The organism is Fodinibius sp. SL11 (genome assembly GCF_052060035.1).
Classification (GTDB): domain Bacteria; phylum Bacteroidota; class Rhodothermia; order Balneolales; family Balneolaceae; genus Fodinibius.
The window spans coordinates 1-40905 of the sequence record NZ_JBPOEA010000020.1 but is presented as its reverse complement, the minus strand read 5'-3'; the positions used below and the strand labels follow the sequence as shown (position 1 = coordinate 40905).

The window sequence follows — 40905 nt, the reverse complement described above, 5'->3', positions numbered from 1 at the left end:
GCCTTAAAATAATTATGCGGAGAGGGAGGGATTCGAACCCTCGGTACGCGCTAGACGCACACACGCTTTCCAAGCGTTTGCAAGATCAGTATTATCAAGTACTTAGCGATTTAGTAGTAAGCCTATAGTCAGAGGACGGCTGAAATCGGGGTATTTTGGCGGGTTTGTCTTGCTTTTGCCACCTCTGCCAAATGGGGTGATTCAGTCATTCTTGCATTAGTGTGTTATCGTGTGTATAATTCAATTTCATGAAAAGAAAGAACTATCATATACGAGAAGATCAAATAGCGTTTATCGACAGTCATTCCGATGATACCGGGCTTAAAAAGTCGGAAATCATCCGGCAGGCGATAGACCTTTACATTAAAACTAATAAAAAGAAAACGACTAATCATGAAAAAGCTACTTAGCATATTAGCAGTTGCCATCCTTATTACAGGATGCGGAATTTCGGGATCAGATGACACGCCACCCGTAGATACATATATCGTACAAACAATGGACACCTCATCCAGTAATATTGAGGATATCGAAAAGGATATTACCTATGAAGGGGCATCCGGGGAGGAAACAATGACGACAACCGACGGTACTGTTGTTATTGACCTGGATGGATCAGTAAGCGGTGGAAGTATTTCAGTAACGATTACCGATGCCAGCAGTTATGATGGTCGAGTAAAACTATCATTAATTAAAAATGGGGACGGTGAAGAAATTGATCGTCTGGTTGATTTTCCAGAAGATGGCACGCTTACGCTGGAATAAGAGCAATAACATAGTATAGCTTCCTAAGGGGTACTGGTTTCGACCGGTATCCCTTTCTTTATCACTCCTCATCTTCATCAGGGTCAAGCATCTGTTTTACTTGGATATATACTTCGGTATCTGCGAACACCTTACAGGCTTTGATGATATTATGCCGATCTTCAACCGACAACTCAACATCGCTGTCCGCTGAAAGGGTAAGCATCAGCATGCCCATCTCATCCTTATCAAAGTCTTCGCTGATCTGCTTATTATCTTGGGCGTTCCCTGCCTGTCGCAATGCCGAATAGATCGCCTTACGATACGTCTGTGGCTTCTTATCAGGAACGACGTAAGAGATTTCTTTTGACTCGGTCTGGTTTTCGCCCACACGGTATTCGAGCGTGAGCGGTTTTACGAGTTGATGCACTTGTACTTGGTTGAACAGCGGATCACCAAACAGGTCGGTCATTTCATCGCTAAGATCAAAGGTTTTCATAAGTGTTAGCTTGTTGGATATTCAGATTTCAATTCGTCGACCAATGATTGCAGGTCGGATTTCTGGCTGTTAAAGTCAGATTGTGCCGTATTTACGACCTCATCAATCTGGGCTTGCCCTGCACTGGTTCGGGCGTCGACCTCTGCCTGTAATGTCGTATCGAAATCAGGGTTATCTTTCAATACCACTGTTTCTTTATGCGTGCCGTCTTTGATGCCAGCCACAATCACGGCATTGTCGACCTCTCGAACCTGTACATTTACATTTCCGCCTAAGTTGACTCGTATGCGTTCTTGCTTACTCATAATTGGTACCTCGTTTTTTACGTTCGGTTACTTTTGTATTGACGTGCATCATCGAATCCCCTTGGACACGATACCGACGATAGCCGACCGTATATCCCACGGCGAATCCAAATGCTAAAATTGCTATTAGTGTAAGTATAGACATCATATTATGATTTTATTGTGATTGTAATTGTTCAAGTTCCTTTTCAAGTGTTTCTATTTTTCCTATCGCATGTTGTAACATCACGGTTAATACCGACCCTGAATAGGCTGAATAATCAATGCCGTACTTTCCATCGTCAAAGAGTGCGCTGTTTACATTAGTCGTCAGTTCGGGGAACTGATTGGCAAACTCTTGGGCAACCTGCCCCATGCTTTCGTCATTGTCGGTTAAGTAATTGCGATTGCCAACCATATTACGACGCCAGCTAAAGGTACGGGGTTGCAGTGCCATAAACCGACGGTACACCTCCATGACGGATAAATCCTGAATGTCTTTTTTGAGGCGTCGGTCGGAGCTGTCGGATATATCAATGCCGCCAGGGTTTGCTGTTGTCGAGATAGTTCCCGAACCAGTAAGCTGAATGGAGGCTTTGGACACGGGGTTCCCACCGTCGTCGGTCAGCTCATCCACGACACCACCGCTTGTTGACCCTGTGAAGTTCACGGTATAGGTAATTGCATTCGTGCCTACGGATGTGGATACACTAACATCTGTACCGCCTGTAATATCAATGGAGGCACCGTCACTAAAGGTATTGGTATTAAATGACATGCTTTCAAAGTATCCGACTGTCGAATGATCGCCCCAACTGTATGCGGTATCCCAGTTATTAATATTCAGATTTGTCGATGGCTCATATCGCCCATCAAGATCTGTCGTAAAACTCATCCCATCATTGCGTGATGCTGTAAGCACACCCGTCGCTGTATCGAGCGAAAGCCCGTCTATAAATTTACCATTGCTTTGATCGGTGGCGTTAATCGTAAGCGTAACGGTATCTCCTATTTTGCCTGTTGTTACCGAATCAATGTTCGTGCCTGCGTTTATGGCAAGGGTTTCAGCTTCAATAATATCATGAAATCCAGAACTGGTGTTTCCTACCTGAAAGCTCTCCATTGGATTAGGGAGCGTTCCTTGATTCCAGACGATATTGCCATTCATTAAGATATTCCCATTCACATCAAGGGCTTCGGAAGCTGATGACTTATTTATTGCTATCCCACCGTTTATATTGAATAGGACGTCTCCGTTTTCTACCCACTGCTGTACAGCACTGCCTTTTTCATAATCATACAAGGTCAAACGACCACTTGTCCAATCAGGCGAAAACCCCCATTTACCTACATCGTTACCATTAGATACATCAGCTCTTAATCTTAACCAAGTGTCTCTACCCGAAAGATGTGATATCATTACATTTCCATCTACGGCTAAAGTACCGCCTGAAGCATTACTGCCTACATTTATCCCACCCTGTGCGGTGAGTGAGCCATCTACACTAAGAGTATTGCCACTTCTTATCCTTGTTTCCCCATAAATATCAAGACGTGGAGAATCATACATCTTAATTAATTCAGTCGTGCTGTTAGGGCGTATTTCATGTACAGATGTTATAGGACTTTCAGTTACATTTATCCCATTTGTAAACGCACCCCCTGCAAAGGTAGGGGAGTCCGTTGTGTCAAGGGGTTGGGGCAACCCATACCGACTTTCCAGCGCACTAAAATCAATCGGCACATTCCCTGCCTGATTTGCATACGACAGGCTTAACTCTTGTGTCGTATCGTTGAGGGTAAGCGTACCGTTATTAACATAGGCATCAGCGGTAGTCTGTGAGGAAGCAATTAGCTTCACTTGATAGCTTCCACCCCCTAAGTCAACCACATCAACATCGTCCATATTAGCGCCTGCTACAAAGGTCACACTATTCCCCGAACCGACATTCACGGTTGTAGGCTGAATAGTACCTGTCATGCTCCAAGGTTGATAATGAGATAAGTCAGATATTTGACTTTCAGTAATACTAAGAGCACCTTCATGCTGTGTTACGTCAGATTCAGTGACTGTGTAATCAGTAATATAATTAAGATCGTCATTGAAATTGCTTAGGTTGAAATTAGATGTTTTCGCTTCTACCGATGCAACACCGTTAACATTAAGCGTAAGTGCAGAGCCTGTCGTGATCACGCCTGTATTATCAAATGAGGCCCCATCTACATAAGTGTCTGCCTGATCAGCCGCATTAATGGTATAGACAATTTGATTTGATACATCAGTCTTTTTATTAACTGAAATATTTGTACCTGCGTTAATCTGAATCGTGCCACCGTCACTTATGATCTGTCCATCAGCGGTAAAACTCTCCATATTGTCTTCGCTAACACCATATACATTTGTACCGTCATACTTTAGATACTGCCCTGCACTTGCAGAGGTTACATCAGATAAATTAAATATAGATTCGTTTGCAAAATCAGTAGAATCGTAGGAGGTGAACCCTGCATCATTATTTAATTGTGTGGTTCTGATGTTGGTGTAATCAATACCAAACGGGAACGCCGAACCTTGTCCAGTGATGGTCAGTTGTCCTGACGTTGTTAATTCAAAATCACCGCCTGTGGCATAATCGTTATTATCATCCCCTGTATAGTCAATCTCAAAAACAACTTCATTGGAAGCTGGTTGAGAAGCCTGCACATCTATATCAGACCCCGTAGCAGACTTAATGGTTACCAGCCCATCATGGGATATAGGTAGATTGGCTGTGCCGTCATTGAAATTAATAGTGCGGACAAAGTCACTGGAATCGTACCCGTCTAAGGTATCAGCATCTACGGTGCCTGTAATTTGCCCAAACCCGATAGACAAGGCTCCTTCGTGTTGGGTGACGTTCGACTCGGCAATACGCCCGTCGCCAAAGGTGCCGCTAACAATATCACTGGCAGCATGCGTATGCCCTGAATCTGACTTGCCATTAATCTGGCTTTGCAGGTCGTCAAGTTCGCTCTTTAAGTCAACCTGATTTGCCAGTACCCCGCCAATTTCGCCCCATTCGATACTCTCATTACTTGCCGATGAGGGGGATGCCTTCTTGCTTTGCGTACCCTCCACGCTCCGATACACGGTATCCGCATTATACTCCTGCTCCTCCTGTAAATTATACACCGTAGATAAGCTATGCTGGTCACTACGAACAGTTATTGCAGTTACCTCATAAAACCCTTTATTCGGAGTGTGCTCCACCTGCACGGGCAGGTATCGTTGCGTCGTGCCATCTTCTGTAATATCAACAACCGACAGCATGTCAATACGCGTCAAATCGCGGCACCGAAAAACAACCTCGTAGGGGCTCCCAAGCAGAACCTCGGTTTTTCGACGCCCCGCCTCTTCGGTATAGTCACGAATCGTACTACCGTCCCGTCCGTCCACCCATCCTGTCGATCGCTTGGACTGGGCAAGCACATAATAGGTTTGTAGTACGTGCGTGTCATCCCGATCAGCAAGAAAATGGTCGTAGACCTTGGTATCTGCCAACGCCCCGCCTGTTGACGACTGTGTTTTCTTATAGATAACAGGACCTTCCCCGACAATACCAATATTCGGATTCACGGACGAGATATACGCATGGTCATCTTCGACCGCACTGTCTTGGTCGTAATCAATATCATATAGCATCTCGACCTGCACGTGCCCCACCCAATTTTCGGGCAACGGGTCAGCGGCAAATCCATCATGATTCCAATAGGCTCGCTCGTCAGCACTTGACAGGCTAAACGACAGGCTAAACCGCTGGTCGGTATTGACCCATGCTCCTGTCGAAGGGTCAAGAAATATCTCGGTTCCATCTTCGCGAATGCCGCGCACCCGCATGTAATAAAATGTTCCCGATGTCGTGCCACTAACCGATGATCGTGCTTGCAGGTATCCGTTCGCCTCCACAAACGAAAACGTTTCCGTACCCACAGCTGGTGACGTTGTCTGTTCGACAATATCGGGGTCGAGCTGGGCGTTAATCTGCTGGTCTATTATTTGACTAATCTGTACGCCATCGCGGTTGCGCTCATTGACAATAAGCTGTTGCGTTACTTCGCTGACATCATACTTTTTGGTCAGTTTGGGATACCGTTCGACATCGGCATCAATCAGCGAAACAAGCACATCTTCGGTGCCTGAACTGTAGCCACCTGCGCCGTCATCGGTTAACATTGGCAACGTCGTAGGCTGGTAGACCCTATCCCAAATATCGCTGACAATGAGCCGACCGTCGCGCTGTGCTACCTGCCCCCCCCATCCGCGTAACATCCGAGATAGCGCTTCCAGTTTGTTGTCAGCATACAGGTACGCCTCGTCGAAGGTAATATTGGTCGGAAGGTAGTCGGTACTGGCATCCGCGTCATGCTCCCAGCTGGTATAAAAATCAACCGCCCGCCCAAACTTTTCGGCGCTGATCTTGGTATCACAATCGGCAAGGTATTCGTGTAACGTTTCTTCGCTTGTCAAGCTGTTGGCAGAGGCAGAAGGGGCGTACCGACCCAATACCGATAGCATCCCCGTTGCCGTAAACTCGAGCGTCTTGACATTGCCGTACATGCTCCATGAGTATTCATTGGGCATGACAAACCCTTCAAACTCCACCGTACCAGAGGTTGTTTCGGTAACCTTGATGTACAGCTCTAACGGACTGGCTTCAATAATATCATCCACCAACCCCGCGGTTTCCTTGACCTGCAATACTAACTCGGAACTTTTTACCGACTTGAATACATCGTCATTTTTTGACCCATGAATGATCTTCCAGTCGCCAACGACCGGTATATTTAGGGTATCACTGGCAGCGTCCCGCTTCTCCACGACAATATCATAGGTCTTGACACTGCCGTCTTCGCGGCTATAGGTTAACGTTTTCGATGCTATCTGCGAAAAAGCCATTAGTTATTCCCTAATCGGTTTCGTCGATTTCGTTCGGTGTCGATATCGTCGACAAGGCGGCCAATATTCAATCCTGCGACAATATCAGCTGATTCAATACCTGCTCGTACTTCTGCGGCTAATTCTCCGGGGTTTGTCGAGGTCATATCCGTAGCTGTACTTTTGGCCTCCGACTGCATACGGTGCATTTTTTCAACGTTCTCATTGGTAATAATCGAGCTCATCGGCGGTGCTACTAACAGCTCTTTGCCGCGCTCCCCTACCATTCCAGCGCCAGGAAAGCCTGCATCGGTGCCTTGATGAAACCCACTAAACACAGCTTCAAGGAAGGTCCCCCCACCAAGCGAAGACCCGCTTGTAAGAATAGCTCCAAGCCCTGTGATAAGCGCTCGGGAGGCCAGTTGGGCAATCAAGGCGTCTAAAACATTGCTCAATTCCTTGCCATGTATAATTGCCTGCGAAAAAGCATTGCCTACCATATTCGCGAAGCCCATCAGTGCCTCGGAGGACTCGTTGGTTTTGCCGGTGACTTGATCTATACGGGCTTCGGTATTTTGAATCTCTTTGTCCAATTCCTTGAATCGCTCGCTTCCGGCATCTACGCTTCGCCACTCTTTGCGGAGTTCTTTCAGCTTGCTTTGTAGTTCATTAAGGCTTCCAATGGCCGGTCCCAAGTCAATCCCACCTTCGGGCATACCCGGGAACTGTACCCCCATATCACTAAACTGCGTATTTTGTTGGCTGGGGTCGGTAATGACATTGGGCCGGGCGCGTTGTCGAGCCTGATCCATCAGCTCACGACGTGCCTCTGCCAGTTTCTTCGCGGCTTCGGCAGCGCTTTTCTGTTCGTCGGTTATTCCCTCCTCGGCTTTTTTGGCACGGTCAAGAGCTTCTACGTAAGCGGCAAGTAGTTGCTTATTGGTTTCCAACTCTTCGCCTTGCAACTTGCCAGACTCGATGTTTTGACGAAGCATTTCGATCTGTTGCTCATAAGAGGTAATTAAGCTGTCAAGCTCTTTTCGTGATCCCTCCAGGCCTAATTCCACATCGCGCAATACGGGTCGTAAGGCGTTATTGAGATTAAGCTTTTGTTGCATGGCTGGGTTTAATCGGAGGTACGCCTGATTTAAGGCTTCAGTAGCCTCCATATCCTTAATCTTTTTATCAATATCTTCCAGCTGGGCTTCGGACAAGTCTCCAAATAACTGCTCTTGCTCTGCTATTTGTTTATTTACCTCCTTAAGTTTCTGAGACTGCTCTGTCAGTAAATCCTGTGCACCACCAACATCACTGCCGGCACCGGCTTGATTTAATGTTGATATCGTTTGACGCAACTCTTCGGCATCTTTGCGCAGATCGAATAGTGATTGCAATTCATCTTTAAGCGCTTGTACTTGATCAAGTTTTTGTTGTGTCGACGCCTGCCCCAACGGATCAAAGATGTTATCCCCGCCCATCTTACGCTGCTCATCAATAAACTCATCCATCGTCTCCATCAACGACTCCATCTGATCGTCGGCGGACTCAGCTTCTTCGCCCCAGTCAAAGAGACCCATCTGTATAGCTGTGATAGCTGATGTTACCAAGGCTGAGATCGTAAGGATCGCACCGGGGCCGGTAAAGGCCGAGGTCAGCAGTTGTTTCATGGCCGCCCCTGTTGATCCGGCCTGCTGTTTCATGCGTCCAAACGACTGAATAAAGGGGTTGATGTTGTTGGCTACCCCGCGAACGCCAAAGGGGGCATCTTCGACAATACGAGACAGGTTAGAAACAGCGGCTTGTGAGCCCTGCACTTGCTGAGAAGCACGGTTAAAACCTTGGCTCATCGCCTGCGTAGACTGCTGGGTCTTCTGGGAAAGTCGCGTAAAGCCGCCCTCCACCCCTTGCAAGGCTTTGCGAGCCTGTTTGTTACGTACTTCTAAGTCTATGACTACACTTCTACGTGCCATTACATCGTTGGCCTATAAAGGTTCGTACTATAAATAGCGGGTCTTGGTCGGCCAGAAACGCCCGATCTTGTCCGCTGGTTGCCGTTACCATAATGAGCCATTGATACATGCCGTATTGCTGGCTCACTTTCTGCTTAGCTTTCTGCATTCGTTTCATCCAGTCGGATTCTCCGCTGGATTTGGGCATAAACTTATTAAATTGCCTGAGCTCGTCGAGTGCCCGCAAATGCAAGCTCAGGTACCGAGCAAAAAATCATGTAGCATCCGGTCAATTTCGGAGCCGTTCGTGTTATCAAAATCGTAATCGTCGGGTAGATCGCGGGCAATTAGTGGAAGTACTTGCTCCTGAAACGCAAATCGACTTAAGTCATCGCTACATTTTTCAGCCATATCCCACCCCCACTCTTTGCAAATGGCTTCCTTTACATTGTCAGATACCATGCTGTAATTGACCCGTTTGACGGCCACATCACGAGCTACACTTTGGGGTGGCTTTGCCAGGCGCTTAAATTCCTTATCAGCATGGTCGCCTGCTGTAAATATTGCATAAGTTTCATCGTCGGGCGGGACTTGCTCGCCTCCCTTTACCCCTTGCAGCGCCTGAATCAGTTGAAGGCGCTCTTGAAACGTCATATCATCCATATTTTCGGAACCATTCGACATCTGCTCTACTCACTTTTTGTTTGGTTATACATTTTAATGAATCCTCATCAATACGAGCCATGTTTTTCAGGCGCAACGCTTCACGCTGGCCCGGCTCGTAGGCTATCACTTCAAATTTCTTATTTTGGTCGCTGTCCGGGTACAACTCAACGGTGTAGCCGCCCTCATCTTCGAGGTCGAGGGCAATCAGACTGGCGTCGCGTCCGCCGCCTGCCACCTGCTCGATATCGGACCCTTGCAGGATAAAGACCAAATGCCGCGCTTGGGTGTTGATATGGTTCACATAATCTGAGGTGGTCCACGTTTGCCCTTTCCATTGGACCAGCACGCGAATATCAACAGCGACATACTCATAGCTTGACGTTGCCCCACCGTTGGGCGTTACATCAATTTGTAGCGACGATATGGTATTGACGTCAGCTAAGCTCATGCGTTTGGATCAACCGTTTTTCCATCCACGCGAAGCGCCGGATCTTGCACGTCGTCAATAGTAACCTTCACGTCTTGGGTGTTAGCTGGAAGCGTAAGCTCAGCAGATACGCGGCCTGTTCCCGTCGACGTCGTAGAGGTAGCAAGCGTTGTTCCACTGGGGTCCAAGGCTTCAATCGTAATACTTGTGGCGCCATTAGAGAGCGTTACCGTTGCCCCTTCAAAAGGGAATGGAATCGTCTCGGTGACATTGGTCGTTCCGTTGGCCAGGGCGCTTTGATTCTGCGATCGCCGGTAGGTATAGATCAAGTCGATCCCTTGGGCAATCTGCGTTCCGCCGCGCTTCTCATAGGTCAGCTGATACGGGAAGTCTTCCGACTCCGGATCAAACTGCGGCACTTCTTCGGGTGTAAATGTGGCCTTGTCCAACACAAACTTCACGCCGTTGAATGTCCAAATAACCATCTTCCACTGCAGGGTATTGTGGGCGTCACCGTCCACGTTATTATGCAGAGTTTCGTCGTCGTGGCGCAGCGTCCACATAAAACTTTCGGCTATCTTTTTGCGCGTACCCCCGCCGCTTTGCCGAGTAATCGGGGTTTGGTCGGGGCTGTCCGTTGACAGGTTATGCCCGTCAATAATGTATGTCGTCGGGGTGTTCTCTTCATAGATCGCCACCCCCTTAATACCGGGTGCTAAAGGCATAATACTGTAATTAAAAGGTTATCCGTTCCACGTGCGATAGATATCCAGCTGTAGGCCGGGCTCATCTTCGGCTTCGGCGTCGAAGTTCATCCGCTCATGGGCAATCAACTCCATGCTGGGAATGGTATGGTCGGGCGTAGCCGACGTATTCCCCAGAAAGTAGATCTCAAGGTCGTTGAGATTCCCTTCATCGGCTTCAAGGTCTGACAAGATATCATCGTCAAAGTAATTGACGCTCTCATCAATACGCTTGTTGCCGGTCCGACGGTTCACACCGCGAGCCGTACTTTGAATAAGCTTCTCGATGACCGGTTGGATATCGGTCGCCAGCTTTTCGCCGGGGATGGTGATATCACCGCCCGTCGCTTTATACACTAATTTTTCAATTCCAGGTACAGACATAATATTAGTCCTCGTTTATGATTGTGAATTTCGATTGGTGTGTTTGGTAAAACTCATCACGCAACAGCGGATACCCGCCATTGGCATCAAGGTTCGCTACTTCGTTCTCCGGATCGCAGTGGTGGGAGACGCGAAAGTCAGTCCCCCACTCCATCTCATAGATCGTGCCGTTCTTAATGACCGTAAAATGCTTAGGGCGGCCATACTTCTTTACGGATTCCGGTACGTCAAGTCGTACAATTAGTTGATCACTCATGAGCCCATTTGTGTATTATCCAGAGTACAAGTATCAATGCTCCATTTAGCAGCATGATGACTTCCTTTATAAGTCTTTTCACTGCTCATCATCTTTCTTTATCGCTCCACTGATAATCGATCGCCACTCGTTGCGGGTAATACTTTTCCCGCCCTCGCTATCTTTATCGACGGCGGCCACTACCTCATCGGCCACATCGTCAACGCGGCTGTCAATAATCTCCCAGGCTTTTTTATCGCGCACTTTGGGAAAGACCATCGGCACAACGACGGTAATAAGTACCGCCACCGCCATAATAATCAGTTGTAAAAGACTCATATCTGCTAAGAACTCCATACCTACTCCTGTTTGTGTTGTGATTAAAGCTTGAAATCCTTTGTTAATCCAGTCGCCCATCGGTCCGGGGATAAACGTGCTTCCTACTCCGCCCAATACCGTAGCACCGATCTTGCCCGTCTTATTCTTGAGCCGTATCGTTCGCCCAAAGGCTGTGTCCCAGAACGTCTTCTTTGGGACCTCTTCTAATTCGGGTATCTCATAATCAGCTGACATTGTCGGCGCAATATCTTCCTCGGTCTTGTCGTCAATGCCGTCGTCGTCTTTATCCCACTGGCTTATGTCAACGTTGTTATTAGTCATGCTACCTCGGTTATAAATTGGGCTATGATCGCACCGAAGAACCCGGCCGCTGCTATTGCGCCCGCGGTCCAATACGCTACTTTTTTTTTAAAGTCCTTGAGGCCGTCTACATCATCTTCGACATCTTCAAGGCGGTGCAAATAGCCTTTCTGACCATATACTTCGCTCCCTAACAGAGCGCTCTTAATCTCTTTAACATCCTTTCGCAAGCTGTTAAACTGCTTTTGAGAAACCATGTCGTCAGAACTCATTAACCTATGTTCTCTTTATCATTTCTATTTGCACCCATTCCTGTTACTACTGTCAAACAACGTACTTATTGTAATTCTCTATAGCCTCTTTTACTGTGGCTTTGCCCTTGTGGGTGTTGTAATACTTTTTATAATACTTTGCCATACCTTCCACGTCGGCAAACTCCGGTAGCGACTCATAGAACCGCAGATAAAAGCATCGGGCCATCGCTGTAGCGTAATACAGGTTGCCAGCCATTTCCTTCGCGTTATTGTCAGCAAATGCCCTTGGCATCTCCCACCGAAGGATCGTATCGCCGAGCGTTGGTTTATATTTCAGGAAGTTACTCCAAATATCGTCATGCGTAGCCGGCTCCATCTGGTATATACCGATCGCCGGACCATCGCCCAGCTGATGCAGGTATTTTCCGAGCCCGGACTCCTGAGCAGCTGTCAAAAGCAACAACTCTTCAGCATTCCGGCTGTATTTACCTATATCATGCAAGACCGGGCGTATCACATATTCACGTAATTGCTTGCAGTAAATCATAGTCTTTGTTATGGCCTAAATATCCACGTTAATGTTACAGCGCCTGTCTGTGCGGTATCAGAAACAAGGCGCACATGCTTTAGGGCTTCCATTTGTCCTATCTTAAAGACATCAAATCCAACGCTGGTAGCTTTGACGACAACCTCTGTTCCATCATCAATGACCGTATGCCAGTTGTTTCCATTATCAAAACTTGCTTCAAGGTTTAGGTTCGTCCCTGCCAATCCTGATGGAATGATAACGCCAACCGCTCGCATCCCTTCTTTTTTAACACCGTTAGAGGTGGTTGCTCCATCGGCAATCGTATCTTCTACGGCCTGTATTTTCTTTGCGTAAATTCCCATTAGTTACCTTTAACGGTCTGTTGAAAGTTCATAAAGTGTGCCATTTCAAACGGGTTATTGTCCAAGACGACCTCGTGAGCTCGCAGCTCTGTCGGTTTTGTCAACACGTATTGATTACCCGCGTTATCCTCCAAATAGGGCTTGCCTTCAAGTTCTTGAATGACGCCATTATCGGCCTCTACAATATCATCCCATACCGATTGTGAGCTCTGGCTATAATCATCTGCGTCATCCAGCTTATACCAAATAAAGACGTCAAAATTGTGGTGCCGATTACGGCTCGTGCTCTTGGCCGACCGTTGCCCTTGCGGGGTTTGTTGCGGTCGATACAGCACTTCGGCGTAGGCGTAATTTTCGCCCATAATGGCAATGCGTTCGGCCCTCGAAGTCTGGTTAAACGTGGCCATGCGTAGCCGATCCGTGACCGTATAATTCGCATCATGGACTTGCAGGACATCCCGAAGGAATGCCACAAGCAGGTCGCGTTTTGTTGTCATCTGGTTAGCCATCGATAACCTCCGTTGCCAATTCTATCATATTATCAGCCAGTTCGTCTTGTACCCACTGCGTATTATCGTCTAATGACGGCTGTAAGTACGGCCGAGCGGGTATCACCATAAATCGGGTATGTGCTGACACGTTAACCGTCTTTTTACTACTAAGAGGCTTGCCAAATGCTTGAACAATGGTCCGCGTGTGTGCCGGAATTTGCACCCAACCAACGAACCCCTCTTCATGCACGTGGGCATAGGGCACTCGTGTCCCGTATCGTAGTTTTACCCCTTCCTTGGTAGTCGATATCTCGCTGACATTTTCGCTATGTGCATTGCCACCACCGGTGAACGTTCGTGATCCGGTTAATGATCGTGCTAATCTTCCAGACAGTGTTCGCAGAGGGCCTGCTTTCTTGCGACGAGGTGGAAACGGCGGCTGCGTAAAGCCTGGATCTTTCATATACTCTTGCGTAGCTGTCGCCGATAGCCGGGCACGGGCTGCATCCATAAACTGCGCCAGCTCAGCCCCCAATGCGTTTTGCATCTGTTGGAGACGGTCCTCCATTTGCTTAGGCGTTAAGTCACTCATAATATCCTCCGGTGACTATGCAACTTACTCAGCTCATCCTCATAGACGTCTTGGCGGACCTTGGTAATCTCGGCGGTCGCATTACCCGCGGTTTTGGTGACACTGGACATGGCAATCGTGCCCTGCTTTGCTCGCATAAGCTCGTACATCACCAAGCTCACGGCTACGCGCCTGATATCAGAGGGTAGGTTCTCGGGCGTTTCGCTGAGCCCAGACAGTCCATCTTCATTGCTGATATCGTCGCTGTCATCGTTACCCACATTCTGATCGCGTCGCTTATAGCCGGCGTAAAACTCCACTTCGCTTTTGCTGGCGGTTGACAGGAACCGCTCGCTGTCATTGCTGATATCAACCCCGCTTGTCACCACTTGCACAACCGGCCATTGCGGCGGATAGTACTGTTGTTTGTCCAGGGCGTTATTATTAGCCCATTTAAAGCTCGGAATATCGATATTATGCTTTCGGACAATCAATTTGCGGTCCAGATATTCTTCGATTGAACCGGTGACATCCTGAATAGCCCTGATCGTCGCATCCTTATACGATCCACCCAGCCCCGATACATTTGTCTCGTCGGTAACATCAATACCCAACGAGCTCAAAGCGTCAACTTTGAGCTCGGCAGGCGTAAGCAGGTCGGTATATTGCAGGGTTTCAGTCATTAGAATCTATTAAATACTTGGTGATCAGCGAGCTCGGCTACTTTTTTTCGCCGTCGTCCTCGTCTTTTTCATCACTGGGTTTCCCTTTGTGATATTCAGCGCCATTTACGTGGTCGAGATCGCCCTTTTTGACGTCCTCAATCGGCTCGTCTTTTTGGTAGGTGACAATGTCCTTGTCTTCTCCTACGCGCGTTGATCCGCTATGATCTACTGTGTAATAACCCATAATCGTATATTTGTTTAGTGTTAGTAGTAACCCAAGGGAAAGGCTGGCGCCCTTCCCTTCAATTACTGTTAACTGGCTGCGGTGTTGATCGTCACAAACGCATCCTCATATGCAGCAGGCGTCTTAAAGCCTACACGCTCAGTGAGTCGCAACAATGCGCCGTCGCCCTGGAAGGCGTTGAATGCAATGCTGTCATCAGCGTTTTGCAGGATCGCTTCCCGACTGATATCAGCCGTAAGTCCACGTCGCATACCCATCAACGTTCGTGATGGATTACCAAAGATGATAAATGGCTCATCGGCTGAGACATCCGTCATCGTAGGCATGGCTTCGGCCAACTCAATAGGCTTCCCTAACAAGGTGTCAGGTCCAGTGCCTGAGATATTGCTTTGGAAGATGCGGTCGCCGCCCCCACTTTCGAATTGCTCGATGTGGTCCTTGACGGTACGGTTCATAATCCACACGGCGCCTTGCTGACGCGCTTCACTCAGCTTGTTACGAGCATCTCGCAAGTACTGCTCGCTAAGATCACTTGCAGATGTTTCTGTAGAGCTGAACGTTACGGTCTGAGCACCAGACAGGTTCGCAAGCCCGGTATATCCACCGAAGGAAGCGGAACCGTCTCCCAAGAGACCGGCCTTATCTTCTTTTTCGGCAATAGATTCACCAAACAGATCTTGAACAAGCGGAAGCAGCGAAATTGCCATATCTTCCTCGAGCTCAGTCGTCCAGCTTGTGATACCGGCCAACTTACTTACTTCAAGTTGTCCTTCGCCCAAGACGAGATCAGAGAAGTCAATGTTATTCCCTTCGCTCGTCCAATACGCCACCACCTTACTGACGACGTTCTTAAGGTCCACTGACTTATTGGTCATCGGTACGGTGCGGAACAGCTGGCGACAAACGCCGTACTGCTCAACAATGACAAACACTTCCGCCAAAAAGGGCTTGGGTAGCAAGTACCCGGTCTTTGCTGTGTTAGTCGTTGAGGTTGTCTGTAATCGCTCGTCAATATCCAGTGATGATTTGAGCGCGTGACGCTTGATACGAGACAATCCGCTGCTATCGATAATATCAGCAGCTTCTTTGTGCTCGTCACGTCGCTGGCGATCATTCATTTGCTTAACATCACGCTTGAGACTTTGCATCATCTCATCAGCTTTCACAGAGTCCTCTTTACGCATCGCAAGAGCGTTGAAATACCGCACGGTACGTCGCATCCAGTCGGGCGCTCGATCGTCGCCTACCTGGATATCGGTATCGGCATTGATATTTCGCTTTTTGTCATTATCCTTGTCGTCATCATCATCGGACTTGTTAGTCATGATGCGCTCTAAGGCGTTTTCTAAATCCTGATCGGTATAACCGCGCTTCTCGTCGCCGTCATTACCGTCCTCATTTTCCAGAGCATCTTCCAGCTTCCGCTCAAGGCGGGTCAGCTCGTTTTGCTCCTCCTCCGACAGCTCGTCTTTGCCGCGGAGTTCCATTAATCGTTTAAGAAATTCTTCCATGTTATGCTTTACCTTGTTTTCGTTTGATTTTCTGCTCAACAGCCTCGGCTATCTCTCGTGGTGATTGATAGACAGGCTCGTCGTTCTCGTTGTCGTGCTTCCGCGGCTCGACATACTCAAGGACGTCAGATGCGGAGTTGGATTCCCGGCTATCGGGCTGGTCCTCCTCGGAATCTGGCGGCGTTGAGGCCGTTCCATTAGAAATGCGTTGTGCAATCTGGTCAATCTGCTCATCAGAGAGCCGGAGCCCTCCATTTTTGAGCGCGTTAATCTCTTTTTCAAGTTCCGTTAGTTTCCCGGCAAGTTCCCGTTGCTCAATCGAAGCGCTGCGCTGTTGCACCAACGCTTCGGGGTTGGAGCCAATAGGTGTGAAGCTCCATTCCAGCATCTCCCACTCTCGGATAATGACTTTGCGCTCTTCGTTGCCTTCCTCATCCTCTTCGGTGATACGTTCGATAGCCAAGGGCATAAACCCAATAGAAGCCATGCGAACAATGCCTTTCTTGACCTTGTTATGCCATTTGGCAATCTCCTCATCCTCCAGGTCCCAATCCTCATCGTTGATCTCGGCAATCCATTGTCCGTTCTGAAAGCGGACGTTGGAGCCGTTCCCAGCAACCATATTATGGTCGTGGTTGATTAAAAAGACGGGATTCTGTCGGTAGGCTTCGATATTTCCGCCTTCGGGGTCAATAATCGTCCCATGGCGGTCCTTCGCATCGGTGTTAATCGTAACGATGGTCCGGGAATTATCAGAAGAGCGTCGAATACAACGTGGGTGAGCCCAAGGATAAAACGATCCTTCCTCGGGTAAAAGTTGATCAAATTCCATAGCTGTAGGTTACTTGCAAGTTTGTCTGCTCACAAGTTGACAAGCTACGGGGTGTTATTCATTCGGGTTTTTATCCGAAAGTCATGACTCCTCACAGGTGAAGATAAGCTGATCCTCGCGGTTCTTGGTGCGGGAATTGTAGTAGGTGGATTGGGTGCCGTCCTCGGTGATCGTAATCGAGGCAGCGTCAGCATCGGTAAGCTCAATCACCGAATCGTTAAACGGTCCTCCGTGAAGGCGGGCTTGTGGAGCACCAGTAATATCGTTGATGCCAAAAGACATGGAGGCTTCTAATGCCATTTACTAATCCTCAATTACTTCAAATTCAGCATCCTCTTCATTTCTCGGACCTCCGATCGTAGCTGTAATACGCTGTTCTCCTGTCTCGTGATCTATCTCAAGACGGGCATTATGCGACTTTCGGAGCTGGCCTGTTTGTACTGGCTGTGTAATACTACTTGGAACAGCGAACGCCTTAGTGATCTCTCTATCAATATCTTCTACCAGCTGTTGATACTTATCCATAATCACCGTGTGTGCTTTAGGTCTTCGAGGGAAATATCAACTATACTAACTTCAATAAGATTAACTTCTTTAGGCTGATCTTCAACGGCTTCAACAACCTGAAAGCCAATATCTATATTATGAAACTGAAGTGGCTCAACAAGCTCTCCATCAACAACTAATTTCCCATCTTTATACTCACATTCACACTTTCCAACCACCTCATTATGATCATGGTTTCGTAAAACCAATACCTCTTTAGGTATATTAACTTTATCGTAACCAAGATCTATCTTGCCCTTTAAAGAATACATAATGGAATAGCTTTCATTAATAAAAAAGCAGGAGGCGGCGGAGTCGAACCGCGTCCCCAACCCTTACTACTGCTGTACGATTATCGGTTGAGGACTGGCACAGCTCAGACAGGTCATCCTGGACCGAGGTCACTATTTCATGCTCGGTTTTACCCTGCCTCGACCTCCTGCATCAATAACCTAACAAATATCAGCTATAATTTCTCATAAAAATGGGTGGGACTATTACTCTATTTCTGGCAATTCAACAGTATTCCCTGCTAAATCATGAGTGCTATCATTTAGAAACTTGATCTTTCCGTCGGTTATCCATGAATGGCAACGCCATTCGACCCATTCTTCATTTTCATTAGGCCGTTTACCTCTTCCTAATACAGATGGGTTAATCGTTGGATTCTGAAAGTCACCATTAAAATCCCACGAATCATTAATTTTATGCTCTCTGTCACAACCAGGGCAATGAAAATAGTATTTCTTGTTACCGTTGTGCGTTTCTTCTCTTAGTCTAGCCATTTACTACTCCTCATCCTCATTATCATTAATTACTGGCAACATTGAACACCGGCAAAAGATCGTATTTGACGCCCTGCCGTCCGGGTCGCCGGGGTGCATCAGCTCTTCGCCGCCGACGATAAACGGCTCGTTGAGGGCAATCTCGTTTTGATAGCGGTCGGCATTCTCGTGGGCTTCTCGGACGTTGCCATCGCGTTGAGAAAGCCAGCTTTTGGCGGTAGCACCAGCTTGTTTAAATGATACGAGTTGCCCGCCCTCAAAGGAGCTGGTCGTCATCGTCTGGGCAATCTTCTTGGTCCGGGAACGCTTGGCCTCTTTGAAATACTTTCCTACTCTGTCGGTCAGCTCCTCCAAGCTTTCGCCCTCCTGGACCCCTTCTTTAATGGCTTCTGATAGTCCATTAAACGTTGTATCGGCTATTCCTTCGGTCTTGCCGGCCACCCTGCGAAGTAAGTTCTTCACTTCGGGCGTATTCATCTGGAACTCGAGGCCTTGCACGTTCGCATTGAAGGCGCCCCGCTTAAAGCCTTCACGGATCAGGCGAATAATATCATCTCGCAGTTCGCTATTAACAACGTGCTTGGCTTCCATCAGGTTGAGCACTTCCTCGACCGATAGCTGAGCGCCATCGTCACGGGTCGAGCGCTTGTTGTCGATATTTGCTAAGGCTAGCTCCCGAAGGCGATCAAACATGGCATTGACGCTGGCGGCTGTTTTCTTCTCTTCACGGCGACGGTGCTGGTCAATCTGTCGCCACTCATAGTCTAAATCCAGCTCCCGCTTTTTTTTTACGGTTCGGTCCTGTTCCTCGTCATTATTAGACTCGGGCGGGGGCTCTCCTTGTGGGTCAAACTGATCATTCACCGTAACGACTTCTTTCAGCGTCGTCTTCGAGAAGTCAATAAGAGGCTCGCTACCAATATCATCGGGATATTCATCAAGCCCATCCTGTTTACGGTAGTGATCAATGGTGCGCTGGCCCGTAGCCAGGTAACTTTCACGCCGACGAATCTCCATCTCCTCATCCACTGGCGTCATGTCGGGAGGCATGACTTTCAACACGCCTTTCTCGGCATTAAAAATCCGTTCTAACTCTTTGGTGAGTTGTTTGCACAGGCCATTTACTAAGGGTTGTGTCGTATATTGAATCATGACGCGCTCGGCTCCTTCCAGTACGGCACGATTAGCATCCTTGGCATAAAGGGCTTCCGGGACACCAGTAATAAAGCGCAAGTCGTTCGCATTCTGAACGTTCCCTTCAATATATTGCAGGTCGCGGGCATCCACGCTGGCTTTGACCAGATCCATGCCGTGTGAGAGCGCCAGTACCTTTCCTTTTCCGCGCTGGCCTAAATAGTCTTTAAACTCTTGGGAGAGCTTATCGCGCTGGGTGCTGTTCATCTGCTGTTCGGTCGAGATAATATCCGAGGTAATCCCGCCATCTTTGACCGAGTCTTTCCGGTAGATCTTCATATAGCGGTCCACATCGAGCTCGTGAACAGCCGCTTGCACCAAACTCATCGTCTTAAACGGGTTATAGGGTGACGTCCGCTGCAAGGCCACCACTTCCTCAGGCTCAAAACGGTTCTTTTGTCCATCTGATCGCAGGTACTCCCATGCTTCAATGCCACCGCGTTTATTCGGTACAGGGTTTAAGTCCCCAAACTCGGGAAAGATCGGCAACAGGCCATTGGGTACTTTCGAGCCCATAATCCTATCAAAGTCACCAACAATGCCGTGGGCATGGCCTTGCAGATCTCGCAGAATACAGACCAGCTTCCAGTAGTCATCGACGGGCGACTCTGGGGCCGGATCACGAAGGAACTGTTGCCACGGGTGGTCGTATTCGACTTCCTCAAACTCGTCAGGGCCGGTGACACGTACCACTTTGGCCTCTTCCATGGCACTTGATACCTGGTTGGCGCGGATATCAAGGCACTTAAAGAATAATCCTCGGTAATCTTTACGTTGGCGCTGGGCGGTGGGCTCGTCGGGATTGTCAAACCCCCAACTACTATAGTATTGAGACTGGCCGAACACAAAACGGGTGGCAATCTTGGCACGTTGCCAGATGCGCTGTATAGACTCTGTCATGTCAGGTGAATTTAGCTAAATTCTTATAATTCAAAGTATCTGTTCACTTGCTGTTTTTCTTTCGGGTTTCTGTCCGAAATCAGGCCGTACTCATGAAGCTGTCGGGTTGCTTACTGTGGGTGTAGACGGGGTATCGCGTAGCATCCATATCATGGTCCATCAGCTTGACCGGTTCGTCGAGGACATTCCCCTCCTTGTCGGTTTTCCACTTATAGGCGTTGAGCTCTTTGTGCATCGAAACGCTATCCTTGGCTACCCAGATATTGTGACGTTTTACATAGTCGATCCCATCTTTCACGCTCTTGTCGGCGGGGTGAATATTATATCCGGCCTGAAAGATCTCCTCTATCCGGTCAGGCTCAGCAGCATCGGCATAGATCTCTTTCTCTTTTGATATCCCCAGCTGCTGCATCTTCTCAATAAGCTGGGAGTTGAGCAGGCCGGACTGGTGCAATAATACCCGAGCATACAAATTCATATCACGAATGCGACACTCTACGATCGATGAGGGCGCGTTAAACCCAAAGTCAATGCCGTAAATCTGGGTGCAGTCGATAGGGTCCGGCGCTTTTGACCAATCGATCTTCTGCCAGCTACCATAGATAATCTCTTGGGGTGATCCCCGCATCCCTAAACCGTACACTTTCCACAGATTGTAATCGCCACCGATCTGTATCCATCCATCAGGGGCATTCTCCTCATATTCACAATCCCAGTCGCGGATAATCTCCCCGTCGGGCTTCTGCCAGGTCGGACATAGTCGCCGTATCTCCCGCTTTTCTCCTTCACTCAGAAAGGGGTTGTCTTTGTAGTTGGATACAATGACTTCCACGTCCTCATCGCCACCGTCAGCCATTTCATAGACCCATGAATGATTGTCCGACGGGTTCAGGTCAAGAAATACTTGCTCTCTGGTACGCTGGGCAATCTGCCGGTAGTGTTCTTTGGTAAGCAAGTTAGCCTCATTCAAATACGCATAGTCACGCCTTGGCCCTCGTGCCTTATCGGGATCATCCAGTCCGATAAACTCAATCTCACTGCCAAACAGGTTGTAAATATGGTCGGTCTTGTTATGAAGCTCGTCGCTGTACAGGTTATGCTTACGGAGGATCTGTTTAAAGTCTCGGTAAGCTCCTTTCTTGAGGTGGGGCAACGACGTTGAAAAGATGGATATCAGGATCGTTTCGCCGTTAATGTAGGCTTGCCAGCACAGGCCGATAATGATTTGCAGGACGCTCCACGTTTTACTCGATCCGGTCCCGCCCTGGTTGATAATGACGCGCTTGTCGGAGTTGAAGTTCTCCTCCCAAACTCGTGTTACCTCGATTTCTACCTGTCGACCGTCTAAGTCCTTCATTACTCATTATCCGATGACCCATTTACGACGTTGAATGTCAATCCTTTAACTGGCTCTCCACCGCTTTTAATATCATGCTTGTTGGTAATACGCCCCTTCACCTTGTTGTACTCCCGGATAGCGGCCATCTTCTGGGCATAATCAGCATTTTGGGTAATCATAAACAGCATCTGCTTATCGACAAAGTTGTCATTCAGTCCAGCTTCGTCTAAGAGCTCGTTGATACGGTCGCAAATGATAACATTTGATAACAATCGAGATGCCGCTGCCTGTGCCGATTTGTAGTTTTCAGAGAGATCTACATCGTAGGCCTTGGCATAAGATTGTGTTCCATTACCAAAGAACTCCTCGGAAACATAGAGCTGACAGAAGCGCTCTTGCTTAGGGGTTAGCCCTTGCTCTTCCTCTCCTTCGCCATGTGACTCAATCCAGCAATAGTCGGACCCTTCCTGAGCCGTATTCTGGCACTGTTCTCCTTTCGCTGTTGTGGCTTGGCATTGTTTACTCATGACTGCACCCTCTTCCCATAGTAAATATCTCTAATGTGATACCATGATTTATTGACGCTCTTAGCTAACTCTCGACAGGCCTGCTCGACGGTCTTGCCATCGTCACGCTTTATCATAATCTCTTTGCGGATCATGGCATTGCGGGAGAGGTCGTCGAGACTCTGGGTAAGGCGTTTCTTATCATCCTCGCTGGCAAAGGGTAATAGATCAGACACGCACTCATCAATACTCATAGACATAAGATCTTGGCGGGTTTGTTTTGTTCAATATAGCAAAGCCCCACTACACACTCAAATGTGTACTCGCTTTACATAATTATATTGCAATGTTATGTGTATATGTTATCTGTATTGAATCACTTGCTTTGTGCGTTTACGGCTTCTCATAGGTGATTTACCGATATGGAATTGCTGTTATGTTATGAGGCCAGAATGAATAAACCCATGTTAGCCTGCCACTCTTTTATTCCACCTTGCGATTAATTCTTTTTTGGCCTCTTGCTCTTTTTTAATATCAAATGGTGTCCCAAATGGCTCAGTCATTTCAAGGCCACAGTTGTCACATTCTACAATAGCATCCTTTACGCTATGCCAAGCTTCACGAAATTCATGCCCACATCTATATCTTGGCTCTTCTCCACAAAATGGGCAGGCTAACCAGCGCATTAAATCGGACTTCTCTCGCCCTGCCTCTTCGGGGTCGTTCGCTATAATTACCTCATAGATATGCTCGCTTGCCTGTTCAATAGATCCCTCATTTATAACATGGGCGTTTTTGGTAGTGTAATCAGCATGTCCAGCAATAATATTAAAGATGTTGTCAATTATCCTGTTTCGCTCACTATCAGTTGTATTCTCACTCATAATCTTATCGTTTTCTTAAAATTGTAGGTCAGCCGTTTATGCGCTACGTCGTTATACCCAAAACGGGTTTATTTTGCACCAATATGTGCTAACACATCTTCCCAGTCATTAGTAACATCCATGCGCCCCTTATCCATATTCCTTTCCAAGAATGTGCTCCCAAGTGCGCTATCACTTACATAAGTAAATTCGCCTTCTAAATAGCCAATGGTTTTACCTTCGTAAACGTAATACTCAGGGTAGCCTTTATCGGGTTTCTTACTGGTTATAATCTTTGCCTTTTCCCCTTTGTCGAGCACAAAAAATAAAGCGCTCTCTATCAGTTGCTTTAAATCAATATTTGTTTTGGGTATAACCAGCGCATTAAATCGGACTTCTCTCGCCGAATTTTTTCCGCCACCGCTCGGCGATCTCATCCAGTCATTATACATTTGTGTAATTGTTTCCTTGTCGTGCCCTGTAAGAAACATCGCAAATTCGATCACCTCTCTAGTGCTTGTAATCATATTACATACCTCATAATTTAATTTTTCGTTGTAATTTCAGCAGTTTATGCGCTCCACCGTTAGTTTTACTCTTTCTATCACGTAATATTTGGCTTGTAATTGCTCGTTTGCCAATACAGTAAGTCAAGTCTATTTCCATTGCTCGTTTCATTTAAACCAGCTCCGCATCAAAAATCATATAATCGCTTCCACGTTGTTTCGTAAAACTAACCATAGCATTAAGCGGACGTGTTACAGTCTCGGTTCTGTTTTTGTCGCATATTCAAATAGCGTTAAGTAAATATTGCCAACTGTTCTTCATCTTTAGTTTCGTAAATCTCCCGCGCTCTTTTCATTACATGCTGGCCGAGTTTTGGGTGCACACAATTACGTAGAACTTGGCAAGGCTCATGGTTGCCGTCATAATAAAGCTGCCCCTCATAGTGTATACCAAGAAAATTTTGCAACTCTTTTACGCCCTTTTCACCGTACTTATCAATAAACCCCTTCTTTGCCGGTGGGTCATAATTGCCGATCTTAAAATTTGACCAAACTAAATGCCGCCCTAATTTCTTACCTGGTATTAACGGCTCGTAATAAGGCACAACATTTTCAACCACCTATTTGCCATCAAATTTATGTTCCAAAAATATAATCTCTTCGTATAGCTTCATGTCCGGGTAGCGTCGCAAATCGTGGCGGGTGGCTATGTTCATTTTACTATGCGATTGGCAGGGCGGCGAACTCCAAATGAAATCAAATTCATCATAATGCTCTAAAAGATACTCATGAGCATCGGCAATTATGAGTGTGTCGTTTGGAAAATTATCTTGGTATACCTTGCCTATATCCTCATTAATCTCTACCGCTGTTACGTCAACATCTTCCCATAATTTGCGGTTTCCACCAAGGCCAGCATATAAATTTAGTACCTTCATCTTACTTAACTTTTGCTTTTAAAAATTTCATAATCCACACGCAGCTTATGCTTTCTCCGTTAGGTCTTTTAAAATGGCAGTCCGCCAACATGCGTAAAACTAAGGGCATATTGTCCACCTTTAGGGCATTCCCAATCCTCGTAACAGTCATCGCAAATAAACAACTCATAACAACCTCCTCCATGTGCCGAGCAATAAGGCATCTGCAAATCCTCCCATTCATCAACAAGTTGGCCGCACTCCTCGCATGTTGGCTCTACTTCTTCCAACGTTTTACAGCACCAACATTCATCGTGTTCTCCACACGTAGGCGCTCCGCAATCAGCACAGTAAAGTATATCCTCATTGGTCACTCTTTTATCACAATCAGGCTCCGAACAAGGTAACGTGTCTTTTTCTGCCATTTTTAAAAGTACCTAACCATGCGCATTAACGGCTGAAACGCCTCGCGCCTTCGTTTCATCATTTTGCTTTTCCATAATTAATTATCTCTATTAAGTTTTAAATTTACGCTCAGGTTATGCATTCTCCGTTAGTATCTAAAGTCTGTGAAATGAATGATTGCGCCCTCGAATGGTAGATCGTTAAACCATTGCAGGAAATCGGTTTCGGTAAGCCCATCGTTTTGAGCCACAAACTCCGTTTTCCAAAAGTATTTGCCATCAATCGTTAATACCTTGGCCTCATCAATCTCTATCTTCTGAACGCTTGGCTCATAGTGCGGCAATACCTCCCAAAACTCTTGCTGCTTGCTTCGGTATGGTTTGCCCTTCCAATAGCGCAATGACAGTCGCGCTTTACCCTCTCGAACCTCCTGCACCTTTGGAGCCCAATACTCGTAGTTGGCTCGTATGGTATGGATCTTCTGGGCTTTAATGATTTTCTGCTTGAAGTTCGTCGGCTTGCCCGCTTTCGGGTGCTCGCTCATAAAATCCCGCGCGAACATAAGCACGTGTGTTTTTAAGTCTGTGTTGGTTGCTATCATAATTGGTGATTTGTTATTGGTGGTTAAAATTGCAGTTGCTTAGATACTTCTCGGAAAGCGACCATCCGCGCCCTTGGGCTTTCGATAATCTTTCCTTTTGGTCCGGGCCATAATAGCCGGTGCTTGAAATGGCAGATGTCGCATTTCTTTTCGGTCATTATTTTGATAACTGATCGCTTGTACCAAGGCTTAAGGGCATCGCTGCACCATATTTCATAGACCTTTCCTTCCTGTAATCGCTTAAATTCATCTGCTGAGCGAACGGAATCTTGCTGCATCAGCTCTCTAAATTCCTCACGGCTGTATCTTCTCTTTTGGCTCATATCAGAATAATTGGGTTTGAAATCGTTCGTAATCTGCCCATTTAACAAAATCATCTATTTGCTGGCATAGCTCTCTATCTTCGATCCTATCCATGACATGGCTAATGGCATCCTCAATTGCTTCATCCTTGGTAGGAAAGGCCCTTCTTCCTCCAGCTAAAGAGCAAGGACTGGCTGATCCCCAATTAGTTGCGTTAATATCATGCCCCCAACACCAAACTCCTGAAGGATGCTTACCAACTTCAATCTCAGCACCCTTGTAGTAATTGTTTTTATCCTTGGTGCTCTTTACGACATCGGCATTCGTACAAACACCATTTTCGTTCCATTGAAAATCCATACTAAAACAATGCCAGTTGTTCAGTTTCCAGTGAGTTACCGTCAGTTGCGACGGGTTGCGGTGAATTACCCTCAGTCTCTTTCTTTTGCGCGGCTTCTTTCAAGGCCTCCCCTCGTAGCTCTCGGTACTCATCCACCTCCTGCTCGGTCATTTCTCTAATTTGCCCTCCCAGCATTGAACGCTTCGTAATCCAGCCGTTGTAATACTCCATGCTTAGGGCATTGCCGTGAATGATTACGCCATCCATATTGAAAAAGCACAGGTTCAGCGTGGCCATGTGAGCGCAAATGCTGTCTAAGTCAATGCCGGTAAAGTGGGCATTGGTTGACAGTAGCTTCGCTGCGGAATGCAACAGTCGCCCACTACCACAAGCAGGATCAGCTACTCTTGGAGCCTCTTCATCGGTTTCAGGAATGGTCAGCTGGGCCATCATATCGCACACTGGTTGCGGGGTGAAGTATTGCCCCATGCCCTGCACGCTGTAGTTGCCAGCGACTTCCATGTAGATGTCGCCCAGGTACTCTTTGGGGTTGGCTTTCATCTTTCGATCCTTAGCCATTTTCTGCATAAGCAGGCCATAGGCTTCAGTAAACAGGTCCGCTTCACGCTCTCCCTTTTCTCGTTCATTGGGATAGCGTTCCATGACCTGTAGGTACTGCTCGTCGTTGCGCTGCAGAGCGTACAGCATGAGCCGTACCCAGTCCCGGAATACCTTGCTCATGGTATAGCCCCGGGCCTGGATGCGGTCAAGCGGTTTGAGTATGTCTGAGGTTGCACTCATTATGCTGCGGCCACTTCGGATTCATCTTCCTCATGCTCTGGTAGTGCCGGACTTCGGCCTTCGATCTGTCGATCTTCGGGTGCCTGATATCCGGGCTTAGAACCAGAGTCATCGCTGTAGCCTTCGCCAGCGAACATATCAGACTGGGCTCGCTTCTGCTTGGTAACGAACAGCTTCACCTCCTCGAGGAACTGCTCATATTCCTGAATTGCGAAATCATTTGACCAATCTGTTTTGCAGTCAATAGGCTTCGCAAAGGCGGGTGTTTTGAAGGCATACTTAAACTTCAGCTGGCCATTATCATTATTGAACTCGATCTCCTTAATATAGAACCGGTCCTCCATCTTCTCATCACCTGGCATGGCAGGCAGGTCAAGGATTTCAACCAGCCGATTGCGGATCTTTTTGCGTTCCTTAAGTAGATCCGGATGTGGGTTGTCATAGGCTTTTTGTCGGAACTCCTCGGGATCATCTTTCCCGAGCGTCAGCAGGAACTCCGTCTGAATATACTCCAATTCAAATTTCACTTTTTCGATTTCCATATTACTTTCGTGTATCTGTCGCATAGTGATTTATTGGTTTAGTTAGCGTTATAGGTTACTGGTTCGGGTTGGGTGTAACTTGTATTTCGAATCTCTTGTATATGCTTCCACAGGTGCCGCCACTCAATGCCGGAATTAGGTGTATAATGATCTTTGTAGGCATTCCAGAACGCCTGATTCAGCTCAAAGGCGGTTACCTTGTCACGACGCATGGCCTCCCGAAGCATGGACGCCTCGGTATCATTGATCTCGGCATTGCGCGTATTTTCAATCATGATCTTGAAGGCCGTAAATAACTCCGGCTCATTATGGATCATGGCCGTTCGATTGGCCTGGTACGTGCGCAGCCCTTCCTCATCAATTGCCGGTAAGCGAAGACTCATTTTCTTGCATGATGCGCTGGGTTTGTTCGTAGTGTCGTTTGGCTTTCTGTTTTGGATCTTCTTGCTCATTGGTCTTGTTGTTAGATTCAAATTGCTTATCGGTTATCGCGTAAAATTTCTTATTGCCGTCGTTGATGGTTTGCTGGACCACCTTCACCGGGTCATGGCCTTGTGATTGCAGTTCAATTAGTCGCCTGAATTTGCCCTGTACCATCGGGATAGAAGGTCGTTTTTTGAAGGTGCTTTGCAAGTGCTTCCAATACTGCTCGATCACCTCCTTAAAATCATCAGTACGCAGGGGTTCGGGGATGGGCACGCCCTTGGTGCGCCATTTCTGGCTGGGCTTTTTTGTAGATGATTTGCTTTTGTTATCCTCTTCTTCTTGCTCTTGGTTACCAGCGTTTACGGCCTCCCCCAACTCCATCTGCTTATTGGGGATCGTTACATCCTTGACGGCTTCGAGGTTGGGATAATGCTCTTTAAACCACGACAATATACGCCTGAAAAAGCTGGTCTGCTTTATACTGTCCGGCAGATCCTTCATATCCGTAACGGCCGACTTGATCATATTGCGGTTGTAATTCTGGTTCTTTACAAAGTTGACCAGGATGATATAGCCATCGACATATTTGACCTTGCCATCTTTCTCGAACTTGCTAAGTGCCTCCCGAACCGACTCCTCGTCAAGGCCGGTATCAAAACACATCCGCTCGACCCGTATCTCATAGATCCCCAGCATGTTGGTAAGGGGATTGGTGATGAGGTAGATGTATAGGTATTTCTCATCACGGTCCAGACCGCCGGTGTAGGTGTCGTTCCAAAAGTGCGTGTCGATAGATCGCTTTTTACTTTTGCCCATTAATCAGTTTTTATGTAGTTCTAATTCTTGTTCAAAATCGTCCGCATTAACTATTTCGCCATCGTTTTTCTTCATATACTCCCGCCTGTACATTTCAGCCACTTGCTTACGACCGCGCAATTCTGCCATAAGTGACAGTATGCCATAGCTGATAAAGCCACCTATAAATGCCGTAATCGCCCAGCTCCAGTGTATCATCGGTTGGCCTCGGCATACGCCCCTTTATTCTTGACTTGTGGCGCTCCAAAAGCATCCATTTGTTCAGGCTCTTTTGGCCTATACTCTTTCAGGTAATCCGGACGCTTCTCCTCATCCTCAATTTCTTCCGGCTTTCTCCACCTCCATTTATGCTCGGTACCACCACGCGTACTTTTGCAAGTCTCCTTGGTTTGGATAAGGATCTCGTCATTAGTAAGGTCAGTGATAGCACGCTTAGTACTACTCAATGGCCAGTCTTGATCGGCCGGTGCCTGGGGAAAGAATATCTTATGCAGATGGGATGGGCTCATCGAATGGTTAGGATGATTCCAGTACCAACGCGCCACGCGCTTATTCTGCTTATTCGCGGACTGCCGAAGATGGGAGACCTGCCACTTACAGTAGTGCTGGGTTCGGTAGACCTCGGCTTTGTGGTTGTCGATTCGCTTTGTAGATTCCATATCGCTAATGTTTTCTCACGTTAAGATTCTTTAAAAAGGGTCGTATTAACTCTTCGTTAATCATCTTCTGGTGGTATTTGCTTACCCATCGACGGTTCGGTCGGTACCATTTTTCCCATTTATTCATGATTCCAGTAATGTATATTCACGTTTCTTGTCGGTCTGGTGGTTGGTGGTAATATCACGCCCCACCTTTCGCTTAATTACGGCTACTTCACGACGCGGATTGGTGATACCGGCTTTCGTGGCCTCGATATCATCAATTCGTCCGCGATCGGTCAGTAGGTTTAGCATTTTCTTGGTTTGTGCTCTCATAATACCTCTTCACTTTTGGGTAGTATTCCTGCTCTGAGTTCCTGTTTCATAATATCATCCTCGTTATCAATACGGTCCATCATCTCCTCAATGACAAGGCCGGGCTGGTTAAATCGAACGCCTCCATAGACCTTATCGAAGCACTCCTCCAACAGCTCTTTGTTGGATCTGTCTTTGAGCTCTCCGCTATACAACACGGTTTCAATAAGATGGCTTGGGTTTTGGTCTGGTCTCATAGGTTATCCTCCATCTCTTTTAGTATTTCTGCCAGATTCTGCTCATGATATTTCAGCTTCAAATACATGGCCGAACATTGCAGTATGAACGCTTGCTCTTGGAGCTCATTCATAAGTCCCCCCGCTTCTTTTGCATTTCCTGTATAGCTCGGATCTGCCGATCAGTGATCTCCTCGTTATGAGCTACACAGCTTTTTATCATCGTCAGAAATCCCCGGTCCTCTTCATACCGATCATCCTCAATCAGCATATCCATCACTTCTATCCATCGTCGGTAATCTGTTTTAATCACTGGCATGGTCGGCCTCCTCAATTCGTTGCACTTTAAGCTTATCCGTGACGATATCAGGGTTCTCCACCAGCTCGTAGGTTGGTTTCTTCCCCTTCGTATTCACCGCATCCGTCTTTCGGCTCAGTATCCAATTGCAGCTTGTCGAAAGACAGTCAAACAGCATAGGCACCGTTCCCTCGTCGCGCTGAATGGCCACAAGAGATCGGTAGCATTGATCACATTTGTATAGTTCTTTGTCTCCTATGCTCATAATGATATTTCCTTATCTCGGATCTCATTCTTAATCCGCTTCTGGCCCAGATATCCGACATCCAAAAAGTTGCCCCGGTGATCTTCGATCCGGTAAATGGCTACATTTTCATTTCCGTTTCGGTACCAAAAGACGTTGACCTTTTCCTCTCGGTTCTCATGTGATACCGTGGTCTCGTGGTGATTACAATCTTCTTTTGTGATATTGCTTGTTAACGTCATAGTTATGTAGTGATTTGTGATTTAAATGGTGATTTTTATGAATCCGTGTTTAGAAAAAATGATTAATGTCTCTTTCAGTGCTCGAAGCTTTTCGGCTTTCACTTCCACTTTGGTCCACTCGGTCTGTACCCATCCTCCATCAATGAAGTCGTGACAAGCCTTGCAACCAATAACCATCAGAAAGTCGGGCGACTTATTGCCCCATCCCTTCACGTTACTGTTAAGGTGGCATCCGCAGGTATTTCGCTCATTGCACTGGCAGATACCAGGAATCCGTAACGTACAAGCACGCCCTCGACACCACTCGCGCAATTCTTCTGATTCTATGTTGGGATTCTTTAAAAGCATTACTCTATCGGTTCCAGCTCTGTGATTCTGATTATCGTTCGTGGGGTCATGCTGTAATACTTTTGCGTTCTGCCATTTACAATTTGCTTATCATCTTCGAATATCACGCCGTTCATCGCATCGAAATAGATCTTCTCAATATTATCTTTGTCAGGTTTCTTCGGGCGATACCGGCCCTCATGTCGCTCCTGTTTAGCACCACTCCAACTTTCCGGAGTCTGGAAATAGGCATCGATATCTATAATGAGCGGCCCTTCCAATGGTACCGGCGGTTTATAAAACTCCAGTCGTTGTTTAATAACCTTCTTCTCTGATTCACTGGGATCATATCGCCCATTGTTACCCGTTCGGTGCCGCTTCTGGGAAAAGGGTTGCTGCGGTATGAATATTTCAAGATCGGTCATTGTTTATACCTCTTGTCCATTCCGTACACGACGACTGCCCACAGGATTATCCCGCCTACAATCATTGCTATTATTCCCTGGCTCATAATCTTCAATCGTCTTGTTCTTAGTTCCCGGTGAAAATCGTTCTAAGTTTTCTTCCAGCTTTCTATTTCGCGACTGCAATAGCTCGATCCTGTCCTGAGCATCGGCGAGTTCCTCTTCGAGATCCTCACAGTAGCTTATCATAGATCGCAGGTCGGCCCACATCTTATCTTTGTAATAGCCCGTTGGCGTTGATGTCCGGCCCCGGTACATTGTGATGCGTGCTATCGCTGTCGTTGGCTTTTTCATGTTCTTGCTCACATTAAATTTAAATTGAGCCGGCGGCAGGATTCGAACCTACCTTGCTGCTTATCAACAGCTTTTGACCATCAGGGAATGACCGTCATTCTGCTGGAATCGAACCAGCAACCCACTCCGGCTTAGAGGATAATTCTGCCGAGCTACATATCACACGAACCAGCTAAACGCGTGTCCTTTGCGCTTAACTATGGCAGTTTGTTTCCCGGACTAAGGATTTTTGTCTGCCACCGATTTCAGAACTATCCAAATTCAGTATGTCAAATAAGAGCTGCCGGCCGGTCAAAACCGACAGCCTCTAACGTTGGCTTTCGGGGTACAAATCTGCACGTGCCGTAATCATTTGCGCTCGTCACGGCGGGCCTATTCATCTAACTATGGAGAGAGTTACCACGGCGCTATTACCCTCAACTGTGCAGATCATTAAACAAAGAACGTAGTATTTGCCCTGCTCTTTCTGTGGCTGTTTTTACTACAGCCAATTTCAGGCAAAAAATTTTTGGCCTTTCGACCTAAGTCCTGCCTGCCTTTCACAACCGACAGGACACTATTCATCAAGAGAGACGCTACTTGGTTAGGTAGCTTCTTGTTGCAATTTGTCCCGGGCCTTCCGACCCGGGCCGTTGGCTGTGTTCTGGGGAACACGTTGCCTTGAGGGAGAATCGGAAATCGTGTAAACCGGCTTTCCGGTCAGTCGTTGAATACCTTTTTTGAATGCCTCTTCATCCGAGTTCGCGTCTGACAAGTGCAGCAGATAGATCTCTTCGGTTTCGCTGAGATCGGAATCAAAGAAGAATCGCAACAGATCCTCGAGGCTAAAGTGGTTCTTCCGGACACGGTCCTTCAGATATTCCTCGTAAGGCCCTTCCTCAAGCAGCTCTTCGCTGTAGTTGCATTCGATTAGCCAGTGGGTCACACCACTGAAATTGTACTGCACATAAGCACTGTCGACGATGTACACCGCCTTTTCGCCGGTAACAGTACTTTGGATGAGAAAACCCATCGGCTCGGGCGTGTCGTGAATAACATCGAACGGCAGTACTTTCCAGGTACCTACGGTTCGCTCTTCGCCATGCCTTAAAACGCGTGTTATATGGAGCGGGCAATCATCAACCATTTTCTCCCATGCTCCCTTACTGGCATACACCTGAACACCTCGTCGTACCAACTCGGGCACAGCCTTGCAGTGGTCCTGGTGGCAGTGAGTGATTAAGGCAGCGGACAGAGAAGTTGGCCGTATCCACTTGGCTATTTTCTTGTAACTGATGCCGGCATCAAGCAGGAGCTTTGTTTCCCCGTCATCGACGAGAATAGCGTTCCCACTGGATCCGGATGCGATGTGGTTAATTAGCATCGTTATACCTCAGCTTTTGCTTTCTCTTCAACTTTTTCTTTCACCTCTCTAAGCTGATCGATATCCAAGTCGGTAAGGTACTCGGCACCTTCGGGCAGAAAATCTTTCGACTTTTTAAACCACTTAGTTCCCCAGTACTCTTTACCGGCATTATTGATATTGGCTAATACGCGATCGTATTCTTCCTGATCGGTGGACTGATCGGACTCTTGAGTGCCATTAGTGGAATTGTCTTGCTGTTCCACTTCAGGCTGCTCTTCGAAGTCTACGTCTTTAGCTTGCTGACCTCCATTTAGCTGTGCGTTATCATTGAAGTCGAGGTTTTTTCTTTGATCGGCAGTTGGTTGCTCTGGAAGTTGTACTTCCATTTCATCTTTGTAAGGGCTGCTTTGTGCCTTCACATAGTGATAGGAATCATTTACCTTTTCCGGATCTTCGATGATTTTACTTGTAGTGCGATGTACTAAAGTCTTATACCTCATCCTTAGTGGCCACTTATCCCAGAACTTGTTGGATGGAGCCGCATTTTTGCTTTTGATGAAGTCAGACTCCGGAACAACTACAAGCGTATTTTTATAATCATCTTCATATTCAATGTACCCGAATCCACCTACGACATCCCCTCGGTTGAAAGGTTCGGTAATCTTAAACTCGTAATCGTCCTTTTCGGTATCCTTGTCCTTTTTTATCTGGACAAAATCATCATTTTCATGAACCAGTTCGTAAGTTATGTGCTTGATTTTATGAAGCGATACCTGTCTGCGATAGTAATCCTCACCTTTATATCCTATTGTGAGATTAAGGTCATATTTCCCAGTCTTGCTGTTTAGGTATGGTACTGGGTGGATATGATTATCAATTAAGGCATCAAGTCCGAGTCTAACTCGATGGACCGCATCAATTGCCAGCTGATGCATATTTATATTCTTCCAGGTATACTCGGGCTTATCTGACTTAGGATGGCGATCGGATTCAAATTCTTTTAAGGCAGTATCAATTTTAATGAATAATCTGGACGCCAATTGCTTTTCCCGATCCGTAAACTCTACGCTATGAGCTACGGCTCCATTAAATTGATGTTTTACCTCGCTGACAAAACGCTCCGAATAGGTCGGATCTCGTTTTTCAACTGCGGTTTCTTTCTGATCGTTATTATTTTTTTGATCACTCATAATAATATGTTTTGGTGGTTTGTATTTGGATTTATGCTACTGCTGGTTGTGATTCGCCGGTGTGCATCGGTAGGCCCTCTTCTACACGTAGCTCCTTATCTGGCTTACTTACGATTAGGGCTATTATTTGCAGATCTGTGTCCGGCAAGCTGGTAACGCTCTCGGCGTTATCAACAAATACCGGCGCTGAAATTCCATAGTGCTCAGAAAGAGTATTTATGATATCCAATCCTGCGCGGATTCTGTGGCCGTCGTTAAGGCCTCGCTCAAACGGAATGCCATCAACCATGGCCTTACAGTCTGGTTCGATACCGCCGTTCTGATACTCTTTAAACATCTTCCACTCGACAATGCTGAACTTCTCATTGACCTTGCGGGTGATGTAGTGGCTTTCGGCCTGGATGAATTGCTCGATGACATAAAGCTTGTGCTCAACCTCGTCGAGCTCCTCCGCAACTTGGTCCTGCTGCTGTCGGAGCTCTTCAATACGCTGTTCGGCCTTTCTGTTTTGAGCAGCAGTATTAAGCAGTTTCTGCTGTTCGTTAATCTGCTCTTGAACTTTCTGTATTTCATTATTGAGCTGAGCAAGCTGGGATTCTTTTTCAGCCTGGTGATTCTCTATTTTGGTACCGATCTCATTGATCTTTTCCTGGATCTTCTGGTACTCATCGGTATCACTAAAATCAGGTTGCTCCTCCTTGGCTTCCTTCAGATCGGCTTGGGCCTTCTTGAGTGCCTGTTTACGCTGAGATAACTTGCCATTGGCTTTAGAGGCTTTATCCTTGGCAATCTCAAGCTGGGCAGCGACCGTTTCGGCCTCATCCTCTGCCTCCTGTAGCTCGATATTCTTGCCCTTTATATCATCAGCCTTTTTCTCATTGAACTCCTCGAGGTAGGCTTCATAATCATGCTCCTCTCCGTCCTCCATGGGGCGCTCACATACCGGGCAGACATCTGGACCAAAATCAGAGGCCGGCTTGGGCTCACGATCTTTAATAGTTTCGAGCTCATCTTTGATCGATTCAATATCCTGCTGCTTACTGTTGAGTCGGTCCTCGAGGGTTTCATATTCCCGCTTGGCCTCACGCCAGTCGGATTCGGCTTCATCAACTTTATCCTGTAGGTCACTCACTTTCTGGCGATGGCCGGCAAGATTCTGCTGAATCTGTTGCTCATGGGTTGTTTTCGCATCCTGCTTTTTAGCCTTCAGCTCATTTCGCTCAACCTTCAGCTCAGCGATAGCACCGCCGGACTTCACTTCGTTTTTCTTGGCTGCGATCCTCTCCTTTTTGTCTTTAAGATTGGAGATATTTTCTTTTGCATCCTCAATGCCATCCACAGGTTCAATCATCCGCTGGTTTTCATTGATGAGACCTGGAATATTATCGAGCTGTTTGTCAAGTTTTCTCCTGCGGGACTTAAGTTGCTCTTCCCGCTTCTCCCTGGTTAACCCATCCAATATGTCGGGATAATCAAGAATCTCTTCATTTCCTGAAATGATATCCTGGATGGAAACATCATCGAATAATCCCTTCAGAATATCTCTGCGATCGCTCTTGTTGAGCTCCTCCGCGAAGTAATAGACATCGGTTAGTATCCGAAATAGCTGCTCGTCAATTATTTCGCTGACCTTATCCTGGTAATCCCCCATGCTCACTTCGCGATCATCGATATAATAATCGGTCGTATGACCATCCATCTTCTCGTGCTTATTGCCACGCTTCCGACGCCAGTTTTCCTTATAGACTTTGCGAAGGGTGATTCTATTGCTATTCGATGGGACTTCCGGGCCACTAAACACGCCCTCAACCTCGTGTTCAATTTTTGGGATGACCTTGCCATCCTTCTTGGTTTTCAAGCTGAAGTGTCCGGTTGAATTGCCCCGACTATCTTTATCAAAAAGGAGCCAGATATATGCATCAAAAAGAGTTGTTTTACCAACCTTGTTATCAGCAAATATGCTAAGGCTCTTCCCTTTCGGTTCAATCGTGCGGTTCCTAACTCCTTTGAAATTTCGTATTGATAGTTTTTGTAATCTCATAATCTTGGATTATTTTATAATTGGTGTTGGCGGTTGTAGTGAACCGCTAATCATTTAGTTATTTGTGGGCCCGGTCGCTTTTGCGGTCGGGCTTTTCTTTTGCGAAATACTTTTCGTAGCAAAACATATATCCACATCCGAAGCCTACGCCTCCGGAAAACAGTGAGAATGCGGCTTGCACAAGTACCAGCTTTATGAGTGTCTGTTCAGCTTCCATAATTAATTCCGTTTTTGATATTCAAGAACATCATCAGCCATTCGGCTTGCCAGGCGCCCATCACTGAGCATTCGCGTCACCGTTCGTTCGCTGACGTCCAGCATATTCGCAATCGCCTTATTAGTCAGCTCCATCCCGCGAATCGATTGCAGCCGTCGCTCCTTGTCGTCAATCTCTTTATCCAACTCATCAACATGGCGACGCAGCACTCGAAGATGCGTCTTGGCGCGTTCTATTTTGTGGGCGGTATTCATATCTGATCACCCTCTGCTTTAAGGTTTTCAACGGCGCTGGTAAGCACCCCAAACCCATTCTCAAAGACAGCTTTGTTATCGCTGTTAAAACCCTTCCGCATTTTCACACACGCTTCCATAATCGACAAGATTTCATCGTCAATGCGTCCGTTTATGCTCCCACCAGAGCAAACAAATAGCGTCTGCAAAGCCAGCCGGTAATAATCGTGCTCTTTGATAAGCCACTTGGCCAATGCCACTGCATCATCCCAGTTCGGCTGTTGCCGCGCTGATCGGTATCCGTACACGGTGGATGTCTCCTTTCGCATAATCTCAGCGACATCACTGACCGTACACAAAGGATCTTTGCCGCCTGTTATTTCTATGAGGACATCAGAAAAAGTCATAAATCGCATGGGTTAATCGTTAGATTTTATCGTTCGGCCTTGGCTAAGTTTTCTTTAGTCGCATTAGGGTCAAGTCCCTGTTTTCGTACGGTGTACTTGATACCCTTTTTCGTAACCAGCTTTTTTAGGGCTTTAAACGCTTTGTTAATACGTTTTTGACTAATTGAACCACTTTGCATGGCTGATAGAAATGAATCCACATTAAAGTCACACTCTTTAGCTACAGCAGTTTGTGTAACTCCGTATCGCTTACATTGCTCCTTTAACTCTTTGACGGCCTTAATTTTTTCTATATCCATAATTTATATATTGTAATTGTTGGAATGTTGGAATTAGAATGTATAGAAAAACTTTGAACGTGTCAAGAAATACTACGAATAAATCTAAGATTATCTATGATCGGCTGTACAAAGAGTATGGTGGCGAATGGGAAACAATGGAAGAATTTGCCGATATATTCGACCTAACAAGGGGTGGGCTGGATTATAGGCGTGGCAAAGAAACCGTTGATTATGACGAGATAAAGCAAAAATTACCGGAAGTTAATAGGGACTGGCTTTATTCAGAAAATATCAACGAATTAAAAAGCAAACCTGTAAAGAAAAACTATGAACATGATAAGTACGAGAAGGGCTTCAAATCTATAGAAGATCGCACAAACGAAGAAGATATGCCCTATAACGCTCTGGATTTGTTGATCGAAGCTCTCGTAGAAGATGCAAATAAGCTTCAAGATGATCTTCAAAAGATAGTTTCTCGTGTTCGCAAACTGAAAAACATTGATCGTGATGCTGATTAGTGCGCTCAGTGGTATCCATTGATGTCTTCTAATTTAATTAACTCTGTAGATGTAATAAATAGTGCTACTAAAATGTAATAGATTTTATGACAGATCCTGTCAGGGTTATTAAAGAACTCTAATATTTTCGTATTATCAACTGCGTAACCCAATTCAAAATTAGACTAATCAAAATATGAGATATTTTATCATAGTATTCATGGTCTTGAGCCTTATAGGATGTAACAATGCAGATAATCAGGATCCTGATCCTAAGCAAGGTAGCACTTTATCTTCGGTAACTGACATTCTGGATAGTGGTCCCACCGAGGGAGACATCTATGAAAACTTACTTGAAGAAGAACGAATAAAGGTTATTAGGATTGGAAAAGGTAGTGACCTGGTAAATCACTTTAAGGGGATTAATGATGCTGTCGTTGATTCGGTAGACGCAAGTAAAAAACAGCTTAACAAGATGGGATTGTTTCGACCAGTCATATCCGAAGGAACAGACACTACTAAAACATGCTTTGCTTACGAAGATGACTATCGCGGTATGACGTTTGTAAAAATAGATCCCTTATCCGATCTCGAGTCAAAAGATTATAAGAAAATTAACTAATACCCTTGATTGGGTATAGCCCCGGGCCAAGGTTCTCACCCTGGCGGGTTTGTTTTCTTGGTCCGGGCACTATTTTTCATCCTACGATCTTGGCGGGTTTGCTGTCTACAAGTAAAAAGATTTTCCCCGGAAATGGAATTTATTTCTCTAATGCCCTATAGGATATATAATATAATTAATACTACTACGCGTGTGCGTGCACGGGCATACGCGCTGTATATGTATTTTATATTTCCCCTTCTAATTCACATTCTATTTTGCGAACCGTTGGGGAAGGGTTCTGAACCCTTAGGGAAGGGTTTCGAAGGGTTAAATATTGTATGCTCACAGGATCTAAACACCGATTTTAAGAAATTGATATATCGATCCGATCAGTATACCAATTTTACATTTTCAATACGACCGATCCGATTTTCGGCCATTTCCCAAGGATTCCGAAGCCTTCCAGTTTTTGGTTTTACCCTTGTTAATGGTTTCGAAGGGTTACCGAAGGGTTCGAAAGGGTTCGGGAAGGGTTAATTTCATACACCAAAAAAGTAATCATTTATGGTCCAAAACGACCAGATTTATCGCGATGTTGAGCAGGCTTGGAAGCGGGCATCAACCACCGAAAAACCACTGCCGAACTTCGTTGATCAGCTTGAAAATATACTGTCTGATATGGTATCGGGCCAGCCCAAAAGCAAGCACGAGTTATCCCGTGATATCGGATTCCTACACCGCACCTACACCCAGTATAATTTCAAAGATCATCAGCTCATTTTGCTGGCAAGTAACTACCTCAAAAAGACGGTAAAAATCGACTGCATGAGCCAGCAAGGTCCGCAGGGGAAGCAGACCTACATGCGATTAGTAGGAGGCCGTAATTAGGGATGGCATCACTGCAAAAGAATGGCACAAACTACGGGCTTGTCTGGACCGATTCGTCCCGGGAGCCCAGCCAAGTTCGGGAGTCCCTCAAGACCGACAACTATCAAAAAGCCAAGCGCCTGAAAGCCCGCCTGGAAGATCAATACTTTACCTTTGACCGCGACGGCAACCGCAAGCATGATCCGTGGCAACGCAAATGGTACGAGCAACCGTCCGGGGATGGTACGGTCATCACCTTGGAGGAGGCTATCAAAGAGTTTGTGTATTTTAAGTCTACGACCAAAGGCCAGAAAGGGTGGAGCGAAAGTATTGCTGTCAAAGAAAGCCAATTTATGCGGATGTTTTCGGAGTACCTGGGGCCTGACCTGCTGCTCTCGGAGATTACCGAACAACACTTGGAGGATTTCTATTATAAAGAGAATATCAACAGCGGCCACACTCGAAACTCTTACTATATATCCGTCAATACATTTTTAAACTGGTGCGTCAAGGAAGGATATCTCGAGGAGAAGCCCGAGTACAAACCCAAGAAACCTCAATCCAAGGTTCCGAAGTTTATTTATCCAAAAGAGTTGGCGCAGCTAATTGAATACCGGCTATCCAAGATTAAATATGATGTTGACGAAGGTCGATTGCGAAATCCCGATCAAGGACCCTACTGGATGATCTTGGCATGGATGCTGATGGCCGGGACCGGAATGCGACGCGGGGAAGTCGTCCGTCTCACTGCCAAAAACGTCGATAGCGGCTATATCACTATTGGTGAAGGGTTTACGACCAAGACGAGGCAGGAGCGACAAATACCCCTGTTATTTGAAGCCAAGCAAGCCATTGATATTCTTACCGACCAAAATTTTCGCCAGCTTGAGCCACGGATGCGGGACTCAAAATACTTACTGGGACGAAGCCCACGCAGCGGAAAAGATTATCTGTCTCGTCGCTTCGGCCCGCTTTGGAAAGAGCGATTTCCGGACAAATCAAAACGGACCTTATACAATCTAAAAGATATGTTTGCGGTCCGATTTCTTACTGATCCATCGGTTCCGACTTCCGAAGGAATGAAGATTAATGACCTGCGAAAGATCCTTGGCCACCAGTCCCTTGATACCACGCAAAAATATTTGAAAGCGATTCCGTTCGGGCTTACGATCACCGGCACGATCTGGGACTACGTGCCCACCGAAGCGTTCCCACTTACAGGTAGTCAGTAGAGAGTCAGCGAATTGCCAAAAGTGGCGCCAGTCAGATAATAGTCAGCGAATTGGCTGCATTTCCCGACAACCACCCCAAAACAGAAAAGGCCATTTGCAGGCTCACAGCCCACAAACAGCCTATTATGCGGAGAGGGAGGGATTCGAACCCTCGGTACGCGCTAGACGCACACACGCTTTCCAAGCGTGCGCCTTCGAC

At 46.6% G+C, this 40905-nt stretch carries 64 protein-coding genes and 1 tRNA gene; 6 read left to right on the top strand and 59 right to left on the bottom strand.

Annotation, left to right across the window (positions count from 1 at the left end; translation table 11 throughout):
* Positions 1-17: 17 nt before the first annotated feature.
* Positions 18-189: transfer RNA gene (locus ACQ76V_RS14985), tRNA-Ser, on the bottom strand.
* 59 nt (positions 190-248) lie between these two features.
* Here ACQ76V_RS14985 and ACQ76V_RS14980 point away from each other — a divergent pair.
* Together ACQ76V_RS14980 and ACQ76V_RS14975 are read left to right on the top strand one after the other, a co-directional pair.
* The gene (locus ACQ76V_RS14980; RefSeq protein WP_441001327.1) at positions 249-410 is read left to right on the top strand and encodes a ribbon-helix-helix domain-containing protein; all 162 of its coding nucleotides are present in this window, start codon (positions 249-251) and stop codon (positions 408-410) included.
* Complete coding sequence (locus tag ACQ76V_RS14975; protein WP_441001326.1) at positions 394-765, top strand: hypothetical protein; 372 nt, start codon at positions 394-396, stop codon at positions 763-765. Before ACQ76V_RS14980 ends, ACQ76V_RS14975 begins: the two co-directional genes overlap by 17 nt.
* A 61-nt stretch (positions 766-826) precedes the next feature.
* Here the strand turns inward: ACQ76V_RS14975 and ACQ76V_RS14970 are convergent, their stop codons facing one another.
* The 58 genes from ACQ76V_RS14970 to ACQ76V_RS14685 form a co-directional block, all read right to left on the bottom strand.
* Complete coding sequence (locus ACQ76V_RS14970; protein WP_441001325.1) at positions 827-1243, bottom strand: hypothetical protein; 417 nt, start codon at positions 1241-1243, stop codon at positions 827-829.
* Between the two features lie 5 nt (positions 1244-1248).
* A complete protein-coding gene (locus ACQ76V_RS14965; RefSeq protein ID WP_441001324.1) occupies positions 1249-1548 on the bottom strand; it encodes a hypothetical protein in 300 nt (99 codons plus the stop codon).
* A complete protein-coding gene (locus ACQ76V_RS14960) occupies positions 1541-1696 on the bottom strand; it encodes a hypothetical protein (protein ID WP_441001323.1) in 156 nt (51 codons plus the stop codon). The genes ACQ76V_RS14965 and ACQ76V_RS14960 overlap by 8 nt, the downstream gene beginning before the upstream one ends.
* Before the next feature lie 9 nt (positions 1697-1705).
* The gene (locus ACQ76V_RS14955) at positions 1706-6463 is read right to left on the bottom strand and encodes a tail fiber domain-containing protein (protein ID WP_441001322.1); all 4758 of its coding nucleotides are present in this window, start codon (positions 6461-6463) and stop codon (positions 1706-1708) included.
* A complete protein-coding gene (locus ACQ76V_RS14950; RefSeq protein WP_441001321.1) occupies positions 6463-8412 on the bottom strand; it encodes a hypothetical protein in 1950 nt (649 codons plus the stop codon). Before ACQ76V_RS14950 ends, ACQ76V_RS14955 begins: the two co-directional genes overlap by 1 nt.
* Complete coding sequence (locus tag ACQ76V_RS14945) at positions 8402-8599, bottom strand: hypothetical protein (protein ID WP_441001320.1); 198 nt, start codon at positions 8597-8599, stop codon at positions 8402-8404. The genes ACQ76V_RS14950 and ACQ76V_RS14945 overlap by 11 nt, the downstream gene beginning before the upstream one ends.
* A gap of 47 nt (positions 8600-8646) precedes the next feature.
* Positions 8647-9075, bottom strand: coding sequence for a hypothetical protein (locus ACQ76V_RS14940; RefSeq protein WP_441001319.1), 429 nt, complete (start codon positions 9073-9075; stop codon positions 8647-8649).
* The gene (locus tag ACQ76V_RS14935) at positions 9047-9505 is read right to left on the bottom strand and encodes a hypothetical protein (RefSeq protein WP_441001318.1); all 459 of its coding nucleotides are present in this window, start codon (positions 9503-9505) and stop codon (positions 9047-9049) included. The genes ACQ76V_RS14940 and ACQ76V_RS14935 overlap by 29 nt, the downstream gene beginning before the upstream one ends.
* Entirely contained in the window at positions 9502-10005 is a 504-nt protein-coding gene (locus tag ACQ76V_RS14930; RefSeq protein WP_441001317.1) for a hypothetical protein, read from the bottom strand. Before ACQ76V_RS14930 ends, ACQ76V_RS14935 begins: the two co-directional genes overlap by 4 nt.
* Positions 10006-10227: 222 nt before the next feature.
* Positions 10228-10611 carry a hypothetical protein gene (locus tag ACQ76V_RS14925; protein WP_441001316.1) on the bottom strand — a complete coding sequence of 128 codons (384 nt, stop codon included), beginning with the start codon at positions 10609-10611 and terminating at the stop codon, positions 10228-10230.
* 4 nt (positions 10612-10615) lie between these two features.
* Entirely contained in the window at positions 10616-10867 is a 252-nt protein-coding gene (locus ACQ76V_RS14920) for a hypothetical protein (RefSeq protein WP_441001315.1), read from the bottom strand.
* Positions 10868-10945: 78 nt separating this feature from the next.
* Positions 10946-11506, bottom strand: coding sequence for a hypothetical protein (locus tag ACQ76V_RS14915; RefSeq protein ID WP_441001314.1), 561 nt, complete (start codon positions 11504-11506; stop codon positions 10946-10948).
* On the bottom strand, positions 11503-11757 hold the full coding sequence (locus tag ACQ76V_RS14910; protein ID WP_441001313.1) for a hypothetical protein: 255 nt from the start codon (positions 11755-11757) through the stop codon (positions 11503-11505). Before ACQ76V_RS14910 ends, ACQ76V_RS14915 begins: the two co-directional genes overlap by 4 nt.
* Positions 11758-11809: 52 nt before the next feature.
* Entirely contained in the window at positions 11810-12286 is a 477-nt protein-coding gene (locus ACQ76V_RS14905) for a hypothetical protein (RefSeq protein ID WP_441001312.1), read from the bottom strand.
* Between the two features lie 8 nt (positions 12287-12294).
* The gene (locus tag ACQ76V_RS14900; RefSeq protein WP_441001311.1) at positions 12295-12630 is read right to left on the bottom strand and encodes a hypothetical protein; all 336 of its coding nucleotides are present in this window, start codon (positions 12628-12630) and stop codon (positions 12295-12297) included.
* Positions 12630-13139 (bottom strand): hypothetical protein, encoded by a 510-nt coding sequence (locus ACQ76V_RS14895; RefSeq protein WP_441001310.1) that lies wholly within the window; start codon positions 13137-13139, stop codon positions 12630-12632. Before ACQ76V_RS14895 ends, ACQ76V_RS14900 begins: the two co-directional genes overlap by 1 nt.
* On the bottom strand, positions 13132-13713 hold the full coding sequence (locus tag ACQ76V_RS14890; RefSeq protein WP_441001309.1) for a hypothetical protein: 582 nt from the start codon (positions 13711-13713) through the stop codon (positions 13132-13134). The genes ACQ76V_RS14895 and ACQ76V_RS14890 overlap by 8 nt, the downstream gene beginning before the upstream one ends.
* Complete coding sequence (locus ACQ76V_RS14885) at positions 13710-14375, bottom strand: hypothetical protein (RefSeq protein ID WP_441001308.1); 666 nt, start codon at positions 14373-14375, stop codon at positions 13710-13712. The genes ACQ76V_RS14890 and ACQ76V_RS14885 overlap by 4 nt, the downstream gene beginning before the upstream one ends.
* Positions 14376-14412: 37 nt before the next feature.
* Positions 14413-14601, bottom strand: a complete 189-nt coding sequence (locus ACQ76V_RS14880) for a hypothetical protein (protein WP_441001307.1) — start codon at positions 14599-14601, stop codon at positions 14413-14415.
* Positions 14602-14669: 68 nt separating this feature from the next.
* The gene (locus ACQ76V_RS14875) at positions 14670-16112 is read right to left on the bottom strand and encodes a phage major capsid protein (protein WP_441001306.1); all 1443 of its coding nucleotides are present in this window, start codon (positions 16110-16112) and stop codon (positions 14670-14672) included.
* Position 16113: 1 nt separating this feature from the next.
* The gene (locus tag ACQ76V_RS14870; protein ID WP_441001305.1) at positions 16114-16944 is read right to left on the bottom strand and encodes an HK97 family phage prohead protease; all 831 of its coding nucleotides are present in this window, start codon (positions 16942-16944) and stop codon (positions 16114-16116) included.
* A gap of 81 nt (positions 16945-17025) precedes the next feature.
* Positions 17026-17244, bottom strand: coding sequence for a hypothetical protein (locus tag ACQ76V_RS14865; RefSeq protein WP_441001304.1), 219 nt, complete (start codon positions 17242-17244; stop codon positions 17026-17028).
* A 3-nt stretch (positions 17245-17247) separates the two neighbouring features.
* The gene (locus tag ACQ76V_RS14860) at positions 17248-17469 is read right to left on the bottom strand and encodes a hypothetical protein (RefSeq protein WP_441001303.1); all 222 of its coding nucleotides are present in this window, start codon (positions 17467-17469) and stop codon (positions 17248-17250) included.
* A gap of 2 nt (positions 17470-17471) precedes the next feature.
* Entirely contained in the window at positions 17472-17762 is a 291-nt protein-coding gene (locus ACQ76V_RS14855; RefSeq protein WP_441001302.1) for a hypothetical protein, read from the bottom strand.
* 225 nt (positions 17763-17987) lie between these two features.
* On the bottom strand, positions 17988-18275 hold the full coding sequence (locus ACQ76V_RS14850; RefSeq protein ID WP_441001301.1) for a DUF6527 family protein: 288 nt from the start codon (positions 18273-18275) through the stop codon (positions 17988-17990).
* Positions 18276-18278: 3 nt separating this feature from the next.
* Positions 18279-20369: a phage portal protein gene (locus ACQ76V_RS14845; RefSeq protein WP_441001300.1), complete on the bottom strand. Its 2091-nt coding sequence runs from the start codon at positions 20367-20369 to the stop codon at positions 18279-18281.
* A 79-nt stretch (positions 20370-20448) separates the two neighbouring features.
* Positions 20449-21726: a phage terminase large subunit gene (locus tag ACQ76V_RS14840; RefSeq protein ID WP_441001299.1), complete on the bottom strand. Its 1278-nt coding sequence runs from the start codon at positions 21724-21726 to the stop codon at positions 20449-20451.
* Entirely contained in the window at positions 21726-22235 is a 510-nt protein-coding gene (locus ACQ76V_RS14835) for a terminase small subunit (protein WP_441001298.1), read from the bottom strand. The genes ACQ76V_RS14840 and ACQ76V_RS14835 overlap by 1 nt, the downstream gene beginning before the upstream one ends.
* Entirely contained in the window at positions 22232-22474 is a 243-nt protein-coding gene (locus tag ACQ76V_RS14830; protein WP_441001297.1) for a hypothetical protein, read from the bottom strand. Before ACQ76V_RS14830 ends, ACQ76V_RS14835 begins: the two co-directional genes overlap by 4 nt.
* Positions 22475-22681: 207 nt before the next feature.
* Positions 22682-23098 (bottom strand): Lar family restriction alleviation protein, encoded by a 417-nt coding sequence (locus ACQ76V_RS14825; protein WP_441001296.1) that lies wholly within the window; start codon positions 23096-23098, stop codon positions 22682-22684.
* A gap of 68 nt (positions 23099-23166) precedes the next feature.
* Complete coding sequence (locus tag ACQ76V_RS14820) at positions 23167-23604, bottom strand: hypothetical protein (protein WP_441001295.1); 438 nt, start codon at positions 23602-23604, stop codon at positions 23167-23169.
* A 272-nt stretch (positions 23605-23876) separates the two neighbouring features.
* A complete protein-coding gene (locus tag ACQ76V_RS14815; protein WP_441001294.1) occupies positions 23877-24203 on the bottom strand; it encodes a hypothetical protein in 327 nt (108 codons plus the stop codon).
* Positions 24204-24521 (bottom strand): DNA cytosine methyltransferase, encoded by a 318-nt coding sequence (locus ACQ76V_RS14810; protein WP_441001293.1) that lies wholly within the window; start codon positions 24519-24521, stop codon positions 24204-24206.
* A 68-nt stretch (positions 24522-24589) separates the two neighbouring features.
* Positions 24590-24925 carry a hypothetical protein gene (locus ACQ76V_RS14805; RefSeq protein WP_441001292.1) on the bottom strand — a complete coding sequence of 112 codons (336 nt, stop codon included), beginning with the start codon at positions 24923-24925 and terminating at the stop codon, positions 24590-24592.
* 128 nt (positions 24926-25053) lie between these two features.
* Complete coding sequence (locus ACQ76V_RS14800; RefSeq protein WP_441001291.1) at positions 25054-25506, bottom strand: hypothetical protein; 453 nt, start codon at positions 25504-25506, stop codon at positions 25054-25056.
* A gap of 23 nt (positions 25507-25529) precedes the next feature.
* Positions 25530-25829 (bottom strand): hypothetical protein, encoded by a 300-nt coding sequence (locus tag ACQ76V_RS14795; protein WP_441001290.1) that lies wholly within the window; start codon positions 25827-25829, stop codon positions 25530-25532.
* Position 25830: 1 nt separating this feature from the next.
* A complete protein-coding gene (locus ACQ76V_RS14790) occupies positions 25831-26169 on the bottom strand; it encodes a hypothetical protein (RefSeq protein ID WP_441001289.1) in 339 nt (112 codons plus the stop codon).
* A 1-nt stretch (position 26170) separates the two neighbouring features.
* Complete coding sequence (locus tag ACQ76V_RS14785; RefSeq protein ID WP_441001288.1) at positions 26171-26950, bottom strand: N-6 DNA methylase; 780 nt, start codon at positions 26948-26950, stop codon at positions 26171-26173.
* Positions 26950-27516 (bottom strand): hypothetical protein, encoded by a 567-nt coding sequence (locus tag ACQ76V_RS14780; RefSeq protein ID WP_441001287.1) that lies wholly within the window; start codon positions 27514-27516, stop codon positions 26950-26952. The genes ACQ76V_RS14785 and ACQ76V_RS14780 overlap by 1 nt, the downstream gene beginning before the upstream one ends.
* 14 nt (positions 27517-27530) lie before the next feature.
* Positions 27531-27875 carry a hypothetical protein gene (locus ACQ76V_RS14775; protein WP_441001286.1) on the bottom strand — a complete coding sequence of 115 codons (345 nt, stop codon included), beginning with the start codon at positions 27873-27875 and terminating at the stop codon, positions 27531-27533.
* The gene (locus ACQ76V_RS14770; RefSeq protein WP_441001285.1) at positions 27850-28734 is read right to left on the bottom strand and encodes a hypothetical protein; all 885 of its coding nucleotides are present in this window, start codon (positions 28732-28734) and stop codon (positions 27850-27852) included. The genes ACQ76V_RS14775 and ACQ76V_RS14770 overlap by 26 nt, the downstream gene beginning before the upstream one ends.
* A 3-nt stretch (positions 28735-28737) precedes the next feature.
* Complete coding sequence (locus ACQ76V_RS14765) at positions 28738-28932, bottom strand: hypothetical protein (RefSeq protein WP_441001284.1); 195 nt, start codon at positions 28930-28932, stop codon at positions 28738-28740.
* Complete coding sequence (locus ACQ76V_RS14760) at positions 28929-29393, bottom strand: hypothetical protein (protein ID WP_441001283.1); 465 nt, start codon at positions 29391-29393, stop codon at positions 28929-28931. The genes ACQ76V_RS14765 and ACQ76V_RS14760 overlap by 4 nt, the downstream gene beginning before the upstream one ends.
* Before the next feature lie 123 nt (positions 29394-29516).
* Complete coding sequence (locus tag ACQ76V_RS14755; RefSeq protein ID WP_441001282.1) at positions 29517-29708, bottom strand: hypothetical protein; 192 nt, start codon at positions 29706-29708, stop codon at positions 29517-29519.
* Entirely contained in the window at positions 29705-29944 is a 240-nt protein-coding gene (locus ACQ76V_RS14750) for a hypothetical protein (protein WP_441001281.1), read from the bottom strand. The genes ACQ76V_RS14755 and ACQ76V_RS14750 overlap by 4 nt, the downstream gene beginning before the upstream one ends.
* A gap of 109 nt (positions 29945-30053) precedes the next feature.
* Entirely contained in the window at positions 30054-30242 is a 189-nt protein-coding gene (locus ACQ76V_RS14745; protein WP_441001280.1) for a hypothetical protein, read from the bottom strand.
* Positions 30229-30486 (bottom strand): hypothetical protein, encoded by a 258-nt coding sequence (locus ACQ76V_RS14740; RefSeq protein ID WP_441001279.1) that lies wholly within the window; start codon positions 30484-30486, stop codon positions 30229-30231. Before ACQ76V_RS14740 ends, ACQ76V_RS14745 begins: the two co-directional genes overlap by 14 nt.
* Positions 30483-30707 carry a hypothetical protein gene (locus tag ACQ76V_RS14735; protein WP_441001278.1) on the bottom strand — a complete coding sequence of 75 codons (225 nt, stop codon included), beginning with the start codon at positions 30705-30707 and terminating at the stop codon, positions 30483-30485. Before ACQ76V_RS14735 ends, ACQ76V_RS14740 begins: the two co-directional genes overlap by 4 nt.
* Before the next feature lie 21 nt (positions 30708-30728).
* The gene (locus ACQ76V_RS14730; RefSeq protein ID WP_441001277.1) at positions 30729-31055 is read right to left on the bottom strand and encodes a nuclease domain-containing protein; all 327 of its coding nucleotides are present in this window, start codon (positions 31053-31055) and stop codon (positions 30729-30731) included.
* Positions 31055-31459: a RusA family crossover junction endodeoxyribonuclease gene (locus ACQ76V_RS14725; protein ID WP_441001276.1), complete on the bottom strand. Its 405-nt coding sequence runs from the start codon at positions 31457-31459 to the stop codon at positions 31055-31057. The genes ACQ76V_RS14730 and ACQ76V_RS14725 overlap by 1 nt, the downstream gene beginning before the upstream one ends.
* A 3-nt stretch (positions 31460-31462) precedes the next feature.
* The gene (locus tag ACQ76V_RS14720; RefSeq protein WP_441001275.1) at positions 31463-31792 is read right to left on the bottom strand and encodes a hypothetical protein; all 330 of its coding nucleotides are present in this window, start codon (positions 31790-31792) and stop codon (positions 31463-31465) included.
* A 583-nt stretch (positions 31793-32375) separates the two neighbouring features.
* Entirely contained in the window at positions 32376-33155 is a 780-nt protein-coding gene (locus ACQ76V_RS14715) for an MBL fold metallo-hydrolase (protein WP_441001274.1), read from the bottom strand.
* A gap of 2 nt (positions 33156-33157) precedes the next feature.
* Positions 33158-34327 (bottom strand): recombinase RecT, encoded by a 1170-nt coding sequence (locus ACQ76V_RS14710; protein WP_441001273.1) that lies wholly within the window; start codon positions 34325-34327, stop codon positions 33158-33160.
* 31 nt (positions 34328-34358) lie between these two features.
* A complete protein-coding gene (locus ACQ76V_RS14705) occupies positions 34359-36368 on the bottom strand; it encodes a hypothetical protein (RefSeq protein WP_441001272.1) in 2010 nt (669 codons plus the stop codon).
* 58 nt (positions 36369-36426) lie between these two features.
* On the bottom strand, positions 36427-36585 hold the full coding sequence (locus ACQ76V_RS14700; protein ID WP_441001271.1) for a hypothetical protein: 159 nt from the start codon (positions 36583-36585) through the stop codon (positions 36427-36429).
* Positions 36586-36587: 2 nt separating this feature from the next.
* Complete coding sequence (locus tag ACQ76V_RS14695; RefSeq protein WP_441001270.1) at positions 36588-36839, bottom strand: hypothetical protein; 252 nt, start codon at positions 36837-36839, stop codon at positions 36588-36590.
* Positions 36836-37225 (bottom strand): hypothetical protein, encoded by a 390-nt coding sequence (locus ACQ76V_RS14690; RefSeq protein ID WP_441001269.1) that lies wholly within the window; start codon positions 37223-37225, stop codon positions 36836-36838. The genes ACQ76V_RS14695 and ACQ76V_RS14690 overlap by 4 nt, the downstream gene beginning before the upstream one ends.
* 26 nt (positions 37226-37251) lie before the next feature.
* Positions 37252-37524 (bottom strand): hypothetical protein, encoded by a 273-nt coding sequence (locus ACQ76V_RS14685; protein WP_441001268.1) that lies wholly within the window; start codon positions 37522-37524, stop codon positions 37252-37254.
* A gap of 59 nt (positions 37525-37583) precedes the next feature.
* On the opposite strand from ACQ76V_RS14685, the gene ACQ76V_RS14680 reads away from it, so the two are divergent.
* From ACQ76V_RS14680 to ACQ76V_RS14665, 4 genes are all read left to right on the top strand, one after another.
* Positions 37584-38024, top strand: coding sequence for a hypothetical protein (locus ACQ76V_RS14680; RefSeq protein ID WP_441001267.1), 441 nt, complete (start codon positions 37584-37586; stop codon positions 38022-38024).
* A 175-nt stretch (positions 38025-38199) separates the two neighbouring features.
* The gene (locus ACQ76V_RS14675; RefSeq protein ID WP_441001266.1) at positions 38200-38625 is read left to right on the top strand and encodes a hypothetical protein; all 426 of its coding nucleotides are present in this window, start codon (positions 38200-38202) and stop codon (positions 38623-38625) included.
* Between the two features lie 546 nt (positions 38626-39171).
* A complete protein-coding gene (locus tag ACQ76V_RS14670; RefSeq protein WP_441001265.1) occupies positions 39172-39495 on the top strand; it encodes a hypothetical protein in 324 nt (107 codons plus the stop codon).
* 2 nt (positions 39496-39497) lie between these two features.
* The gene (locus ACQ76V_RS14665) at positions 39498-40706 is read left to right on the top strand and encodes a tyrosine-type recombinase/integrase (protein WP_441001264.1); all 1209 of its coding nucleotides are present in this window, start codon (positions 39498-39500) and stop codon (positions 40704-40706) included.
* Positions 40707-40905 lie beyond the last annotated feature (199 nt).

Coding starts and splice junctions, on each gene's coding strand:
- ACQ76V_RS14910 (WP_441001313.1), bottom strand. CDS start 11,757: ATGAGTTCTGACGACATGGTTTCTCAAAAGCAGTTTAACAGCTTGCGA.
- ACQ76V_RS14710 (WP_441001273.1), bottom strand. CDS start 34,327: ATGAGTGATCAAAAAAATAATAACGATCAGAAAGAAACCGCAGTTGAA.
- ACQ76V_RS14870 (WP_441001305.1), bottom strand. CDS start 16,944: ATGGAATTTGATCAACTTTTACCCGAGGAAGGATCGTTTTATCCTTGG.
- ACQ76V_RS14810 (WP_441001293.1), bottom strand. CDS start 24,521: ATGAAGGTACTAAATTTATATGCTGGCCTTGGTGGAAACCGCAAATTA.
- ACQ76V_RS14940 (WP_441001319.1), bottom strand. CDS start 9,075: ATGTCGAATGGTTCCGAAAATATGGATGATATGACGTTTCAAGAGCGC.
- ACQ76V_RS14960 (WP_441001323.1), bottom strand. CDS start 1,696: ATGATGTCTATACTTACACTAATAGCAATTTTAGCATTTGGATTCGCC.
- ACQ76V_RS14750 (WP_441001281.1), bottom strand. CDS start 29,944: ATGAGACCAGACCAAAACCCAAGCCATCTTATTGAAACCGTGTTGTAT.
- ACQ76V_RS14730 (WP_441001277.1), bottom strand. CDS start 31,055: ATGCTTTTAAAGAATCCCAACATAGAATCAGAAGAATTGCGCGAGTGG.
- ACQ76V_RS14770 (WP_441001285.1), bottom strand. CDS start 28,734: ATGGGCAAAAGTAAAAAGCGATCTATCGACACGCACTTTTGGAACGAC.
- ACQ76V_RS14925 (WP_441001316.1), bottom strand. CDS start 10,611: ATGTCTGTACCTGGAATTGAAAAATTAGTGTATAAAGCGACGGGCGGT.
- ACQ76V_RS14945 (WP_441001320.1), bottom strand. CDS start 8,599: ATGCCCAAATCCAGCGGAGAATCCGACTGGATGAAACGAATGCAGAAA.
- ACQ76V_RS14690 (WP_441001269.1), bottom strand. CDS start 37,225: ATGACTTTTTCTGATGTCCTCATAGAAATAACAGGCGGCAAAGATCCT.
- ACQ76V_RS14915 (WP_441001314.1), bottom strand. CDS start 11,506: ATGACTAATAACAACGTTGACATAAGCCAGTGGGATAAAGACGACGAC.
- ACQ76V_RS14965 (WP_441001324.1), bottom strand. CDS start 1,548: ATGAGTAAGCAAGAACGCATACGAGTCAACTTAGGCGGAAATGTAAAT.
- ACQ76V_RS14920 (WP_441001315.1), bottom strand. CDS start 10,867: ATGAGTGATCAACTAATTGTACGACTTGACGTACCGGAATCCGTAAAG.
- ACQ76V_RS14900 (WP_441001311.1), bottom strand. CDS start 12,630: ATGGGAATTTACGCAAAGAAAATACAGGCCGTAGAAGATACGATTGCC.
- ACQ76V_RS14905 (WP_441001312.1), bottom strand. CDS start 12,286: ATGATTTACTGCAAGCAATTACGTGAATATGTGATACGCCCGGTCTTG.
- ACQ76V_RS14845 (WP_441001300.1), bottom strand. CDS start 20,369: ATGACAGAGTCTATACAGCGCATCTGGCAACGTGCCAAGATTGCCACC.
- ACQ76V_RS14780 (WP_441001287.1), bottom strand. CDS start 27,516: ATGCGACAGATACACGAAAGTAATATGGAAATCGAAAAAGTGAAATTT.
- ACQ76V_RS14855 (WP_441001302.1), bottom strand. CDS start 17,762: ATGTATTCTTTAAAGGGCAAGATAGATCTTGGTTACGATAAAGTTAAT.
- ACQ76V_RS14675 (WP_441001266.1), top strand. CDS start 38,200: ATGAGATATTTTATCATAGTATTCATGGTCTTGAGCCTTATAGGATGT.
- ACQ76V_RS14935 (WP_441001318.1), bottom strand. CDS start 9,505: ATGAGCTTAGCTGACGTCAATACCATATCGTCGCTACAAATTGATGTA.
- ACQ76V_RS14785 (WP_441001288.1), bottom strand. CDS start 26,950: ATGAGTGCAACCTCAGACATACTCAAACCGCTTGACCGCATCCAGGCC.
- ACQ76V_RS14875 (WP_441001306.1), bottom strand. CDS start 16,112: ATGGAAGAATTTCTTAAACGATTAATGGAACTCCGCGGCAAAGACGAG.
- ACQ76V_RS14840 (WP_441001299.1), bottom strand. CDS start 21,726: ATGAAGGACTTAGACGGTCGACAGGTAGAAATCGAGGTAACACGAGTT.
- ACQ76V_RS14890 (WP_441001309.1), bottom strand. CDS start 13,713: ATGAGTGACTTAACGCCTAAGCAAATGGAGGACCGTCTCCAACAGATG.
- ACQ76V_RS14955 (WP_441001322.1), bottom strand. CDS start 6,463: ATGGCTTTTTCGCAGATAGCATCGAAAACGTTAACCTATAGCCGCGAA.
- ACQ76V_RS14850 (WP_441001301.1), bottom strand. CDS start 18,275: ATGGCTAGACTAAGAGAAGAAACGCACAACGGTAACAAGAAATACTAT.
- ACQ76V_RS14970 (WP_441001325.1), bottom strand. CDS start 1,243: ATGAAAACCTTTGATCTTAGCGATGAAATGACCGACCTGTTTGGTGAT.
- ACQ76V_RS14975 (WP_441001326.1), top strand. CDS start 394: ATGAAAAAGCTACTTAGCATATTAGCAGTTGCCATCCTTATTACAGGA.
- ACQ76V_RS14865 (WP_441001304.1), bottom strand. CDS start 17,244: ATGGCATTAGAAGCCTCCATGTCTTTTGGCATCAACGATATTACTGGT.
- ACQ76V_RS14830 (WP_441001297.1), bottom strand. CDS start 22,474: ATGTCTATGAGTATTGATGAGTGCGTGTCTGATCTATTACCCTTTGCC.
- ACQ76V_RS14805 (WP_441001292.1), bottom strand. CDS start 24,925: ATGGCAGAAAAAGACACGTTACCTTGTTCGGAGCCTGATTGTGATAAA.
- ACQ76V_RS14725 (WP_441001276.1), bottom strand. CDS start 31,459: ATGACCGATCTTGAAATATTCATACCGCAGCAACCCTTTTCCCAGAAG.
- ACQ76V_RS14755 (WP_441001282.1), bottom strand. CDS start 29,708: ATGAGAGCACAAACCAAGAAAATGCTAAACCTACTGACCGATCGCGGA.
- ACQ76V_RS14860 (WP_441001303.1), bottom strand. CDS start 17,469: ATGGATAAGTATCAACAGCTGGTAGAAGATATTGATAGAGAGATCACT.
- ACQ76V_RS14765 (WP_441001284.1), bottom strand. CDS start 28,932: ATGATACACTGGAGCTGGGCGATTACGGCATTTATAGGTGGCTTTATC.
- ACQ76V_RS14795 (WP_441001290.1), bottom strand. CDS start 25,829: ATGAGCCAAAAGAGAAGATACAGCCGTGAGGAATTTAGAGAGCTGATG.
- ACQ76V_RS14800 (WP_441001291.1), bottom strand. CDS start 25,506: ATGATAGCAACCAACACAGACTTAAAAACACACGTGCTTATGTTCGCG.
- ACQ76V_RS14790 (WP_441001289.1), bottom strand. CDS start 26,169: ATGGATTTTCAATGGAACGAAAATGGTGTTTGTACGAATGCCGATGTC.
- ACQ76V_RS14775 (WP_441001286.1), bottom strand. CDS start 27,875: ATGAGTCTTCGCTTACCGGCAATTGATGAGGAAGGGCTGCGCACGTAC.
- ACQ76V_RS14715 (WP_441001274.1), bottom strand. CDS start 33,155: ATGCTAATTAACCACATCGCATCCGGATCCAGTGGGAACGCTATTCTC.
- ACQ76V_RS14950 (WP_441001321.1), bottom strand. CDS start 8,412: ATGGCACGTAGAAGTGTAGTCATAGACTTAGAAGTACGTAACAAACAG.
- ACQ76V_RS14835 (WP_441001298.1), bottom strand. CDS start 22,235: ATGAGTAAACAATGCCAAGCCACAACAGCGAAAGGAGAACAGTGCCAG.
- ACQ76V_RS14670 (WP_441001265.1), top strand. CDS start 39,172: ATGGTCCAAAACGACCAGATTTATCGCGATGTTGAGCAGGCTTGGAAG.
- ACQ76V_RS14720 (WP_441001275.1), bottom strand. CDS start 31,792: ATGAAAAAGCCAACGACAGCGATAGCACGCATCACAATGTACCGGGGC.
- ACQ76V_RS14685 (WP_441001268.1), bottom strand. CDS start 37,524: ATGGATATAGAAAAAATTAAGGCCGTCAAAGAGTTAAAGGAGCAATGT.
- ACQ76V_RS14705 (WP_441001272.1), bottom strand. CDS start 36,368: ATGAGATTACAAAAACTATCAATACGAAATTTCAAAGGAGTTAGGAAC.
- ACQ76V_RS14885 (WP_441001308.1), bottom strand. CDS start 14,375: ATGACTGAAACCCTGCAATATACCGACCTGCTTACGCCTGCCGAGCTC.
- ACQ76V_RS14980 (WP_441001327.1), top strand. CDS start 249: ATGAAAAGAAAGAACTATCATATACGAGAAGATCAAATAGCGTTTATC.
- ACQ76V_RS14665 (WP_441001264.1), top strand. CDS start 39,498: ATGGCATCACTGCAAAAGAATGGCACAAACTACGGGCTTGTCTGGACC.
- ACQ76V_RS14700 (WP_441001271.1), bottom strand. CDS start 36,585: ATGGAAGCTGAACAGACACTCATAAAGCTGGTACTTGTGCAAGCCGCA.
- ACQ76V_RS14825 (WP_441001296.1), bottom strand. CDS start 23,098: ATGAGTGAGAATACAACTGATAGTGAGCGAAACAGGATAATTGACAAC.
- ACQ76V_RS14740 (WP_441001279.1), bottom strand. CDS start 30,486: ATGAGCATAGGAGACAAAGAACTATACAAATGTGATCAATGCTACCGA.
- ACQ76V_RS14735 (WP_441001278.1), bottom strand. CDS start 30,707: ATGACGTTAACAAGCAATATCACAAAAGAAGATTGTAATCACCACGAG.
- ACQ76V_RS14820 (WP_441001295.1), bottom strand. CDS start 23,604: ATGATTACAAGCACTAGAGAGGTGATCGAATTTGCGATGTTTCTTACA.
- ACQ76V_RS14880 (WP_441001307.1), bottom strand. CDS start 14,601: ATGGGTTATTACACAGTAGATCATAGCGGATCAACGCGCGTAGGAGAA.
- ACQ76V_RS14895 (WP_441001310.1), bottom strand. CDS start 13,139: ATGGCTAACCAGATGACAACAAAACGCGACCTGCTTGTGGCATTCCTT.
- ACQ76V_RS14695 (WP_441001270.1), bottom strand. CDS start 36,839: ATGAATACCGCCCACAAAATAGAACGCGCCAAGACGCATCTTCGAGTG.
- ACQ76V_RS14760 (WP_441001283.1), bottom strand. CDS start 29,393: ATGGAATCTACAAAGCGAATCGACAACCACAAAGCCGAGGTCTACCGA.
- ACQ76V_RS14745 (WP_441001280.1), bottom strand. CDS start 30,242: ATGCCAGTGATTAAAACAGATTACCGACGATGGATAGAAGTGATGGAT.